41 protein-coding genes and 1 riboswitch (1 of these 42 only partly in view) are annotated in these 51,441 nt (G+C 48.2%); of the genes, 35 read left to right on the plus strand and 6 right to left on the minus strand.

What is annotated here, in order from left to right; translation table 11 throughout:
• From DW088_RS08150 to DW088_RS08215, 14 genes are all read left to right on the plus strand, one after another.
• A protein-coding gene (locus DW088_RS08150; RefSeq protein ID WP_243022138.1) for an ArdC-like ssDNA-binding domain-containing protein crosses the window boundary here: on the plus strand, positions 1-468 show its 3' portion. Its footprint begins 420 nt before the window's first position; the window shows 468 of its 888 coding nt (coding positions 421-888); its start codon lies beyond the left edge, outside the window; it ends in the stop codon at positions 466-468.
• A 5-nt stretch (positions 469-473) separates the two neighbouring features.
• The gene (locus DW088_RS08155) at positions 474-665 is read left to right on the plus strand and encodes a hypothetical protein (RefSeq protein WP_110436364.1); all 192 of its coding nucleotides are present in this window, start codon (positions 474-476) and stop codon (positions 663-665) included.
• A complete protein-coding gene (locus DW088_RS08160) occupies positions 652-2,478 on the plus strand; it encodes a VirD4-like conjugal transfer protein, CD1115 family (protein WP_110436365.1) in 1,827 nt (608 codons plus the stop codon). Before DW088_RS08155 ends, DW088_RS08160 begins: the two co-directional genes overlap by 14 nt.
• The gene (locus DW088_RS08165) at positions 2,462-2,803 is read left to right on the plus strand and encodes a glutamyl-tRNA amidotransferase (protein WP_110436366.1); all 342 of its coding nucleotides are present in this window, start codon (positions 2,462-2,464) and stop codon (positions 2,801-2,803) included. The genes DW088_RS08160 and DW088_RS08165 overlap by 17 nt, the downstream gene beginning before the upstream one ends.
• Positions 2,804-2,863: 60 nt before the next feature.
• Entirely contained in the window at positions 2,864-3,700 is an 837-nt protein-coding gene (locus DW088_RS08170) for a hypothetical protein (protein WP_110436367.1), read from the plus strand.
• A 13-nt stretch (positions 3,701-3,713) separates the two neighbouring features.
• Positions 3,714-4,079 carry a PrgI family protein gene (locus DW088_RS08175; protein ID WP_118285593.1) on the plus strand — a complete coding sequence of 122 codons (366 nt, stop codon included), beginning with the start codon at positions 3,714-3,716 and terminating at the stop codon, positions 4,077-4,079.
• A complete protein-coding gene (locus DW088_RS08180) occupies positions 4,072-6,411 on the plus strand; it encodes a VirB4-like conjugal transfer ATPase, CD1110 family (RefSeq protein ID WP_118360352.1) in 2,340 nt (779 codons plus the stop codon). The genes DW088_RS08175 and DW088_RS08180 overlap by 8 nt, the downstream gene beginning before the upstream one ends.
• 36 nt (positions 6,412-6,447) lie before the next feature.
• Positions 6,448-8,391: a CHAP domain-containing protein gene (locus DW088_RS08185; RefSeq protein ID WP_243022137.1), complete on the plus strand. Its 1,944-nt coding sequence runs from the start codon at positions 6,448-6,450 to the stop codon at positions 8,389-8,391.
• 69 nt (positions 8,392-8,460) lie between these two features.
• Complete coding sequence (locus DW088_RS08190; protein ID WP_118285591.1) at positions 8,461-8,691, plus strand: LLM class flavin-dependent oxidoreductase; 231 nt, start codon at positions 8,461-8,463, stop codon at positions 8,689-8,691.
• A complete protein-coding gene (locus tag DW088_RS08195; RefSeq protein ID WP_199677244.1) occupies positions 8,670-9,299 on the plus strand; it encodes a recombinase family protein in 630 nt (209 codons plus the stop codon). Before DW088_RS08190 ends, DW088_RS08195 begins: the two co-directional genes overlap by 22 nt.
• 301 nt (positions 9,300-9,600) lie before the next feature.
• Entirely contained in the window at positions 9,601-12,471 is a 2,871-nt protein-coding gene (locus DW088_RS08200; RefSeq protein WP_158574640.1) for an S-layer homology domain-containing protein, read from the plus strand.
• 13 nt (positions 12,472-12,484) lie between these two features.
• A complete protein-coding gene (locus DW088_RS08205; RefSeq protein WP_118360354.1) occupies positions 12,485-16,060 on the plus strand; it encodes an S-layer homology domain-containing protein in 3,576 nt (1,191 codons plus the stop codon).
• Between the two features lie 58 nt (positions 16,061-16,118).
• The gene (locus DW088_RS08210) at positions 16,119-19,274 is read left to right on the plus strand and encodes an S-layer homology domain-containing protein (protein WP_118360355.1); all 3,156 of its coding nucleotides are present in this window, start codon (positions 16,119-16,121) and stop codon (positions 19,272-19,274) included.
• 325 nt (positions 19,275-19,599) lie between these two features.
• Positions 19,600-21,396: a sensor domain-containing diguanylate cyclase gene (locus tag DW088_RS08215; RefSeq protein ID WP_110436375.1), complete on the plus strand. Its 1,797-nt coding sequence runs from the start codon at positions 19,600-19,602 to the stop codon at positions 21,394-21,396.
• Positions 21,397-21,823: 427 nt separating this feature from the next.
• Here DW088_RS08215 and DW088_RS08220 read toward each other — a convergent pair whose 3' ends face one another.
• On the minus strand, positions 21,824-23,008 hold the full coding sequence (locus DW088_RS08220) for a tyrosine-type recombinase/integrase (protein WP_118285582.1): 1,185 nt from the start codon (positions 23,006-23,008) through the stop codon (positions 21,824-21,826).
• Positions 23,009-23,090: 82 nt separating this feature from the next.
• Positions 23,091-23,282, minus strand: coding sequence for a helix-turn-helix domain-containing protein (locus DW088_RS15860; RefSeq protein WP_158574641.1), 192 nt, complete (start codon positions 23,280-23,282; stop codon positions 23,091-23,093).
• An 812-nt stretch (positions 23,283-24,094) separates the two neighbouring features.
• A riboswitch (cyclic di-GMP riboswitch) is annotated at positions 24,095-24,186 on the plus strand.
• A 104-nt stretch (positions 24,187-24,290) separates the two neighbouring features.
• Here DW088_RS15860 and DW088_RS08225 point away from each other — a divergent pair.
• The 6 genes from DW088_RS08225 to DW088_RS08250 all read left to right on the plus strand — a co-directional run bounded on the left by DW088_RS08225 (position 24,291) and on the right by DW088_RS08250 (position 36,343).
• Positions 24,291-26,297 (plus strand): S-layer homology domain-containing protein, encoded by a 2,007-nt coding sequence (locus DW088_RS08225; protein WP_118286302.1) that lies wholly within the window; start codon positions 24,291-24,293, stop codon positions 26,295-26,297.
• A 49-nt stretch (positions 26,298-26,346) separates the two neighbouring features.
• Entirely contained in the window at positions 26,347-33,045 is a 6,699-nt protein-coding gene (locus tag DW088_RS08230) for an RHS repeat-associated core domain-containing protein (RefSeq protein WP_118360357.1), read from the plus strand.
• Between the two features lie 72 nt (positions 33,046-33,117).
• On the plus strand, positions 33,118-33,540 hold the full coding sequence (locus tag DW088_RS08235; protein WP_117492822.1) for a hypothetical protein: 423 nt from the start codon (positions 33,118-33,120) through the stop codon (positions 33,538-33,540).
• A gap of 1 nt (position 33,541) precedes the next feature.
• On the plus strand, positions 33,542-33,943 hold the full coding sequence (locus DW088_RS08240; RefSeq protein WP_117492824.1) for a hypothetical protein: 402 nt from the start codon (positions 33,542-33,544) through the stop codon (positions 33,941-33,943).
• A 235-nt stretch (positions 33,944-34,178) separates the two neighbouring features.
• The gene (locus tag DW088_RS08245) at positions 34,179-35,621 is read left to right on the plus strand and encodes a DUF4474 domain-containing protein (RefSeq protein WP_158574642.1); all 1,443 of its coding nucleotides are present in this window, start codon (positions 34,179-34,181) and stop codon (positions 35,619-35,621) included.
• Positions 35,622-35,629: 8 nt separating this feature from the next.
• Positions 35,630-36,343: a hypothetical protein gene (locus DW088_RS08250; RefSeq protein ID WP_110436382.1), complete on the plus strand. Its 714-nt coding sequence runs from the start codon at positions 35,630-35,632 to the stop codon at positions 36,341-36,343.
• Between the two features lie 257 nt (positions 36,344-36,600).
• Here the strand turns inward: DW088_RS08250 and DW088_RS08255 are convergent, their stop codons facing one another.
• Positions 36,601-37,734 (minus strand): hypothetical protein, encoded by a 1,134-nt coding sequence (locus DW088_RS08255; protein ID WP_118360359.1) that lies wholly within the window; start codon positions 37,732-37,734, stop codon positions 36,601-36,603.
• Positions 37,735-37,822: 88 nt separating this feature from the next.
• Positions 37,823-39,109 carry a stalk domain-containing protein gene (locus tag DW088_RS08260; protein ID WP_110436384.1) on the minus strand — a complete coding sequence of 429 codons (1,287 nt, stop codon included), beginning with the start codon at positions 39,107-39,109 and terminating at the stop codon, positions 37,823-37,825.
• A gap of 321 nt (positions 39,110-39,430) precedes the next feature.
• Here DW088_RS08260 and DW088_RS08270 point away from each other — a divergent pair, with 321 nt between their 5' ends.
• The gene (locus tag DW088_RS08270; protein ID WP_110436386.1) at positions 39,431-40,579 is read left to right on the plus strand and encodes an SLC13 family permease; all 1,149 of its coding nucleotides are present in this window, start codon (positions 39,431-39,433) and stop codon (positions 40,577-40,579) included.
• A 277-nt stretch (positions 40,580-40,856) separates the two neighbouring features.
• Here DW088_RS08270 and DW088_RS08275 read toward each other — a convergent pair whose 3' ends face one another.
• Positions 40,857-41,063 (minus strand): helix-turn-helix domain-containing protein, encoded by a 207-nt coding sequence (locus DW088_RS08275; RefSeq protein ID WP_110436387.1) that lies wholly within the window; start codon positions 41,061-41,063, stop codon positions 40,857-40,859.
• A 31-nt stretch (positions 41,064-41,094) separates the two neighbouring features.
• The gene (locus tag DW088_RS08280; protein ID WP_110436388.1) at positions 41,095-41,916 is read right to left on the minus strand and encodes an XRE family transcriptional regulator; all 822 of its coding nucleotides are present in this window, start codon (positions 41,914-41,916) and stop codon (positions 41,095-41,097) included.
• A 151-nt stretch (positions 41,917-42,067) separates the two neighbouring features.
• On the opposite strand from DW088_RS08280, the gene DW088_RS08285 reads away from it, so the two are divergent.
• The 14 genes from DW088_RS08285 to DW088_RS08350 all read left to right on the plus strand — a co-directional run bounded on the left by DW088_RS08285 (position 42,068) and on the right by DW088_RS08350 (position 51,413).
• A complete protein-coding gene (locus DW088_RS08285; RefSeq protein ID WP_118360360.1) occupies positions 42,068-43,309 on the plus strand; it encodes a DNA polymerase Y family protein in 1,242 nt (413 codons plus the stop codon).
• Between the two features lie 29 nt (positions 43,310-43,338).
• Positions 43,339-43,602 (plus strand): hypothetical protein, encoded by a 264-nt coding sequence (locus DW088_RS08290; protein ID WP_118285412.1) that lies wholly within the window; start codon positions 43,339-43,341, stop codon positions 43,600-43,602.
• Positions 43,603-43,614: 12 nt separating this feature from the next.
• Complete coding sequence (locus DW088_RS08295; protein WP_118285411.1) at positions 43,615-44,340, plus strand: ImmA/IrrE family metallo-endopeptidase; 726 nt, start codon at positions 43,615-43,617, stop codon at positions 44,338-44,340.
• A gap of 23 nt (positions 44,341-44,363) precedes the next feature.
• Positions 44,364-44,612 (plus strand): hypothetical protein, encoded by a 249-nt coding sequence (locus DW088_RS08300; RefSeq protein WP_118360361.1) that lies wholly within the window; start codon positions 44,364-44,366, stop codon positions 44,610-44,612.
• 264 nt (positions 44,613-44,876) lie between these two features.
• Positions 44,877-45,470 carry a hypothetical protein gene (locus tag DW088_RS08305; protein WP_118360362.1) on the plus strand — a complete coding sequence of 198 codons (594 nt, stop codon included), beginning with the start codon at positions 44,877-44,879 and terminating at the stop codon, positions 45,468-45,470.
• A gap of 28 nt (positions 45,471-45,498) precedes the next feature.
• The gene (locus DW088_RS08310) at positions 45,499-45,876 is read left to right on the plus strand and encodes a type II toxin-antitoxin system PemK/MazF family toxin (protein ID WP_118360363.1); all 378 of its coding nucleotides are present in this window, start codon (positions 45,499-45,501) and stop codon (positions 45,874-45,876) included.
• Positions 45,873-46,355 carry a hypothetical protein gene (locus DW088_RS08315; protein ID WP_147356556.1) on the plus strand — a complete coding sequence of 161 codons (483 nt, stop codon included), beginning with the start codon at positions 45,873-45,875 and terminating at the stop codon, positions 46,353-46,355. Before DW088_RS08310 ends, DW088_RS08315 begins: the two co-directional genes overlap by 4 nt.
• Complete coding sequence (locus DW088_RS08320) at positions 46,352-46,564, plus strand: excisionase (RefSeq protein WP_118360365.1); 213 nt, start codon at positions 46,352-46,354, stop codon at positions 46,562-46,564. The genes DW088_RS08315 and DW088_RS08320 overlap by 4 nt, the downstream gene beginning before the upstream one ends.
• 109 nt (positions 46,565-46,673) lie before the next feature.
• Positions 46,674-47,951 carry a tyrosine-type recombinase/integrase gene (locus DW088_RS08325; protein WP_110436397.1) on the plus strand — a complete coding sequence of 426 codons (1,278 nt, stop codon included), beginning with the start codon at positions 46,674-46,676 and terminating at the stop codon, positions 47,949-47,951.
• A gap of 127 nt (positions 47,952-48,078) precedes the next feature.
• Positions 48,079-49,272, plus strand: coding sequence for a zinc-ribbon domain-containing protein (locus DW088_RS08330; protein WP_118360366.1), 1,194 nt, complete (start codon positions 48,079-48,081; stop codon positions 49,270-49,272).
• Positions 49,269-49,736 (plus strand): excisionase, encoded by a 468-nt coding sequence (locus DW088_RS08335; protein ID WP_118360367.1) that lies wholly within the window; start codon positions 49,269-49,271, stop codon positions 49,734-49,736. The genes DW088_RS08330 and DW088_RS08335 overlap by 4 nt, the downstream gene beginning before the upstream one ends.
• A 9-nt stretch (positions 49,737-49,745) precedes the next feature.
• Positions 49,746-50,132 carry an integrase DNA-binding domain-containing protein gene (locus DW088_RS08340; protein ID WP_118360368.1) on the plus strand — a complete coding sequence of 129 codons (387 nt, stop codon included), beginning with the start codon at positions 49,746-49,748 and terminating at the stop codon, positions 50,130-50,132.
• A gap of 32 nt (positions 50,133-50,164) precedes the next feature.
• The gene (locus tag DW088_RS08345) at positions 50,165-51,004 is read left to right on the plus strand and encodes a tyrosine-type recombinase/integrase (protein WP_158574643.1); all 840 of its coding nucleotides are present in this window, start codon (positions 50,165-50,167) and stop codon (positions 51,002-51,004) included.
• Positions 51,005-51,008: 4 nt separating this feature from the next.
• On the plus strand, positions 51,009-51,413 hold the full coding sequence (locus DW088_RS08350; RefSeq protein WP_442861180.1) for a hypothetical protein: 405 nt from the start codon (positions 51,009-51,011) through the stop codon (positions 51,411-51,413).
• The last annotated feature ends 28 nt before the right edge of the window (positions 51,414-51,441 follow it).

Genomic DNA, 51,441 nt, shown 5'->3' on the forward strand with positions numbered 1-51,441 from the left:
TTGGTATCCCATGATAAAAAGTTGCTGCTGAATGCGCTGGTTGATCATCGGCCTTGCGAAATTGAGGTTTCGGACGACCTGCCGGAACGAGTGAATGTACTGTATCAGCCAGCGGACAGCAAGATTTACGTTCGTCAGGGCACGGATGCAGAACCGCTGTTTCGCGGACTGGCACAGGAAATTGCAAAGGTCCATCTGAAACAGAAAAAACTGACCTGCTGCAACCCTGCCTTTACGGCATATTCGGTTGCGTATGTGCTGTGCAGGAAAAATCAGCTGTCCTGCGAGACGTTTCGTTTTGATCGAATGCCAGCGGAGTTTGGCGGTATGGACGCCAAGAGCGCAAGACAGGAGCTTAGTACGATCAGGCGTGTTTCCAACGTGATGATTGGTGATATGAACCGAGTGCTGGATACGCATGACCGGAAACAGCCGCAAAGAGAGAACGCCAACAGAGAGGAACGGTGACAAAGATGGCATCTGATAAGAAAGTTGTAACGCTGGAGGAACACGAGCAGCGGCTTATGGTGCGTGGTCTGGCAGATTACCGTAACGATGCAATCCGGGATGGTAAGCCGACGGACGATATTGATGACTTGCTTCTCAAAGTGATCGACGCACCGCCCAAACGGAAACGGGGGCTGTGGCGGAATGAAGCAAGATAAGTTTTCGCCAGTAAGCCTGATCTGCTATGCCTGCGGTTGCATACCGGTCATCTGGATAGCGCTGTTGTTCGCTCCGTATTTAGATGATGGATTGATCGGTTTGATTAAGAATGCCGGTGCCGCATTTGCAAATCCGTTTCATATCATGCTTTGTAGGGATAGTCTCCGAGCTGTCCTTATTTTTCTACTGATTTACGGGTTGGCTTTGGCGGTATTTCTCTCGAGTGACCGAAATTACCGCAGGCGCGAGGAGCATGGTTCAGCACAGTGGGGTTCTCCAAGGGAAATCAGTCGAAAGTATGCAAATAAGGCTGCGCCAGAAAATAAAATCCTGACGCAGACTGTTGCAATCGGACTTGATGGTCGAAAGCACCGACGAAATCTGAATATTCTGTGCTGCGGCGGCAGCGGTGCTGGCAAGACGCGCTTTTTTGCAAAACCCAATGTGATGAATGCGAATACCAGCTTTGTTTGTCTTGACCCAAAGGGCGAACTCCTGCGCGATACAGGCAATCTTCTGAAATCCAAGGGCTATGAAATTAAGGTGATCGATCTCATCAATATGGAGAAAAGCCACTGTTACAATCCGTTTGTCTATCTGCGGAATGATAATGATATTCAGCGCCTTGTGACGAACCTGTTTAAGAATACCACACCTAAAGGCAGTCAGTCGCAGGACCCTTTCTGGGATCAGGCGGCGCAAATGCTTCTGCTGGCTCTAATTTTTTATCTTCATTATGAAGCTCCGGAGGACGAACAGAACTTCCCCACGGTGATGGAGATGATTCGAGCGGGTGAAGTGCATGAGGACGATGATGGTTTTGTTTCGCCGCTGGACGAACTGTTCGACCGACTGGAGATGCGTAATCCGGAGCACATTGCCCTGAAATATTATCGCAACTACCATTCTGGCAGCGGCAAAACGCTGAAATCCATTCAAATCACACTGGTTGCCAGACTGGAGAAGTTCAATCTGGAGTCCCTTGCTGGTATTACGCAGACCGATGAAATGGAGCTATGGAGCGTAGGCGAGAAGAAAACGGCTGTGTTTGCAGTGATTCCGGATAATGACAGCAGCTTCAATTTCCTTGTCGGTATGCTGTACACGCAGCTGTTTCAACAGCTTTACTACCAGGCAGACATTGTTCATGGCGGCAGACTGCCGGTTCATGTGCATTTTGTGATGGACGAGTTTGCAAATGTCGCCCTGCCCGATGAGTTTGATAAGCTGCTGGCTACGATGCGCAGCCGTGAGATTTCAGTGAGCATTATTATCCAAAACCTTGCACAGCTGAAAGCATTATTCGAAAAACAGTGGGAAAGCATCGTGGGCAACTGTGATGAGTTCCTGTATCTCGGCGGTAACGAGCAGTCTACGCATGAATATGTGTCCAAGCTGCTCGGCAAGGAAACGATTGATACGAACACCTATGGACAATCCAAAGGTAGAAACGGCAGCTACTCGGTCAACTGGCAGATCACAGGCCGAGAGCTGATGACACCTGATGAAGTGCGTATGCTGGACAACCGCTACGCACTTCTTTTTATACGCGGTGAGCGACCGGTCAAAGACTTCAAATACGATGTTTTGAAACATCCGAATGTGAAACTCACCACAGACGGCGGTATGGAGCCTTACCAGCATGGACAGGACACACGCAGTATCGCATCTGTCGTACTGGACGCTGAACTTGCTAAAAAGGCAGAGAAACTGACCGTTTCCAGTCAACATGACTTCGTGCTTCTCACAGAAGAGGAGCTAGAAGAACATTTCAAGAAGATGGAGGAAAAACAACATGAAAAACAAAAATGAAAACCGGAAGCCGGTGCCTGACAAGGTGAAAAAGGGCTTCCGTCGCTACTGTACGGCGGTGATGGCTGCGGCAGTGCTCTGCTGCTGCACCGTCCCGGCGTTTGCGGCAGACGATCCGCTGGCAGTGATCAACAACCTGAGCAATTTTATTTTCGGCCTGATTCGCGCTGTTGGTCTGATCCTGCTTGGCTGGGGTATCGTGCAGGTAGGTCTGTCGCTTCAGTCCCATGACCCCTCTCAGCGTTCTAACGGCTTCCTGACACTGGCAGGCGGCATTGTCATCACCTTTGCCAAGGAAATCCTGACGCTGATTACCGGCGGCTAAGATACGTTATCCAACAGTTTGGGGCAGGCATGATGCCTGCCCCGGAAGGAGGTGCTTGAAGTGTCGGATAACTGGGTCGTACAAAACCTGACCAATGCGCTGGAAACATGGAATGATAAGCTGTCAGAGATTTGGCTGCTCATTACGCAGTCGCCAGAAAACTTTAAGGGCGGCGCGATTTGGAGTGTGATCGTCAGCATTCATGGCGCACTCCAGGCGATTGGATATGCGCTTCTGGTGGTTTTCTTTGTGGTTGGCGTGATGAAAACCTGCGGCAGCTTTGCGGAAATCAAGAAGCCTGAACACGCAGTAAAGCTGTTTGTGCGGTTCGCCCTTGCCAAAGGACTGATTTCCTACGGCATGGAATTGATGCTGGCTCTGCTCAATATTGTACAGGGCGTTATTTCTTCGATTATGAATGCCGCAGGATTTGGAGGAGCACAGCAGACGGTATTGCCACAGGAGATTATTACAGCCGTAGAAGAATGCGGCTTTTTTGAAAGCATTCCTCTGTGGGCCGTCACGCTGATCGGCGGACTGTTCATTTGGGTGCTGTCTTTTGTGATGATTCTAAGTGTTTATGGGCGGTTTTTTAAGATGTTCATGTACACGGCAATTGCGCCGATTCCGCTGTCCAGCTTTGCAGGAGAACCAAGCCAGAACATCGGTAAGAGTTTCTTAAAAGGTTATGCTGCGGTTTGCCTGGAGGGAGCGATTATCGTCCTTGCCTGCATTATATTCAGCGTATTTGCAGCATCGCCGCCGGTGGTTGATGTGGATGCGGCAGCAGCATCCATGGTATGGAGTTATATTGGCGAACTGATTTTCAATATGCTGATTCTGGTTGGCTCGATAAAAATGGCAGACAGAATTGTGCATGAGATGATGGGACTGTAAGGAGGGAAAGGCATTGGAAGTTAAAATCAATCGAGAGATTCGGAACTATACCGAATCCATGTTCTTCGGACTGTCTATGCGGCAGTGCGTGTTTACAGTGCTTGCAGCTAGTGTAGCGATTCTGCTGTACTTTGTCCTCAAACCGTATGTCGGCACAGAAACGGTTTCATGGATGTGTATCCTTGGTGCTGCCCCGTTTGCTGCTATGGGATTTGTGACATATCACGGTATGACGGCCGAGCAGTTTGTATGGGCATGGCTGCGGTCAGAAGTGCTGGAGCCAAAAGTCATTCGATTCCAGTCGAATAATATCTATTATGAAGCGTTAAAGCCTGAGCTGGAGAAGAAAGAGAAAGAGGGAATGAAGAACCATGATTAAGAGTATTCGTACCATCATGAAGCAGGATAAGGAACGCTACAAGGTACCTCGCAAAGTGCAGGATGTCATCCCTATCAGGCGCATCTGGCCGGACGGTATTTTTCAGGTGGGCAGCAAGTTCACTAAGATGTATCGGTTTACGGATATTAACTATTTGGTGGCCTCCCGCGAGGATAAGGAGAGTATGTTCCTGACCTATTCGGAACTGCTGAACAGTCTGGACAGCGGCGCGACTACCAAACTGACGATTTATAACCATCGTCAGAACCGCGCCAGCTTTGAAAAATCCATTCTAATGCCGATGAAGGAGGACGGACTGGACCAGTACCGCAAGGAATATAACCAGATGCTGCTGGACAAGGCTACGGGCGCAAACGGTATCATGCAGGAGAAATACCTGACGGTCTCGGTAGCCAGAAAGGACGTGGAGGAAGCAAGAACGTATTTTTCACGCATTGGCGCTGACCTGTCGGCACATTTTGCAGCGCTCGGTTCCAAGTGTATGGAACTGACGGCGGCAGAACGCCTGCGTATGCTGCATGATTTTTACCGTGCCGGTGAGGAAACTACGTTTGACTTCGACATTAAGAGCATGGCGAGAAAGGGCCATGATATTCGGGATTTTATCTGCCCTGACTCCATTGAAAAGAACAAGGATCATCTGATTCTGGGCGATCAGTATTGCCGGGTGCTGTTTCTCAAAGACTATGCCAGCTACATTAAGGACAGCATGGTTACGGAACTGACTGACCTGAACCGCAATATGATGCTTTCCATTGATATTCTGCCCATTCCGACCGATGAGGCAGTGCATGAGGTGGAGAGCCGCCTGTTGGGTGTGGAAACAAACATTACGAACTGGCAGCGCCGCCAAAATGCAAACAACAACTTCTCTGCTGTTGTTCCGTATGATATGGAGCTTCAGCGCAAGGAGAGCAAGGAATTCCTTGACGACCTGACCACCCGTGATCAGCGCATGATGTTCGCAGTGCTGACAATGGTGCTTACGGCAGATACCAAGGAGCAGTTGGACGCAGATACAGAAACCGTACAGGCGCTTGCCCGAAAGCATATGTGTCAGCTGGCTGTGCTGAAATATCAGCAGCTTGATGGACTGAATACAGTGCTGCCAATCGGCTCTCGCAGGATTGATGTTTTTCGAACGCTGACAACGGAAAGCCTTGCAGTGTTTATGCCGTTCAAGGTACAGGAAATCCAGGATAAGGGCGGCATCTTCTTTGGAGAGAATGCGATTTCGCATAATCTCATCATGTGCAATAAAGCGAACCTGCTGAACCAGTCTGCATTTCTGTTGGGTGTGCCTGGCAGCGGCAAATCGTTCAATGCAAAGGAGCTGATTACGTTCCTGATTCTGAATACCGATGATGATATCCTGATCTGTGACCCGGAAGGAGAATATGCGCCGCTTGCGGAAGCAATGGGCGATATTTCGTCTGTGATTCGTGTTTCGGCTGGCGGTAAGGATAGACTGAACGCCATGTACATGGTTGATGGCTATGGCGAGAACAACCCGATTGTAGTGAAATCGCAGTTTATCATGTCACTGGTAGAGCGTATTGACCCGAACGGTGTCGGTCCGCAGCAGAAGTCCATCATTGACCGATGCGTTGCGGCGGTATATCAGGAAGCGGAGCAGTCCGGCACAGTGCCCACGTTGTCAACACTGCGTGAAATGCTGCTCGATCAGCCAGAAGAAAAGGCCAAGGACATTGCGCTTGCACTGGAGCTGTTTACCACCGGTTCTCTGGATATTTTCGGTCATAAAAGCACGGTCAATCTGGACAAGCGGGTGGTTGTGTTTGACATTCATGGACTGGGTGAACAGTTGAAGCCGATCGGCCATCTGGTTATTACGGATACCATGCTGAACCGCGTAACGCTCAACTGGAAACGCGGCAAGCGCACGCATGTATTCATTGATGAGTTCCATGTCATGTTTGAAAACGAGTTCAGTGCGGCCTTTTTCAATTCGGCATGGCGGCAGTTTCGAAAGAGAAATGCGTACCCGACCGCTATCACGCAGAATGTGGAGTATCTGCTGGATTCCGTTCAGGCAAGTACCATGCTCTCTAACTCGGAGTTTATTGTCATGCTCAATCAGGCAGCATCCGACCGTGAAAAGCTGGCGCATTTGCTGAATATCTCGAATGAGCAGATGAGCTATATCACCAACGCAGATGCAGGCTGCGGCCTGATTAAATATGGCAGCGCACTGGTGCCGTTCATCAACCGTTTTCCGCAGAATACGAAACTGTATGAGCTGATGACGACCCGACCTGGTGAGGGTCAGTTTGCACACGGGCAGGAGTAATCCTGCCCGTTTCTGCGTATGGAGGTGAGTAGGAAAATGCCAAAGATCAAGACAAGAGAAAAGGTGCAAGGCATTAAGACGTTGGATAAGGCGGCGGTTGCGGGAGAACGCATGAAGGAGGTATATATCCGTTCCAAAGAACAGTTTACAAATTTGACAGATGACCGTTCGGAAAATCCCAATGCCTATGCTGGGGACAAGGTGCAACGAGCAGCGGAAAATGCGGCGGAAGATACTGCTCGTGTTGCTGCGGCTGGTGCAAAACTGGCAGTGAAAAAAGGAACAGCGGCAATCAAGCAGCGCAGGGAACGATATGCGGAACCGATGCAGGAGCCGGCGATGCCCAATCAGCCATGGGGTGAAAATGACATCACACCTCAGAAACAATCGCAACGGCAGGCTGCAATTCGTGCACAACAAGTGAAAACGAACCGGAAAACTGCCGGAAAAGATGCTCCGAGAATAAAAATCGGACAGCAGACTGTGAGTAGAGTTTCAAATGACCCGGTGGAACAGGGACGTACATTGGCAAAGAGCAAAGCTGCCAAGAAGTTGAAATCTGCTCGAATCAAAGAGCGGCAGTCTGCGATTGCAGGTTCAGATCGGACTATTAAACCTGCCGAAACGAGTTTCCATGATTGCGTAGTGCATGGTTCACAGCATAGTGCAAATCCAGAAAAAAGCGTCATAAAGTCGAGAGAAACAGTATTGCACAGCAGCAAAACTGCTGCAAAAGAGGCAATTTCGCCTAAGACAACTCGGTTGAGAATCAAGACTGCTGCACGAAGGGTGCAGTCAGCCAGACAAACAGCGCAGTATGCAACTGCGGTTCAGCATCGTTCGGCGGAGGCTGCAGTGAAATCTGCTGAAATTTCGGCCCAGACATTTCGAGCAGCGACAAAGCGGACGGCAACCATGTCTAAACGAGCGGCAGAAGCCACGAAAGAGGTGCTTAGGGCAATTATTGCCGGTATGCGGTCGATGGTTGCGGCTCTGACTGCCGGCAGTGGAGTGACCTGCATGGTGATTGTTGTTGTGTGCTTGATTGGCATGATGGCAGGCTCCTGCTTTGGTATCTTTTTCTCAGGCGAAGACAGCGGCACTGGCATGACCATGCGGGACGCAGCACGAGAAATCAATCAGGAGTATAACGAGAAGATAGAAAAAATCAAAACAGACAATCCCTATGATAAATTGATCCTATCCGGTTCGAGAGCCACATGGCCGGAAATCCTTTCGATTTATGCAGTAAAGACCACATCCGACCAGAGTGATGGTCAGGAGGTGGCATCAATGAATGATATGAAGCTGGAGCTGCTGCGTAAGGTCTTTTGGGATATGAACAGCATTTCCTATCGTGTGGAGCGCCATACAAAAGGTAGCGGCAAAGATAAGACAACGGTAGTATATCTGTACATTACAATTTCGCATAAAACTACTGACGAGATGGCAGATCAGTATCATTTTAATGCTGACCAGAAAAAGCAGCTGGCAGAATTGTTGGATGAGAAGTATCGGTCGCTTTGGAGTTCCGTACTTTACGGTATCGGAACAGGTGATGGTGAAATCGTGACAATAGCGCTGTCGCAGCTTGGTAATGTGGGTGGTCAGCCTTACTGGAGCTGGTACGGCTTCACATCACGTGTGGAGTGGTGTGCTTGCTTTGTCAGCTGGTGCGCGAACGAGTGCGGCTATATTGATGCGGGAGTGATTCCGAGCTTTTCGCTGTGCAGTGATGGTTCGGACTGGTTCAAGGCACGCAGTCAGTGGCAGGAGCGTGATTACGAACCGTGTGCCGGTGACATTATCTTCTTTGACTGGGGCGGCGATGGCGTACCGGATCATGTGGGTATTGTCGAAAAAACGGAAGGCGGTACGGTGTACACCGTAGAAGGTAACTCTGGCGATGCCTGTCGGGAGAATAGCTATCCAGTAGGCGATGCGCGAATTTATGGGTATGGAGTGCCGATGTATTCATAATGATGAAAAATTCGACACCCAGTGTTAAGTGCAATACTGGGTGTCGGATAACTTGTATGGGAGGATAACATGAAAAGAGCAAATGCAAGAAACTACGGACACGAGGTAAAGGGATATATCATTGCAAATGGTATGACATTGACGTGCATGGCTGCACAGCTCGCTGAAAAGTACGGGCGGAGCAGCTGTATGCAGAACCTGTCCGGTAAACTGCGTCGCGGCACTTTCAGTTATACTGAAGCTGTCGAGATTGCTGATATTCTCGGCTATGATATCGTATGGAAGAAAAGGAAGTGTTGACAATAGCAGAGATTTACGGATATGTCCGAGTTTCAACGAAAGAACAGAATGAGGACAGGCAGATGATTGCACTGAGGGAATTGGCTGTGCCGGAGAGAAATATCTTTATAGATAAGCAATCGGGTAAAGATTTTGAACGGCCACAGTATAAAAAACTGCTGCGTAAAATGAAAAAAGACGATCTTCTCTGCATCAAGAGTATAGACCGTCTGGGACGCAATTATGAGGAAATATTAGCACAATGGCGGATTCTTACGAAAGATAAAGGCATCGACATTATGGTTTTGGATATGCCACTGCTAGACACCCGGCGCGGAAAGGATCTGATGGGAACCTTCCTCAGCGATATCGTATTACAAGTGTTGTCCTTTGTTGCGGAAAACGAGCGTATTAATATCCGCCAGCGGCAAGCGGAAGGTATCGCGGCTGCAAAAGCGAAAGGGGTTCGCTTTGGGCGACCCCCGAAACCTTTACCCGGAAATTTTGAAGAGGTGTATCGACGTTGGGAAAAAGGCGAAATAACAGGCACAGCCGCAGCGCGAGGATGCAGAATGCCGTTGTCTACCTTTCGCAACAAGGCATTTAAAATCAAACAAAGTATAAAATGAATTTAACCGAGAATGCGAGAATGTGTACTTTTTGGCATCTTCACTGCCTATAATTTTTCTCTATTATAGCACGGTTTCATAGGAATTACTACTATTAAACCTTTATTATGTACAATGTCTACTTTGACTAACAAAAAAGTACACCTTTTGGCATCTCGCAACTGTCATTGCACTGAAGGAGGACAGAACAGCATCAATGCGGCGGACGAAAGAACTGCCGCGCAAGATCAGAAACCTGTCAGAATATCGCCTTATTGGTCTTATCTTGGCAGGTATTACTATGTGTAAAGGAGCATTTGATGTGAAAACGAAATTATTGTCATGGCTGTTGACACTGAGTCTGCTCATGACCATGCTTCCGACTGCTGCGCTGGCCGCTGCGGCTCCCGGAACAAGCAGCGGTACAGTTATATATGTATCCGAAACCGGCGATGATTCAGCTGTCGGCGACGAGAACGCACCCCTTAAAACAATTGGTGCGGCATTTACGAAGGCAGCTGACGGAGATACGATCTGCCTGCTTTCTGATATTAAACTAGTTGGAAATCTTGTTCTGACCGGTGATAAATCAGTAACGCTGGCGGGCAAAGCCGATGAAACTGCAAAGAAGATTACCTATCAAAAAGACACTTCTACTGACCTTTATATGATTGAGGTTGGTGTTGAAAACGGCACAGCTACAGCGACGAACCTCACGCTTGAAAATATGACGATTGATGCTGAGGCACAGGATATTCGCTGCATCCGTGTTTGCCCTGAAAGCCAGCTCACATTAGAAAACGGTGCAACGGTCTGCAACGGACGTGCAGTTCATCGGAGCGGTCATTCAGGAAACACAGGAACAAATGACTGGGGCGGCGGTATCGTAGTTGATAGCACTGCAAAGCTGATTATGAATGATGGCTCCGCCGTAACCGACTGTTTTGCTGAACAGGGCGGCGGCATCTATCTCAGCGGCGAGATGGAGCTGAACGGCGGTATGCTTAGCGGAAATACCGCAGTTGGTGATTACTTTGATACTGACCATACACAAAGTGCCCATGGCGGTGCAATTCTGATTCGTGCAAATCGTGCTGACTATGATGAGAGTTATGATGCTCCGGCTAAATTGACTATGACCGGCGGAAACATTCAAAACAATAAAGCGGCAAGTGACCGAAGTGCTTTTGGCGGTGCGGTTGCCATTCTTGGTACACCAAAAAATTCTGTGGATTTGACCAACGAATTTATTATGACCGGGGGTACGATTTCCGGCAATACAGCCGGATACGGTGGTGCGATCTCTGTTTATGCGGCTGATCGCTATTGGAACGGCAATGCAAGCGTCAAGATTTCCGGTAATGCGGAGATTACCCAAAATACAGGCCGTAATGGCGGTGGCGCGATTGCTCTGTGGACCAGTAAAGCAGATGATTACTCCAGCACCGTAGAAATGAGCGGCGGTACGATTTCGGACAATAAGACATTCTCTAAGGGCGGCGGTGTTTTCCTGTACGGCAAGGGAGACTCGTTCTACATGACCGACGGCAAAATTTCCGATAACGAAGCTAAACAAGGTGGCGGCATCTTCATCAATGATACAGACGCGGCTGCTTATCTGCTGGGCGGTACCATTCAGGACAATAAGGCAACTGACGGATACCCCCACTATGATGATGCTTCGGAGCGAAGCTATTACGGAAACGCAGTTTACCAGGATGGCAGCCTCTATCTTGACGGCACAAAAGCTAACATCAGCGGCGATATTCGTATCGGCTGCCGCTTTGATACAAGCGGAGGAATTTCCACCAACCGTTTTGTAACTTTGGTCGGCGCATCGGATACGATGAACGATTATGAATTGACTTCTTTTAAAAATGAATCCTTGGATGGCAGAGTAGTTGTTGCCCCCGGTGCGATTACTTATGGCACAGCAACCTATAGCGTAGCAGATGCCGAGCCGTATCTGTCGCATTTTACACACAACCATAAGGGAATTATTTCAGATACTGATTATACGGCAGAAACGGGAACTTCTTCTCAGGCGAAGAGCCTTGTTCTGTACGGAGCAATCCAAAAGTTTTCTGTTACCTACACAGACGGTATCGGCGGCACCAGCTTTGCGGATGAGGTAACCAGCGACCTGCGCCGTGGAACACCCACCCCTGCATTTACCGGCGGAACGCCGACTCGCAGCGGTTATACCTTTACCGGCTGGGAGCCGTCCGTAGCCGCAACGGTAACGGACAATGCCGTTTATACCGCACAGTGGGCAAAGAACAGTTCCTCCTCCCATCATTCGACCCGCTATACGCTGCACTATGAGTCGAACGGCGGCACGGCTTACAAGGATGAGCGCTATTCTTCCGGCACGAAGGTGACGCTCGATAAGACCCCGACCCGCGAGAGTTATACCTTTACCGGCTGGTATGCGGATAAGGAACTGACTCAAAAGATCAGCAGCATCAAGATGACCAGCGAGAAGACCGTCTATGCTGGCTGGAAGGCATCCACTGTGCCGGATATGCTGAACGGCGATGACCACTACGCCTATGTAGTCGGTTACTCCGATGGCACTGTCCGTCCGAACGCGAACATCAGCCGCGCCGAAGTTGCAACGATTTTCTTCCGCCTGCTCAAGAAGGAAGTTCGTGATGGCAACTTGACCACTGAAAATATATTTGCTGATGTAACGAATGGACAGTGGCACAACAAGGCGATTTCCACGATGGCGAAGCTCGGCATCGTCAAGGGCCGCCGTGCGGACCGCTTGGACCCTGATGCCTCGATCACTCGTGCGGAGTTTGCGGCAATCTGCGCGCGCTTCAACACCAAACCGGTTGAGAACAGCAGCAGCTTCTCCGACATTTCCGGTCACTGGGCGGAAAACGAGATCGAGAGAGCGGCGGCGTTCGGCTGGATTTCGGGCTATCCGGACGGCACGTTCCGCCCCGACGCCCGCATCACCCGCGCTGAAGCCATGACCATGATCAACCGCGTGCTCTGCCGTATGCCGCAGAGCAAAAGCGACCTGCTGGACAGCATGGTAACGTGGCCGGACAACAAGCCGTCCGACTGGCACTATCTCGCCGTGCAGGAGGCCACGAACAGCCATGACTTCAACCGTCAGGGCGAGGTCGGCGAAAGCTGGACGAAGCTGACGAGCGTCCCCGACTGGAAGCAGTATCAGTAAGGGGGAGAAATTTATGAAAAAACGAATCCTATCAGGGCTGTTAGTAGCGGCAATGCTGCTCACATCATTGCCAACAGCCGCATTTGCGGCGGATGATACGAATGCTGAAGCGCCTGACACCGGTGAAACCCAAACGATCCTACCTCAATCAGAGGAGGATGCGGAGCAGTCGACTGTCACCGCGCCAAGCTATGAAGTATCTACTACAGCTGAACTCAGCAACGCGCTAACGCAGATTGCGGTATCGGAGTCTGGTGAAGCTATGATCGTACTGAAAGCGGATGTCAATGCTCCGGCAGAAAGCAATGTTGCGTCCTTCGGCGCAAACGGCAAGCATATCACCGTTTGCAGCACGGCAGGCAATCTGTTTAAGCTTAATATGGCGAGTCGTGGTATTCTGACCGGTGACTGCACCTTTGATAATGTTGATGTGACCGGCAGCAGACTGTTCTGCAACGGTTATCGGACGATTTTCACCGAAAACGGTCAGATCCATTTGAGTGAAACGCTCTACGGCGGCGGTTACAAAAAAACGGTAGCCAGCACCTATGTTGTGATTGCGGCAACCGGTTATATCAACCCGACTTCTTCGAGTGGTTTGCACGACGTGATCGGCGGCTCCTATCAAGGCTCCGTTGAGGGAGATACCTATTTGGAAATCACGGGCGATATTCAAATGCAGAGCGGCAACCATCTGAACCCCGGCTGCATGAAGGGCGACGGCAGCAGCGGCGATGGCAGGAACGTGCCCGATGTCTATGTCGGCGGCAATGCTACGCTGATTTATGACAACAAAAATAGTACCGCTACCGCGTCTCCCTCAATTGAAGGCACATACGGCTGCGAAATGAAGGGGAATGTTACTCTGGATGTTCGTGCAGGCAGTGTAGTGGGCATTGCCGGTACGGAGGAGCCGCTGGAGAAATCCATCATTCGCGGCGATTTGCATATTATCGCAGGCAATCCTGATTATGAGAATACCGATCGGATTCTGCGGTTAGGTAGCAACTGGCCGATTGTCGGCGCAGGCAACCGCTTTGCAACCTATCCCGGTGTTGAGGGCAATTATACGGTAGGCGGCAACATTACAATCGACACCTATGAGAATGTCTGGAGCTGGGATAAGGGTGTAGACCCTACGACTGATCACGACAAGTGGTATGATATTCCTGAAATCTATGGCGCCATCCGTGGCAATGTTGGTGGTAGCATTACTATCAATGCTCATGGTTCTCATGTGGAAAATATCACCGGTGCATCGGATTCTTCGACGGTCGGCGGCGATGTGACCATCAACGCCACGAATGTTGAGCTGAAGAACTACTATTATGAGGACCCGGATTACGATGAGGGCGATATTTATGCAAATTACAGAAGTATAATCAATGGTAAATGCGCCATCAATGTGGATGGCGGCGATGTAAATATCGTTCGGTTGACCAATGGCAAAACGGTCAACGAGGATTCACAGATCACGATTACCGGCAGTCCCAAAATCCGTACTGGCGTACTTTCTACTTCTAATTATGACAAAACCCCGAAGAATGTAGCTGTTACGCTGACCGACTGTACTGCAACAATTCCGTTTATTCAATCATCTACGCATACCCGTGTGACCAACAATTCTGATGTGAAATTAAACGGCTTATGGCTCACAGGCAGTTTGACAGTTGACGAAGGCAGTATTCTCAAAACCGATGATTTAGACGATATGGAACTGTCTGGCAATGTGGTCGTAAACGGTACATGGGAACAGCTTTTTATCAACAGCTCGAGAGCAGCGGCCTATGATGTCACGATTGCAGGGACGATGGCAGTTGGGAAAAGCGGTAAATATATTGGTCACGGTTCAACTCATGTTGCTGGTGATGTGAATTCCTGTGGCATGATGGCGTTGATGAAGCCGTCTGAGTTTGGCGGGAACTATGCAGGCACAAACGCAGAGCTGCGCTTACCGGCAGTCGTGACGAATTACACAGCTGCTGATATCCCGTTGAAAATCGGCGGTCTTTCCACCGGCACCACCACGGTCAACACGATGGACCCCGCTGACTGGCAGACTCTGAAAAAGCCTGCACTTGGTGACAACTACATTCTTTCCGAGAAAAACACCGATTCTCCCGCGCAGAATGTGTTTGTACTGGGCAATGCCGATGCCGTGGAAGACGGCTGGTTCCTCAAGCGCATGGCCGATGCCGATGGCTCGAACAATTACTATATGTGGCAGGTGGCAAACGGTATCCGCGTCATCTTCGATAAGAACGGCGGCGACACCGAAGCCTCTCCGCGTATTATGTCGCAGGAGAAGGTTGCAGGCAGTGCAAACCATTTTGACCTGCCGACGACCAATCCGACCCGCAGCGGCTACATATTCACGGGCTGGAATACTAAGGCAGACGGTTCGGGCGATGCCTTTACTGCTGCGACCGATGTGACCAGCAATATTACGGTTTATGCCCAGTGGAAGGACAGCACGACTTATTCCGTAACCTACAAGGACGGCGTGGATGGCACTGTCTTTGCCGATCAGACGACCGCTGATCTGCACGTCGGCGATACAACACCGGCTTTTTCCGGTACACCGACCCGCAGCGGCTACACCTTTACCGGCTGGGAGCCGTCCGTAGCTGCAACGGTAACGGACAATGCCGTTTATACCGCACAGTGGGCAAAGAACAGTTCCTCCTCCCATCATTCGACCCGCTATACGCTGCACTATGAGTCGAACGGCGGCACAGCTTACAAGGATGAGCGCTATTCTTCCGGCACGAAGGTGACACTCGATAAGACCCCGACCCGCGAGAGCTATACCTTTACCGGCTGGTATGCGGACCAGGCACTGACGCAGAAGATCACAACCGTGACGATGAACAGCAACAAGACGGTCTACGCAGGCTGGGAGGCTACCGGCGTACCGGACAAGCTCAACGGCGATGACCACTACGCCTATGTGATTGGCTACTTGGACGGCAACGTTCGTCCGAACGCGAACGTCAGCCGCGCTGAGACCGCGACGATCTTCTTCCGACTGCTCAAATCCGACATCCGTGACGGAAATCTGATCGCCGACAACGGATTTTCCGATGTTTCGGACGGCCAGTGGCACAACAAGGCGATTTCCACGATGGCAAAGCTCGGTATCGTCAAGGGCCGCCGTGCGGACAACTTTGACCCCGATGCCTCGATCACCCGTGCGGAGTTTGCGGCAATCTGTGCGCGCTTCAACACCAAACCGGTCGAGAACAGCGGCAGCTTCTCCGACATTTCCGGTCACTGGGCGGAAAACGAGATCGAGAGAGCGGCGGCGTTCGGCTGGATTTCGGGCTATCCGGACGGCACGTTCCGCCCCGACGCCCGCATCACCCGCGCTGAAGCCATGACCATGATCAACCGCGTGCTCTGCCGTATGCCGCAGAGCAAAAGCGACCTGCTGGACAGCATGGTAACGTGGCCGGACAACAAGCCGTCCGACTGGCACTACATCGCTGTACAGGAGGCCACGAACAGCCATGACTTTGACCGTAAGGGCGAGGTCGGCGAAAGCTGGACGAAGCTGACGAGCGTCCCCGACTGGAAGCGGTATCAGTAAAAAAGTTAAAACGATATACAGGAAATTTAGTACAATAGCGTTATTCGAAAAGGACATTATGAATAAAAGAATTATTGCAAGTATTTTGACGGTTATAATGCTCATGACCATGCTTCCGACTGCTGCTTTTGCGGCAGACGGAGAGAGCACGGAGACAGGTGACTCGACCACCCCGGAAGCCGCCATTTATCTCGACCAGCAGCATGGCGCAGATGATAATGACGGACTGAGCAAAACGACTGCTGTAAAGACCATCGAAAAGGCAAACGAGCTTGCAAATGAAAAGAATATCAATGATATTTGTCTTTCGAGTTTTTATAAGGTCACAGGGACAGAAACTTGGGACCTTGGCGGAAAGACACTGCACCGCTATGGGCTCGGCGGCTATATGATCGAACTCGCCGATGCGTCTGCCTCGCTGACACTGAGTAACATTGTGATTGATGGCGCAGAGTGTACTGTGGATGCAGCACACGCTGCGGAGACCGACTCGATCATCAAGGCGGCGAACGGCGGCACTATCGTGCTGAACAGCGGTGCTATTTTACAAAACAATAAGGCGGCTCAGTTTGGTTCCGGTATTTTGGCGAATAACCGCGTCAACATAACGATGGAAGACGGCGCAATCATTCGTAACAATACAAACCGCAACTACGAATTGGGCGGCGGCATTCTGATTGGCAACAGCAGTACCTTCACCATGAACGGCGGCGAGATCAGCGGCAATACGGCGAATGGCGGAGGCGGTGTCGCGATCATCGGCTCAACGATGGTTATGAACAATGGTACGATCTCCAACAACAGCACCTACCGGACATCCGGTCAGGGCAGTTACGGTGCCGGTGTTTATGTTGCGGATTACGCCAACTCAAGTGGCGGCGATACATTGTTTACAGCTACACCGGCCTCTTTTGAAATGAATGGCGGCAAAATCACCGAAAATAAGGCACTTGACTACGGCGGCGGTGTTGTCACCTTCCCGCAGTACAGTAAGAAAATTACCATCAATATTAACAACGGCGAAATTTCCGGCAATAAGGTTACAGGTGGAAGCGGCGGCGCAGTCGCAGCGTTCTTCGGCGTAACTGAGCTGAATATCAAGGACGGCACGCTAACGGGAAATAGCGCTCGAAGCTACGGCGGCGGTGTTTTTCTGTATGACGCAACGAATGTAACGATTTCCGGCGGTACAATTTCCGAAAACAAAGCCTCGCAGGGTGGTGGCGTATACTTATGGCCAACATCCGCTGCTAAACAAACCGACGGTTCCATTGAAAACAATGTTGCAAATGCAGGCGGCGGTGTTTGTGGCGGCACCTATACCATGACAGGCGGTGTCATCAAGGATAATAACAATTCTCTGACCGAGGAAGCACGGCTTTCGACCAGAGGTGACGGTGTTTATGTAGGAACTGCCTTCAATCTGGGGGATGATGCTGAGATCAGCACGAATAACGATGTCTATCTGGTAAAGGGCAGCAGTATTCCCAAGGAAGGCCGTTATATCAATGTGATCTCCCAGTATACGGGCGCAAGCACCGCGAAACCGATTCAGATCCACAGCGAGGATCGCACGGTAGAGAATACCGAAATCGGTACGCAGCTTGTTCGTTATACGACGGACGCAGGCGGTGAAACTGCGGCGGCGACGGCCGATGCGGACGGTATTTTCGTCCCGAGCTGGAAAATGCCGGAGGGTCTGGCCATTGGACAGAGCAAGGCGGCAGGAAAGACCGACTGGATGACCTACGTACCGGCTGTTAAAATCCAGTATCAGTGGGTCAGCACGGATAACCCCACCGATGTAACACCCCCTGCGAATGATTATATTCGTACCGGCAGAGCATATACGGCGAAAGCACAGCAGAATTCCCACCAGGGATATACCTTTGATGGCTGGTACACGGATACCACATGTACAGTGCCGTATGTGAACGGTACGGTTCTGAATACGGATACGGTTCTTTACGGTCGCTGGAAGGCGGAGCACGGCAATCTGTCCGTTGCCAAGACCGTAGCCGGAAACAACGGAGATACCTCCAAGGCGTTCAACTTTACCGTGACGCTCGGCGATACCGGCATCAACGGCACATTTGGTGAAATGACTTTTGCCGATGGAGTCGCAACCTTCGTTCTGAAGCACGGTGAGAGCAAGACTGCTGTCGGTCTGCCTGCAGGAATCACCTATACCGTAACCGAGGCGGAGGCAGATAAGGACGGCTACACCACAACGTCTGTCAACGCCAGCGGCAGTATCATCAAGGATGACACCGCAGCGGCGGCCTTTACCAACACCCGAAACAGCTCCTCCTCCCATCATTCGACCCGCTATACGCTGCACTATGAGTCGAACGGCGGCACGGCTTACAAGGATGAGCGCTATTCTTCCGGCACGAAGGTGACGCTCGATAAGACCCCGACCCGCGAGAGTTACACCTTCACCGGCTGGTACGCCGATAAGGCGCTGACGCAGAAGATCACAAGCGTGACGATGAACGGCGACAAGACAGTCTACGCAGGCTGGGAGGCGACCGGCGTGCCGGACAAGCTCAACGGCGATGACCATTTCGCCTATGTCATCGGCTATCCGGACGGCAAGGTACACCCGAAGGGCAATATCAGCCGCGCGGAAACGGCGACAATCTTCTTCAGACTGCTCAAAGCGGACATTCGCGACGGAAATCTGACCGCTGACAACGATTTTTCCGATGTTTCGGACGGCCAGTGGCACAACAAGGCGATTTCCACGATGGCAAAACTCGGCATCGTCAAGGGCCGCCGTGCGGACCGCTTTGACCCCGATGCCTCGATCACCCGTGCGGAGTTTGCGGCGATCTGTGCGCGCTTCAACACCAAACCCGTCGAGAACAGCGGCAGCTTCTCCGACATTTCCGGTCACTGGGCGGAAAACGAGATCGAGAGAGCGGCTGCGTTCGGCTGGATTTCGGGCTATCCGGACGGCACATTCCGCCCCGACGCCCGCATCACCCGCGCTGAGGCTATGACGATGATCAACCGCGTGCTCTGCCGTATGCCGCAGAGCGAAAGCGACCTGCTGGACAGCATGGTAACGTGGCCGGACAACAAGCTGTCCGACTGGCACTATCTCGCCGTGCAGGAGGCCACAAACAGCCATGACTTCAACCGTCAGGGCGAGGTCGGTGAAAGCTGGACGAAGCTGACGAGCGTACCTGACTGGAAGCAGTATCAGTAATACAACAAGGAATTTTCGGAGCAGTGGCTCTCAAAGAATGACAACATCCCCTCTGCTACTCCAAGACGGCAAATATCTATACATTCACTATGCTTGCGGCATAGTGAGAGTAGAGTTGTTTTTCCCCGTTCAAGACACAGCCAGAGTTAAGGATGTTGCGAACGATTCCTATTTTTCACGGAAAGCTGGGGCATTTGCCCCAGCCTTCTCCAAGCGCTTGACCACTGGTGGAGCGCTTGGAGAAGGTTCTCAGAATGATACCATATATTCCGCGCAAAGAAAGATTTACTGATTGATACAGAGATAGACAAAGGAAATTGCAGATATGGATATTCACAAAAATTTGAATCAGACCACAGAACTGGATAGCGCACGGAACGATCTGTCAGTGGAAAAGAAGCTGCTTGACTGTATTGAAAACCTTGTCATGAACGATGACTTCACAGCAGCGGTCAACTCTGGGCTGACGACTATCCTCGAATATTACGATGCGGATCGTACCTACATATTTGAATTTCAATGGAAGGAAAATCTTACTCGGAATACCTACGAAATTTGCAGAGATGGTATCTCTCCGCAGATTGAGAATCTGCAGACAGTGCCCGTTGATGTAGTAGCACGATGGGTGGATAGTTTTGAGGACCAGGAACAGAATACCATCATCTTTATCGGAGATGTTGATGCACTCAAGGATGATCCTACCCACCGCCTTGAGTATGATTGCCTGCATCCGCAGGGGATCAAGAGTCTTATTGCCGTTCCCATTTTTATAAATGGCAAACTGCACGGCTTTCTTGGAATCGATAATCCCCGTAGCCACATGGATGCGCTGACGTTGTTAACGCAGCTTACTTATATCATTGCAAACGAGCTGCAAAAGCGCCTGCTTACAGAAGCACTGACGAAAAAAAGCTATCAGGACCCGCTGACCGGTCTAAACAACCGCTTGGCCTATGACGAGATGTTGGATCATTTGCGCGGAAAGGAGTTTCCGGTAGGCGTAGGATTTTTGGACATCAATGGGATGAAATGGATCAACGATACGCTCGGTCATGACATGGGCAACAAAGTGATCCAAAAGATTTGCACTATTCTCAACGAGCACATCGAACAGCAGTATATCTACCGCATCAGCGGCGATGAGTTCGTTATGATCTGGCCAGATGTTGATTATAAGGTTTTTATGAGCGCCGCAAAAAAACTGGAGGCGGCGCTGTTTGACGAGAAAAACATTGCATCGTTTGGTTTTGTATGGGGAAAAGAAGAAGATACGGGTATTGCCGTTCGCAAGGCAGAGAAAGCAATGCAGACAGCAAAGAATAAGTTCTACGCCGCAAATGCCGAATTAAAAGATAGTCGCCCCGGCTATCTGGACGCACTATTGCAGGAGTTTCGGGACAGCACCTTTATCCCATATTTGCAGCCGCTTTACAGTATCCAGTATAACCGTGTTTACGGTGCAGAAGTTCTCGTCCGTAAAATCGATCCGCATGGTAATATCCAGGCACCCGTGGAATTCATTGACGTTATGGAGCGTGAGCACATGATCTCTATGGTGGACTTCACAATGCTGCGGCAAGCCTGCGAACTGATCCAGAAATGGAAACCGGTATGGCCGGATATTGTGCTCAATGTAAACTTTTCACGCAACACACTGATGGAGCCAGACTTTCTGGAGCGGATCGATCAAATTCTTTCCGAGACCGGTGCTGACCCGGCGCAGCTTATCTTTGAGATCACGGAATCTTCGCAAAACATTCAGCTGGAATCCCTGTACAGTCTGTTGGATGAAGTGAAACAACGAGGTATTTCGCTGGCAATTGATGACCTTGGCACCGAGGCTTCCTGCCTTGAAATGCTTTATCTGCCGCAGATCAGCGTTGCAAAAATTGATAAAGGTTTGATCGACAAGGCTGAACACATCGACCGTGAACAGCTTGTCATCAAACATGTTGTCGACCTGTGCCACGATTTGAATATGCGCTGTGTGGCAGAGGGTATCGAAACAGACAGCCAGATCGAATTACTGAAAAAACTCGGATGTGATAAGCTGCAAGGCTATAAGATTGGTAAACCCATGCTGCCGGAAGACTTCCTTCGCCAGTTTGGAAATAATCGATAAAATAACAACAGCGACATTAAGCATGCTATCGAAGGATAGCAATTCAAATAATACACGAAAACAGGAAAACGGATTATATTGCTGCATATTCTTACTTTGTCAGTGTCGGCGGCAATGATTTCTTTCAATATTGCTTAAGCTGTTCTGGCGCATTGAGTGTCTCTCTGAGCAAAAAATCCACATCGCACGCTTTTCTTTGTGGGGATGTTTGACGGTTACGAACAAAAACAGGCTGCTTTTTAGCAGCCTGTTTTCGTGTTACGGGAAGTTATGCGTTTTCATCATAGACTTCGATATCACAGTATTGGTGAGCGATCAAACCGCAGATCTATCCCTCTTTTACTAAAACCCCGCACCACATCTAACAATTTCGGCATTTTCCCTTTGTCGTGATACCGAATATATACCAAAGTGGCTTTGAAAATTTTTAGATAGCTTCGAGAAGCGTTACCGCCGTAGTTTCTACGGATTCCAACACATGAATATAGGTGTTATAAGTAACAGATACATTCGCGTGTCCGAGCCACTTGCTTACTACGGTAATCGGGACACCGGCGTTAAGTGTCTGTGTTGCAAAGGTGTGACGAAGCTGGTGAAGCGTGAACGGCTTGCTGATTTCAGCATATTTCAGCACACGATGGAGTACACGCTGCAACTGGTCGTTAGACAGCATATTGCCATTGAGCGACGCTACCACATTCGGACTGCAAATTCCTTTCTTGCGGTAGATGGTGTGCAGGTTTTTCAAAGCGGCAATCGCCTTTGTGTTCAGCGGAACAATGCGGTTGCCGCTTGTCGTTTTCGTGCCCTTGATTTTCGCCTTTTTGTGATTCTTCCGTTCACCGTTTCGGTCGCGGTCGCAGACCATAGACAGGTTCTTGTTCACTGTAACCGTTTTACTGCAAAAGTCAATGTCAGACCATTTCAAAGCCTGCAACTCACCGCAGCGCAAACCGGTATGCACGAGGAACACAATCAGATTCGCGTGCGTAATCAACGGCAGACCGTTCTTTCGCTTCATTACTGCTACCTGCTCCAACGCCCGCACTTCCTCGCTTTCCAGCGCGATGATTTCGCGTTCCGGTTTGAACAGCGTCTTTTTCGGCATCTTCACATTGCGCATGGGATTCTTCGCAATATCGCCCTCGGAATGAGCATACTGAAACAGTTCCGACAAAAGGAAATTGATCTTCTTCACTACACTGTACGAAAGCGTTTTGCTTTTCGCAACCAGCAGATTCTGAATCTCCTCACTGCGGATAGACGCAATCTGAATATCGCCCAATACAGGCTTGATATGATGCAAATAAATGCTTTCGTAACGGTCAAAACTGCTGTTTTCGACAGAGTGCTGCTTGAACGTGTAAAACCAGTTATCTGCATAATCACGAAAAAACACTTTCTTGCACGCAGTCAGACCGCGTGCCGTCTGCTTTTTCCAATCCCGCAGCTTGCGGCGAACCTCAGCTTCGGTCGAACCATAAAGGTACTGCGGTTTCGCCATGGCTTCATCGCGGTATTTTGCTACCCAGCGGCCATCTTTGTGCTGATAAATACTGCCCTCCCCGTAATGACGATTCGTTTTCGTTACTTTTTCTGTTGTATTGCTCATTTTCGCTCCTGACCCGGTGCGGCAGCTACAACAGCTAACATTGTTATTATACGCCATACTCTGCATGGTTCGCAACGTCTGGTTAATAGAAGATTTCACGTCCGCGATTGGCCGCGAACCAGCGGTCAAGTTCTGCTCGAATGGTGATGTAATCACGTCCAACTTTGGTGACGGGCAGAACACCGGCCCGCAGTAAGGCGTTGAGTTTTGACCGGCCGAACGGAAACAGTTCCAGCAGATCATTCTGTGATAAAATTTCGTAATCAAATGACATGTAAAACCTCCATGAAGTGCGAAACCGGAAGAATACACGCAAAGAAGCGGTATTCTTCCGGTTTTATAATGATTTATACTGTTACTGTCAGTCTATTCGGCCTCACCCCCGACTGCGGGAAGCACCAAGCGATCGGCGGCGTACCGATTCCACAGGAATTTCACCTATCCGTTGTCCGACCTCATTGCCTGCGACGTTTTCACGCTCGGACGGTGACTGGTCGGGAGTATCATTATCTTCCGCGCGGGTCATTGCCATGATAGGAGCCACCCACAGTTCACAGCTTTCCGCTGCAGCTCTCCGCGCCGAATTTGTACCTGATGCCTGAGTATGCGGTTGTCAAAGGACATTGGAAATATTTCCTCTTTTACTATAACGCCGAAATGTGGTCAATGGAATAGCCCCTGAAAAATATTTTTAATCATGCACAAGATTCAACTTCAGTTTTTGTGCGATATGCTAATATCTTATCAAAACGCCGGTAAAAACCGCTTTTGAGGTGAGGGGAGAGGAACGAAATCCGCGCCGCCCGCGTCTTTCCTCTCCCCCTGCTGCGGTTGATGGATAACTCCCTTGCGGCAGTTACCCACAGCCGCAGCACCCCCTCACCATTCTCGCGGCGGCGAGCGCAGAGAAAAAAACTTTGAAGTCTATAACAATAGACCCTCTCCGACGTAAGCAGTACACAATTTTAAACAAGTACTTGTTTAAGTATAAAAATATTTTTGTCGAAATTGACAAAGTAATAATTGACAAACACCCAGTAACTTAGTATAATTTGAATAGCAAAATAACCCAAACTCTTAGGAGAATGGCAGAAATGGCAAAACAGAGGAAACTCTGCGGCGCAAAGCTATAGGATCTAAACGATTGTCCAGCAATCGCATGACAGCCAGTTACCTAAACCAGTCCCCGCATTACGGGCGCAGTACTGTGTGGACTACTATCCATGCGGTACTGCGCCCTTTTTTAACTGTTTGGGCGCAAAAGAAAGGGAGCGATCGAAAAATGAAACGCACACGAATCAGCGTATTGCTTGTAATAGCCTTGCTGTTGCAGCTATACGCACCACTCACGGCAGGCGCAGTAGACTTTACGCCAAACCCACAGACGGAATATGCCAAACGATTTATTGCCGCCTGTGATGGACAGACATGGTTCATCAATGAGATTGAGCGTTTGCTGAACGCCCAGCAGCGCACACTGGATACCATCACCGGAGCGGAAGACCTTGTGGAAATCAAGAGCATTGGTCTAAAAGGTCAGAACATCACCGGACATATACCGGCTGCAATCGGGGAACTTAGTGAATTGCGGTATCTGTTCCTCTCGGATAATCATTTGAGCGGAGATATTCCGTCTGCGCTCTATACGCTCCCGAAACTGCAAAATGTAGACTTGGGCGGCAATGATTATGCAGGTGCGATTCCTTCCGAGTTTGGTACAATGCCCGCATTGAAAACGCTGGTTCTCAAAGATAACCAGTACACTGGTACGATACCGGACACGATTTTGAGCAATACCCAGATTGAGGTGCTGAACCTCATGGGAAATCAGTTGACCGGCGGTTTTCCTGCGGCAGTTGCCGGTATGAGCAGTCTGAAATACTTGAACCTTTCGGAAAATGCTATCGGCGGTACGATTCCCGACCTGTCCGCGCTAACTAATCTTATCTCGCTTTCGGCGTGGCAGTGCGGATTGACCGGCACGATTCCCGAAACACTGTACACGCTTTCCGGTTTGCAGATTTTAGACCTGTCCGAAAACAAGCTGGAAGGCGAAATCTCTGCCGGTATTGCTAATCTGGCAGACCTGCAATATCTCGCGCTGGACACGAATCCTCTGCGCGGTGTATTACCGGACGCATTTACGCATACCGCGTTGACCGAGATTCATTTGGAAAACACTTATCTGCGCGGTTTTGTTCCTGCTACGCTCAAAGCACGGCATGACGCAGGTGCAAAGGTGTATCTGAACAATAACTACATGACCGGCGCTGTCTTGAAGGATATGCCGAACAACACCGGAAACTTTACCGATGGTGCGGCAAGCGAACAGCACCAGCTTACCGGCACTCGTTCCACGGTTACGGTCAGCAAGGACGGCACGGTAAATCTGTATGCGCTGCTGCTGAACAAGTCGCTGACTACCGGCAGCACGGCAAAGGTGCTGCTTAGACCGGACGAGTATGTTGTGACCTTTGATGATACCAAGGTGCAGGTTACTGCGGATAGCAGCGGTATCTATGTGAAGGCTTTGACGGATATTCCGCTGAATACGAATTTCAGTATCACAATCCAAATCAAGGACAACACCGGCTCTGAATATTCCAAGGTAAAGCTGACCCTCACTACCGATGTTACCAGCGGTGGCGGCGGCGGTATCGGCGGCGGTGGCGGCGGCACACCTGCAACGCCCAAGGTAGAACACAAGCTGTATATCAACGGCTTTACCGATGGTATGTTCCATGCCGAACGCAATATCACCCGCGAACAGACCGCGAAAATGCTGATTGACGCGCTGGAAAAGGAAACTGCCGAACCGGAGCAATCCTCGTATACCGATGTTGCCAATAACCGCTGGTCGTATCGCTGGGTTGAAGCAGCGTCCAAGGAAGGCTACATGGTAGGCTATAACGGCGGCGTGTTCAAACCGGAATCTGCAATCACTCGTGCCGAGATGGCAACGGCCTTGTCGCGTATCGCAGCAAAGGAAGGCTTGATTATGACCAGCAGTACCAAGACCTTCTCTGATGTGGCAGACGGCAAATGGTACAGCAGCTATATTCGTCAAGCGGTGCAGTACGGCTTAATCAGCGGCTATACGGACGGCACCTTCCGACCGGAGCAGTACATCACCCGCGCTGAAACCGTAACGATGATAAACCGTATGCTCGGCAGAAACTATGAAACGGCAACCGAACTGCACAGCATGGCTTGTCCGTTCCCCGATGTCAGCCAGAGCAACTGGGCGTATGGCAACATCATGGAAGCCGCTATCACGCACAAGCACTGATAGAAAGAATTAGAAACGGAAGAACTCCTGAATAGTTGGAGGTAAACTTATGAAGAAAGCATTAGTCCGCAGAGTAGTTTCTCTGTTCCTGTGCTTTTGCATGGTGATTGGATTCGTGCCAATCATCGACGCACAGGCAGCAGAAATCAAAGGCGGCACATTCGACCCGCATACCGGTTATCTGGAACTGGAATTTGGGTATCAGCTTACACAGTATGTGAATATCAATGTCTATGTCCGCAGTCCTTCGGACGATGGATTGAAGAAAGAATTTGTCGGCTCGATTGTAGAGAATTACCTGCTCTCCGGTGCAAACGATGTTAAAGCATGGCTTCCCGAAGATTCACCGGACACTATGGTATCGCCCTACACACCGGCAACCAAAACGGACGGCGGTTTGGTAAAACTGTCCGAGGACGGCATTTATCAAGCAGACAAGAACTTTGCCGGTGAAGATATTGAGCCGGTAGCCATGATGAAGCACACGCTTATATGGGACGGCTCTCTCAATGGTATTCCGATTATCGGTCCGAACCTCGATGAAGATGTGTTTTATCTGACCGTAGAAATTGAACCGCTCGGCAGACCGGATAAGAATGTTGAGTGTACCGACAGTGATGATAGCCACACGCACGGTCAGAACTATACTTGGCCGCAGAAGCAGGAGAACGGCAAGAAAAAGTTTGCTGTCAGTACCGAACTGCTGGTAGACTACCGTGATTATGTTGTCGGTGAAGATGGCACGGCGGCGTTCCTCATGCTGAAAGGCAGTTTGTCCGATGAAGTACGCAAGAAACTGTACGAGCAGTTTGTCAGCGGCAGTCTGGCGTGCAATGAATTGACCGGTTTCCCCGAACTGGAAGGCTTGGTGCTGGACTACCAGAACCTTGACCCTGTAAACATGGTAACAGGTGCGTACAACTTCATGTACGAGGACTTGAAGCTGGAAGGCATTATCCCGCTGACCTTCCTTCGTGTTTACAACTCGCGCTACAACAAGGGTGCGCTGGGTACTGGCTTTACGCACAGTTACGATTATTCGCTCATCAATGACCGTGGTATTATCCGTGTGACAATGCCCGGCGGTGAGGAGCAAATCTTCCTTACGCTCCGTGGCGGCGGCTATGATTCTCTGGCAGACAGCGGCTTTGTTCTGGAAAATGAAGCAGACGGCAGCTACCGCATGACGCACGAGGACGGCGCAGCGTTCATTTTCTCGAATGATGGCAAGAGCGGCAAGCTGCAAACCGTCTATAATCCCGATGGTACGCCGGTAGCACAGCTTACCTACAACGGCGATGAACTGACCGGAATTGACGGCATTGCAGGCAGCTATACGCTGGCATGGTCGAACGGACATATTTCGTCCGTGACCGATAACGCAGGCCGCACCGTATCGTATGAGCATGACGGCGATTTTCTGACCGGCGTTACCAATGCAGACGGTGATACGCTGCATTATACCTACGATGGCAACGGCTATCTGAACAGTGCTACCGACTTTGAAGGCGAAGTCTATATTGAGAACGAGTATGACGGCATAGGCCGTGTGGTAAAGCAGACCTTTATCAATGCGGACATTCCCACTGTTTCTACCGTTTCCTATGACGATGACGCGCGTGTTACGACCTGTGTAGACGCAAACGGTCTGGAAACACGCTACTACTACGATAATCACCGTAACATCCAGAAAATCGGAACAGTTATCGACGGCACGGAGTACACCACCAACAACACCTATGACGGCGATTATCGCGCCAACTCTGCAAGCGACCGTCTGAATGGTGCAACCGCATACGAGTACGACAGCAGCGGCAATGTGACGAAGGTTCGCTATGCGGATAATACCACTATGACGCTGACTTATACGGCGGGCGGCGATATTGCGTCCATCACGGACGCGCTCGGCAATACGGAAACCTATACCTACTCCGGACACAGCTTGACCGAGTTCCGCGACAAGAACGGACATACCACTTCGTACACCTATAATGCACTCGGTCTGCCGATTACGGTTACGGACGCACTCGGCAATCAGACCACCTATGCGTATGACGATAAGGGACGGCAGCTTTCTGTCACCGACGCTGAGGGCGGTGTTACCAGCTTTGAATACGATGCCGTAGGCCGCATCGTTGCAGAGCATACCAAGGTGAGTGATACGGCTACCGCAACGACCAAGCATACCTACTCCAAGGCGGGCAAGCTGCTGAAAACCGTAGACGCGCTGGGCGGCGAAACCTCGTATGAGTACAATGCCAACGGCTTTACCACCTCGACCAAGGACGCGCTCTGCGGCACGGTAACGACCGAATACGGCACGAACGGCGAACCGCTCAAACGCACGGACGCGAACGGCAATGAAACCACCTATGAATATGACAAGGATACCGCACAGCTTGTATCGGTAACAGACGCAGAGGGCAACGAAACCCGCTACACCTACAACGATCGCGGCCTGCTTATCCAGACTACGGACGCGGAAGGCAATGCGACTACCTATGAATATGACGCGCTCGACCGTGTAGCAAAGACGATTGACGCGCTGGACGGCGAAACGATCTATGCGTATGACAGCATGGGACGCACGGTTTCGGAAACCGACGCAGAAGGCAACAAGAAAACCTACACCTATGACGCGCTCGGACGAACCAAGACTGAAACCGACGGTGCAGGCAACAAGACAACCTATACCTATGACCCTGTTGGCAATCTGCTTGTCACAACGGACGCAAACGGCAATGAAACCAAGACCGAGTACAACGCCATCAATGCAGCGGTAAAGCAGATTGACGGCGAAGGCAACGAAACCACCTACACTTACGACAAGGTAGGACGGCTGCTGACCGAAACGGACGCACTCGGCGGCGTTACCGCGTACACCTACGACCTTGCGGGCAATCAGCTTAGTGTTACCGACCCCGAAGGCAATGTGACAAAGTATATCTATGACCTGCTGGGACGCGCCGTAGAGCAGATTAACGCAGACGGCAGCAAGACCCGCACGGTGTATGACGCGCTGGGACGCACGACAGAAAGCTATGACGAACTCGGCGGTAAGACTGCTACCACCTATGATGCGAACGGCAACCAACTCACCGTCACTGACCCGAAAGGCAACAAAACTTCGTATCAGTACAACCGCAAAGACCAGATTACTGTTATCACCTATGCGGACGGCGGCGAAACCCACTATACCTACAATGCGCTCGGAAATGTCAGCGAAGTAACCGACCAGAACGGCAATGCAACCAAGTACACCTATGACGCACTCGGCAGAACGCATACCGAAACCAACGCAGTAGGTGTTGTGACCGAATACGGCTACGACAAGGTAGGCAACACGGTTTCTGTCACCAAGGACGGAACAGTAATCGCAAAGAGCGAGTACGACGGTGCGTATCGTGTGATAAAAACGATTGACGGACTGGGTAATGCGGGAACAAAGCAATATGACGGCGTAGGCAATGTACTGGTTTCCACTGACCGTGAAGGCAATGCAACACAGTACACCTACGACAAAAACTATAACCTGCTCAAGACCACAGACGCAGAAGGCGGCGTGTCCTCGTCTGCTTATGACGCGCTGGGTCGTGTCGTTTCTGCAACCGATGAAAACGGCAATGCAACGACCTACACCTACGATAAGAACGGCAATGTACTGACCGAAACCGACGCGCTTTCCGGTGTTGTTACCAACACCTACGACACACGCGGCAGAGTAGCAGCAACTACGGACAAGCTGGGTGCAACGACTACCTACACCTATGATGCAGCCGGTAATCTCCGCAAGGAAACCGACGCGAATAATGCGTATGCCGTTTATCAGTATGATGCGAACAACAATCTCATTCAGTACACCAACCGCAACAACGAATGGGTGAAGTATGCGTATGACTGCATGAATCGGCAGGTCAAGGAAACCAACCAGCTTAACCATGCAACCGAGTACGAATACGACCTTGCAGGCAACCAGACGGCGGTGATCGACGGCAACAAGAACAAGACCATATACACCTATGACGGCTTGAATCGTCTTGTTTCCAAGACCAACGCCGAAGGCGGTATGTTCGAGTACCGGTATGATTCGTTTGGCAACACCGCAGGCACGACGATGTACGGCGGCGGTGACGAGAAGGCCGCGACCACTTATGCCTATGATGCAGCGGGCAATCTGCTGACCGAAACCTCTCCGCTGGGCAGCGTGACTACCTACACGCATGACAAGGAAGGCAATGTGCTGACGCAGGTTGACGAAAACGGCAAGCAGACCGCGTACACCTACGACAAGTTGTATCGCATGGTTTCCCGCAAGGACGCGGATGGTACTGCGACCTTTGCCTATGACAAGGCGGGCAACATGACCTCGGCCAAGGATGGAAACGGCACGGTAGCATTTGCGTTCGACGCGCTTTCCCGCACCACCGCTGTCACAAATGAGGACGGCACGACCACGGCGTACACCTACGACGCGGCAAGCAACCGTCTGTCCATCACCTACCCCGACGGCAAGGCTGTTACGACCGCGTATGATAGTCTCGGCAATGTGAAGTCCCAGACCGACCATGACGGCACAGGCATTACCTACACGCGCGACGCGGAAGGACGCACAATCAAGGAAGGCCACAGCGACGGCAGCACGACCGAGTATGATTATAACGCCGCCGGTCTGCTGACGCTGCAAAAGGAAGTCACCAAGAGCAACAGCACACGCCGTCAGACTGCGTATACCTACGATGATGCGGGCAATATCGTAAGTGAAAACCGTTCCGGTGTAGACATTGACAAGAAGGACGAGTTGGTACGCTACTACTACGATAAGGCCAATCAGCTTATCCGCACCAATATCGAGGGCAAGAATACGAAGTATTCCTACGACCTCGCGGGCAATCTGCTTTCCGATGGTACGAACACTTACACCTACGATCTGCAAAACCGTCTGGTTAGCAAGACCGGCAAGGACGGTACGACCACTTATACCTATGACGCGGCGGGCAATCTGATTAAGAAGGCTGCACCGGACGGCGCGACCGAATATACCTACACGGCACAGAACAAGCTGAAAACCGGCAAGACCGAGGACGGCCAGAGCAGCACCTACACTTACAATGCGCTCAATGCACGCATTAAAAATGTACAAGTGCGTGACAACAAGAATGCCGGCCATGCAAACTCCGACTTGAAGGACGGCTCGCATGGCACCGATTATCTGGACTTCTTGATGGACGGACGCTTTTTCTGGCAGCGCACATGGGAAACCGAGGTAGGCACGACCTTCCAGAGCAACTTTGAAACCGTAACAAAGAACTATGTTGTAGACTATCTTTCTGCGGCTAACCGTGATATACTGGTAACAGAGGACGGCAGCTTTACACAGCGCTATGTGTACGATGAGAACAGCACCCGAATCTCCGCAGAGTATGGCTATGCAGTCGGCACGAAGCGCGGCGAAGGCGGCGAAAACCTGCAAAGTGACTTTGCTGCAAACGATGTACGCAAGGTGTGGTATCGCACCAGCCACCTTGGCAGTACGCTGTTTGCCGTAGACGAAAACGGCAAGGTAATCTCGCACACGATCTATGACCCGTGGGGCAATCCGCTGACCGAAACTTACACAGATACGAATTTCAGCGGTATTGATAACTCTAACAATTACACCGGCTACACTTGGGACGAAGTGCTTGACCTGTATTTCGCGCAGAATCGTTTCTACGACCCTGCCGACCACAGGTTCACGCAGGAAGACCCCATCAAGGACGGCGAGAATTGGTATGCGTATTGCGGGAATAATCCTATCAATGGTGTCGATCCTTTCGGAACTTCTATTTGGTCTGACGCCAGTGCGCAAATTAAAAAATGGGGAACATCTGCAAAGAACTGGACAACCGAGCAATTAAATAAAGCAAAAACATGGATTAAAGAGCGAGTACAGTCTATAATAGCAACTGTTAAAAGTTATACAATGCATTTTACAGACTCTACTCGAAGACAAGATGTAGTCCGTGGCATGGTTGCGTCTGCTTTTATCAATATGGCTGGAAAGCAAACTGATTTGTTAAAAGCTCTGGTGAATACTCGCCGAATATCCATTGCTCTACCTACACAACAGGAATTAAAATCAAATCTTACCAATAGTAGTAAAATCAATTCGTATTTTCTTAATCGGTCTAAATTCAAAGATTCTTACTACTTAGGAAGAATGATAGGCGATGGCATTGTTGCTGCCGCAGGAATTGGTCTAAGTGCAAAGTCTATTTTTGAAATGTTTGTTGGTGGAGGTATGGCAGGTATTGGTACTGCCACAGCACCTACAGGAATTGGTGTTGCAATTATGGGTGTTGGCGCTGCATTAACAGCTGATGGCGTCATTACCGCAGGTGCGGGAATATCTATTGCTGTTGCAGCAGCAGATAGCTTTGGTGGCGATTCCTATAATTTCAGCTATTATCACAAATTAGATTGTGAGAAGCTAACGAAAAAATGGAATGAAATCTTGTCGAAGTGCACCAAAAGAAACGAAACCAAGGGCAACCACATCATGTATGAAAGAAATAATTCTAAAGGTTTCTCTACGGCTAAAAAAGACTTTGATTCTTTGAATTTGTCACACATTAAGACAAGTATCAATAGCAAGGGTAAAACAACCTATATTGGCACTGGTGCTAATGGAACCACATACAACCTTCATTGGAGTAGCACGGAAAGTCGTTGGTGTTTGCAACAGGGAAAAATTAAAATAAGGTATTAAGAATCACGGAATATGTGAGCATAGATAAATTTATCTATGCTCACATAAATTAAAAATCAGAGGTACGATAGTATGTTCAAAGAATGGTTATATTTCAAACAAGAATACGAAAAATATCACGATACCATGATGCTTGATGGATATTCGTGGAATGAGAATGGACTTTTGATTGACTTGCGATCACTAAGCGATAAGAAATATCAAATTCATTTCCACTTAAATGTTGAGATTGCGAAGTTTGAATATAATTTAGGAAGTGATTTAGTTACTCAAGATATGGACGATGATTATATACAGCAATCAGGAGCGACCCCACCGTGTATTGGATTTTATATAACCGATGAATCGGATTTAGCACATCGAGCGAAAGAAGTAGATATGTTTCAGTCGAATGCATATGAAAACAAAGAGTACCTTCATTATATTATGACAACAGAGGATTTTCGTATTGATATTGTTAGCACAGTACCGCCTAATATAAATTCGATAGATTGATATGAAAGCAGCACAATATGCAAAATATTTTATACGTACAATACTACTTATGGCCTTTATTGCGTTAGTGTTGACTGCAATTCATATACTCACACCGAAAATTGATGTGTCCTCTTTTGTCGGTGTTCATTGGGATATTGATCATCCAAAGGAGATTTCATATTCCTTTGATAGGGAAGACTTGGTTCAAGAAATTTTGAGGCTGAAACCTAACGCAGATACGGAAGATGTTGAAGAGTTTGCAAACTCTATTCAAATGGAAGTGGAAATAGTCGATTGGATAGAAGATGCAGAAAATCCATATCGAAAGGAGATTTGTATGCGTGTCACTCAGTACGATAAGAAATTGCAACGAAAAGTTGGAATTGAGTTTTACGAGACTGTTAGGACGTTGATTTGCTAAGGCTATATGCAATCCCATATCTAGCAATAAATGATTATTTTACAGCCACCGGAGAATTTTCTCCGGTGGCTGTTCTTTTACTTCCATTCACTCGTCACCTGTGCAACAATCTTCCTATGCTTTTCGTTCAGCACCGTGCCGCCCAAAAGCTGCTGCACAAAATCCCGACCTTTCCTTTTCTCAATCTCTTGCAGCATTTTGATGGACTTTGCGAATATTATCAGAGAACTATGCTGTGGACTATCTTTCTACGGCCAACCATGATATACTGGTAACAGAGGACGGTAGCTTTACGCAGCGTTATGTGTACGATGAGAACAGCACCCGAATCTCCGCAGAGTATGGCTATGCAGCTGGCACGAAGCGCGGCGAGGGCGGCGAAAACCTGCAAAGTGACTTTGCAGCAAACGATGTACGCAAGGTATGGTATCGCACTAGCCACCTTGGCAGTACGCTGTTTGCTGTAGACGAAAACGGCAAGGTGATCTCGCACACGATCTATGACCCGTGGGGCAATCCGCTGACCGAAACTTACACAGATACGAATTTCAGCGGTATTGATAACTCTAACAATTACACCGGCTACACTTGGGACGAAGTGCTTGACCTGTATTTCGCGCAGAATCGTTTCTACGACCCTGCCGACCACAGGTTCACGCAGGAAGACCCCATCAAGGACGGCGAGAATTGGTATGGGTATTGCGGGAATAATGTGGTTAATTATTCTGATTGGGCTGGACTTGCATCATCGAATACGCGATATGTTGCTACTGATAATGTCTATATGCGTAGTGGCGCAGGTACATCATATAATGTTCTCGCGACATTGCAATATAATACTGCTGTTACATATTTAAACGAGAAGAAAAACAATAACAATTATAATTGGGCTAAAGTTCAATATAAAGGTAAAACGGGTTGGATTGTAGATAAGTATCTAAAAACAAGCAAACGCCCCAGCATATCTGCTACAATTGATTCGGTAGCTCAAAAATTTGGTTTTGAATACTCGTATGGTGGACAATATTTTTATTCTTCTGAATATGGTTGGCAGCGGACATTTGGCTATATGGACCTTTTCGACAAGTATATGAATATTGTTCCAGGTATCAATATTAATTTTTTGTCCTGTATATTCCAATATAACAACAAAACATGGCGTGTGGAATGTTGGAAGGGCGAATATGGTCCTACTGCTGGCGGCGAAGTTGGTCTATATGTTTTAGATGGTACGATGTCACTTAGTCAATATTTTCAAAAGATGCGATGCGATGGTGCAGTGTTTACTGGAACAGAAGCATTTGATAAATTGTTTTCCATGATAAAAAATACTGAACCGTTATCTAAAAATGTTGCATGGTATCGAGCAGCGTATTCTAGCGAATACATTGGTATGAGCATTGCATTTAGAGAAGTGGTACAGAAGAAAAATGGCGGTGATTCGTATACTACCAGTGCTTTTGCTTCCCGTTCCTCGTCGGGGCATTGGTGGCTAACAGTCTTCAAACTTAATTCTGTCAAGAAAGAAAATATTATTATGGATGTTACACTAACATTCCCCAATAGTACAATGCGTAGTGCTTACGATGAGAAACTTTATTGGAAAAGTAAGTATGGCGGATATAAAATTATGAATCGTAAGTCGAATAACAAAGTGGAATCTTTTTCGTGGAGGTGAATTTATTCTTGAAGAAGGTGCTTTTATTGCTGTTATCTACTTTAGTAGGAATATTATCGGGATGTTCTGCCGGTAAACTATCGGTTCCTTCGGGAATATTGGCAACTGACCAAACCGTGGCCGATGAGTATATGACGGATAATTCCTTCTTGACTGCAAGATATGGTTCAGATTACACAGTCACATTTGTTGGCGGAAGCGGTGAGGGTGAAGTCAATCAATCAGGTAAATCGGGTATTATGTCGTTTCAATACATGATAAATGATACGGATTTATATGATGTAGAGGTTGTCAAAGAAAAACATGACGCATGGAAAGTGAAAGGTTTACTTTTAGAATCTACAACTTATTCGTGCGATGAATTAAGTTTTTCGTTCTCTCTGTGTTCCACAGAAAACTATTATGAAGCTAATGGAAACCTCAACATAAATGATACTTCTATACCCGTAATAGTGAGTGTTAATTGTAGCCTTATGACAGTTGAAAATGCTGAATTACGGCAACAATATGAAAAGGCATGGGAACAATTTTCTGTTACTGATGTAGAGAATATGAGTTCGGCAGAGCGTCAACAATGGGATGATCGTGAAAAGGCTTGCACGATGTTTACCTGTTCGGTTGAACCACAATTTGATTCGTTTACAGCCGTCATAAATTCTGATTATGCAGACTTTTTTGATAATACTGTAAACACATTACATTTTCACGAAATTGAACCATAATATTCGACTTTTTAAGCAAACAGCCACCAGAGAATTTTCTCCGGTGGCTGTTCTTTTACTCCAATCCGCTCGTCACCTGCGCGACAATCTTCCTATGCTTTTCGTTCAGAACCGTGCCGTCCAAAAGCTGCTGCACGAAATCCCGACCTTTCATTTTCTCAATCTCCTGCAGCATTTTGATGGACTTTGCGCTTGCTATCAAAGAACTATAAAAAACTCAGCCAATGCTTGCATTGGCTGAGTAGGTGTTTGTTTTTTCAATTATTCCTAGACTTCGGCATTAAGGTCATTTCCATGGCAGTGGGATTTTCGGAACGGAAGTCTGATTTAGAGAAGTTAACTGGATTGATCTGATATTCCTGCCCGTTGATCAGTGCATGGGAATTGTTTCTCTCGATAAACGTACCAAGCACTCGGAATACTCCCGTTTCTCCAGAAAGAGCGCGTTCGTATGTGCTCTTTGGCATTTTTATAGTAATCTCGCCTTCAGGCTTGGAAACGTAATAAGTCATTGCACATACTCTCGTTTCCTTATTCAGACGTTCATCTTTGACCAGAATCTGAATGGGATATCCTGCAAGCACAGACTTTTGATCGGTTTGAGAGCAGTAGGTATAGTAACTTACTGTCTTGGTCACGATTTCCTCACCGCAGGTGTCCAACAGGTTCTGATAGTCTGCGCTATACTTTCCGTAAGACGGATAATAAATATAATGAGGATCATACGCTGACAGAACGACGCTCTTAATTCCCTCATCACCTGCCGCACGATAATCAATATCACTGGGGCCGATTTTATCGCTGGTGGAGGGCGTTGTCGGCGCCGTGGGTTCCGTAGGCGTTACGGGATTTGTCGGCTCAGTCGGTGTCGTGGGTTTCGTGGTATTACCCGCGTTATCCTCTTCACCGTAACCTACAGTCGTCAGAATGTCGACTCGATTGGTTGCGAGATCGAACTTGACGCCGATGTTCATATCCTTACAAAGATCACGCAGCTTGTAATAGTTGTTATCGGAGATGTTGTATCCTGTGTAATCAGCCTTATTTCCATCCTTAAATACGGATGCCTTCGATTCCTTGGCAGTTTTCACTGCGCTAGAAGGAAGCGCCATTTCGCCGCCAACAACGGTGTATGCCTTGTTGGTCGTGAGATCGATCCGCTTATTCGTCTCATTCCAAGACACTTCAAACTGTTTTGTGCTTCCGTTGACCATCGCCGCAACATCCCTGAGTTTGAAGTAATTGTTATTGTTAATCATGTAAGCGGCGCCGTTAACCTTTGTGCCGTCTACATAGATTGTATTCTTGGTCGGGGTTGCGTTCACCGCGCCAGCACTCGTGAGAAGCGCAGCGCTAACAACGCCAATCATAAACATAGTGCGTTTGTTCATATTCTTTGGTCCTTTCTTTTCACGAATGAATCATCTTCGACTCCCTCAAGCTCCAATGATCCATATAAGGTGGGTTTGCTGTAATTACCTATACGTCCTTGTGACTGCCGATGTATACGCTGTAGCTCGCGCCATCCCATGCAACAGCCTGATCGAGTGCATTTGCAACGGCACGAACCGGCAGATAGGTCGTGCCCTTGTAAAGCAGCACGTCAACCGTCTTGCCGTTGACGTCGGTCGGAACAATCGGCTTGTCGTTCACATAGACCTTAACCCCGGTTTCAACAGCCAGCTTTTCCATTCGACGTTTCGCATTATACTCGCCCGAGGCCTTGCCGCCCAGAATGGACGACTGCGAGTTGGCGATAGCTTTCAGCTTGGAAAGTGCGATTTCCGGTGCAGGAGCCAGATTGCTAAGGGTATTATTCTGATGTCCATCCGTATTGTAGCTGCTAAATGTTACCCGATATTCCTTTGCAGAGTAATGCAGTTTGCCGAATTCTTTCCAATCGTTTTCTGTATCAATTACTTCACCAGTGAACAAGTCCGTATCCCATACTCTTACCGACTCATAATTCCAATCTTCATAGTGCCAGATGCCTTTCGTCTGCCACTGACCATTCACTACAGTCTCTATCCGCTCCATTGAATATGCTTTATTATTTCCTGCTAAATCACCATTGCTCATCCATACTAAATAATACTTTCCGTTTTGAGAAGCTATGGGCAGCACTCGCGGGAAATTACGAGAATCATTCTGTGTAAAGATAAACGGCACTTCATCTTCTACCAGTTTTACCGCAGAAGACCCATTCCACGAGTAAACCATATATTTGCTGGATGCATTTGTGCCATGCTTATCCCACTGATCAGCCGGAATCTTATCCTTCGTATTGCAAACACAAAGCAGTTCTTCGTTTCCGTCCCCATCAAAATCGATGAGCATCGCCGTCACCAGACCGCTGACGATACTGCCGCTGACAGCGCGCTTGCCGTACTTACTCTGCAGCTGCTCGATCACCGAAACATACGCTTTCGCACGGTTTACCGCATTCTGATCCACCTTATGCTCACCGAGATACGCACTGGACGTCGTTCCGTCCCACGCAATCGGCACATTGAGCGCCGCAGATACCGCGCGAATCGGCAGATAAGTCGTACCATTATACAGCATTGGCTCTACCGAATTGCCATTTGCGTCACCCGGATTGAGCTTCTGGTCATCCACATAAACCGTAACACCACGCTCTACGGTAATGTTCTTCTGTGTCAGCGCGGACGCAAACGGCATACTCATCACCAGTGCTGCACCCAGCAGGCTAGCAGTCAGCCGCTTGCCGAATATTTTCATCGTTTGATTTTCATGCTCGTTCATACTTTTTCTCCCCTTTTATATTTTGAATGCTAATGGAAACCATGATAACCTGATTATACCACAGTTTCCGACTATTTACTATTCTCATTGCATTCAATACATGGATAGGATATAATGAATTTACATTGACACGAAACAAGATAAGGGGTATGAAAATGAAAAAAAGACTTATTGATGAATCAGCTGTTTTAAGGTCTTTAATAACCTGCTTTTTTTCCTGAAATTCAGGCATAACCTGCCGGATCATGGAGGCTGCCAGTTCCAGTTTAGATTCTTTTTTCTGCCACATACGATAGCCAGGAGGACCGGAAAGGAAATATTATGTTACAAAAATTATATGTTTTTTTCAGGAAAGAAACCGTTTTGTCAATTGCAGTGATCCTGGCGCTTCTTTCTATGTTCTGGGTCAGACCGGATAAGGCTTATTTTACTTATATCGATTTCAGGACTCTCTGGCTCCTCTTCTGCTTGATGGCAATTGTAGCTGGTTTGAAGGCTGTTGGTGTTTTTGATATACTTGCCAAAAAATTGCTGATGGGAACATCGGGAACTGTGGGTGTGATCAGGCTGTTGGTACTCTTATGTTTCTTCCTGTCAATGGTGATCACCAATGATGTGGCATTGATTACTTTTGTTCCTCTTGCACTGATCATTGTGCATAAAATGCCAAAGGAACTGGGCAATTACTGGCTTCTTAAAATAGTAGCCATGCAGACAATCGCTGCTAATCTCGGAAGCATGCTCACACCAATCGGAAATCCGCAGAACCTTTATCTATATGCCAGAGCAGGGATGTCCGCGGCAGAATTAATAACCCTGATGCTTCCCTATTCCGCCACAGCACTTATCCTTCTTCTGATATGGATACAGGCAGCCGCTGCCAAAGCACCTCACGTATGCGGTTCCGAAAAAGATAAAACTCTTTTGGGATTCTCTGACAGAAAAGAACTTAACATGGAATACCTGGCCGCTTACCTGATCTTATTTACAATCTGCCTGCTCACTGTTGCACGTATCATTCCATACCAGATTCCTCTTGTAGTGGTTCTTATATATATGCTGCTAAGAAACAGGGAAAATATAAGCAGGGTGGATTACTCCCTGCTTGCCACCTTTATCGCATTATTTATTTTTATCGGCAACCTTGGAAGGATTCCGCAATTCAGCAGTTTTCTGGAAAGAATCATGGCAGGAAGGGAAACACTTACTGCTGTTCTTGCCAGTCAGATTATGAGCAATGTTCCCGCTGCGCTTCTTTTATCCGGCTTTACAGATAATTACCGGGCTTTAATTGTCGGAACCAATATTGGAGGTCTCGGCACTCTGATTGCATCCATGGCAAGCCTGATAAGTTTCAAATATATTGCAAAAGAAAACAGGAATCTGAGAGGGAGGTATTTGGGAATATTCACAGCCTCCAATATTATATTCATGATATTCATGTTAATATTGTATTTTTTTCTTAGATAAAGGTTTTCCCGGAATTACGAAAGTTATAGCAATTCTTTCTTCGCAAAAAATTCTCCGCGGCACTCTCCCATCCTGGAAGAAAAGCCGCGGAGAAATAAATATATTTTCGGTGCCAATACAAAGATCATTAATCTTTACACCACTTTGCTTTTTCCAATGAAAAGATCGGAGATTACTATACAGAAAAGCGACAGGCAATGGTATCCAGTATTTTTCTTGGCGAGGATAGATTAGATGGTTACGAAAGTGGAGATAGAAGCTCATGCGTATAGCGAATTTATTTGGGTAAGGTTTCTGCAAAAAAATCACTAAGCGATATATCCAGTGCCTCGCAGATACGCTCTATGGTATCCACACTTAGCTGATTACCGCGTTTCTTAGCAGTGCGGATTGTGGCTTCGGACAAATCACATATTTTAGAGAGCTGACAAAGGGTAAGTCCGCGTTCGTCAGCAAGTTCCTGCACACGGCTAATAGTATTCAAGTCAAGGACCTCCTCTGAGGTTAATTGGAAATTAGTTCAGTACACGGCCTACAATAGAAAATCTAACTAATGGAGATACGAGCTTCGGCTCGTATTTTTTATTGTACGAAATCAGAACAGACTGCATATGGAGTGTGCCGTCACTGTCAGTAAAATCGTAACGTTCGGCTTCACAAGGTTCCTGCTCATCATACATCTTGATGTAGCCGTCGCCGTCATACATAAAGATGCCGACCTCGCCTGGGGACAGTTCACTGCATTCCTGAATCCATGCGATTTGACCATCGTGATAAACCGGCTCCATACTATCGCCGCAGACACGAACACCAAAATCAGCACGATCAGGAACTGCACTCTTTGGGAAAGAGATAGTTTCAAAATTCCCTTCATCGAGGAATGTACCGGTACCAGCCGAAACGGAAAGAGTGCTGATCGGCATATCAATGCATTCCTCTTCATAGGAGTGCTTGGCAACGACTCTGTATTTTCCGGTAGCTATCAAATCGTCACGATACTCGCGCAGCTTTCGCAATCCTTCTGGGTTCAGCTGTGCGGCAGCGCGCGTGAAGAAGGAGATATTTTCGTCTATGCCTAGAGCCTGCATAACGGCAATAAACTGATAGATGTTCGGAACAGAAGCTCCGGTTTCCCATTTGCTGATAGAAGCGTTGGTTATAGATATACCATAGATTTCAAGCAGTATACGCAGATCGGTCAGACTCATTTTATTTGCAGCACGGAAATCTGCAATTTTTTTACCGATGATATTATCTTCCCTTTCAGAAACAGCATTATAGCCGGTATTGAAATCTTTGAAGTTGATAATCTTGCTGGAACGGTTAGCCTTTTTCATGGTCTGTTCCTCCCTCTGTGTTTATGCTTATATTATATAAGTCGGAAAGAGCAGTGTCAAGAAAGAATTGAATAAAACGATACAAATGCACGATTGACATATCGCATAACGAAATGATATGCTTAAAGCACAGAAAGCGAGGTGAGTGGCAATGAGTGCTGACCGTGCGATACTGCATAGTGATATGAACTCGTTCTACGCATCGGTTGAAATGATGCTTGATCCCAAACTGCGAGGCAAAGCGGTTGCAGTGTGTGGATCAACAGAGAACCGGCATGGAATCGTTTTGGCAAAGTCAGAGCTTGCAAAGCGAGCTGGGGTCAAAACCGGCATGGTAAACTGGGAGGCAAAGCAGCGATGTAAAGACCTGATTCTTGTTCCGCCGCAGTATGACCAGTATTTGAAGTATTCAAAGCTGGCACATGAGATCTATTACCGTTACACCGATTTGGTGGAGCCGTTTGGAATGGACGAATGCTGGCTGGATGTGACCGGCTGCGAGATATATGGCAAACCATTGGAGATCGCAGAGGAGATCCGGCAGTCGGTGAAGGAAGAACTGGGGCTGGCGGTGAGTATCGGCGTATCGTTCAATAAGATATTTGCCAAGCTGGGCAGTGATCTGAAAAAGCCAGATGCAATTACCGTAATCACAAAGCAGAACTTCAAGGAGAACATTTGGCCACTGGCCGCATCAGAGCTGCTCTATGTAGGCAGCGCCACAACGAAGAAGCTGGCCAGCTACGGTATCAAGACAATCGGTGATCTGGCTGCAACGGAGCCGAGCACGCTGAAATATATGTTCGGCATCAATGGCCTGAAACTCTGGCGATATGCAAACGGTACGGACGAGTCTCGCGTGATGCAGAAGGATTTTGTCAGTCCGGTCAAGTCAATAGGGCATGGCATTACCTGTACGGCTGACCTTGATAACGAGGAAGAAGTACTTCATGTGCTGCTGGAATTAAGCCAGGATGTTGGCCACCGCTTGCGCGTGCATGGGCTGGCAGCTACCGGCGTTCAGATTTTTGTGCGAAACAAGAGCCTTTACAGTACCCAGTATCAGTACAAACTGCCGTTCAAAACGCAGCTGCCCTCTGAAATAGCCGCAGCAGGCTTCCAGCTATTCAAAGAGCATTATATATGGACTGAAAAAGTTCGCGCAATCACCATTCGCGCAATCGACCTGATACCTCAGACAACAGAAGAGCAGCTTTCACTGATGGTCGATTATGAGCGGCGAGATCGCAGAGTGCGGCTGGAGGATGCGATCGAAGATCTGCGTCGTCGTTTCGGCAAAAAATCTCTAACGTATGCTGGCCTGCTTGGCAATCTGAAGATGCCGGATGATGGACGCGATAGCGTAAAAATGCCGGGACTGATGTATCAATAGGAAAAAGATAAATCTTTGGAGTAAAGACTATGGAACAGACAGTAAATTGGGAAAAGGTCTATGTAGACACCCTGGTGCGCCATACGAAGGATGGCGGCAGCATACCGCTATCTATCAAGTTCTCCGATGGCAAGACCTATGAGATCGACCAGGTGTTAGACAGAAAGAGAGCCGCCGCGAGTAAAGTCGGAGGAACCGGCATACGGTATTCCATCCGGATCGGACAGCATCGTACATTTCTCTTTGAAGATGAAGGCCTGTGGTTTGTAGAAGCCAAAACCCTTCATGTGTAGGAGGTGCCGGCTATGCCCTACCTGACGGTTCAAGAAATCGAGACGATTGCCGAACGCATCGTGCGGGCATATCACCGGTACTGTGCTCAGCAGAATCGAAAATTAACGAGAATCGACCCTGAAATTGTGACAAGCAATGTGCTGGGCCTCCAGATCGCATATCATAAATTATCGCGGTTTGGGCATGTGCTGGGCCTGACTTGTATGCTTCCGGTTGCGATTCAAGTGTTTGATGATGTTGAGCACCCGGTATATGCGCCCTTGGATGGTAGGACGGTTTTCGTTGACGAGAGTTTGAGAAGCGAGAACGCAAATATCGGGCGTCACAATTTCACGCTGATGCACGAAGCCTGCCACCTGGTATACGGAATGCTGTATCCAGAAACCTATTTAGGCGTTCAGCTGCGCAGAGTCTATTACAGCCTGCGTTTTGCACCACGAAACGTGACGCCAGACTGGGAAGAATGGCGTACCAATATGCTGGCTTCAGCAGTGCTGATGCCCAAAGACCTGATCCTGCAGTATATGCGGGAGTATGGCTTAGGAAAGAAAATGCGTATGGTCAATCGAATATTTGCGGCAAGGCAGTATGAAGCATTTTCGCAGATTGCAGATAAGATGGGGGTCTCTAAAACGGCGCTGGCAATTCGAATGAAGCAGCTGGGTCTGGTAGATCGAAACGACCTGAATAATCCGTACAGTTTAATCGATATTTGCTGTGATGAAACAGATAGATAGATTCTCAGAGGAGGTATTTCAATATGGCAAGACTTGATGTAAAGACGCAGGACCCGGAACGCTATGCGCAGGTGAAGGCGGAGCAGGAAGAACTGAAACTTCAGTTCAGCATGGCGGCTTTCGGCACTAGCGTTGCGCGGCTCTGCCCATACTGTGAGCATAAGATCGAGATTTTGTATCGGGGGGAACATGGCCCTTCAAGGGCAAAATGCCCGAACTGCGGCGAGGAAGTAGTGTTTCCGCCGATTGCGTTCCGGCTGCATACCGCATAAACGGATTGAATTGAATATGGAGTAACAAGATTGTGCCCCGGAGCCACTTGATGTGCTGACTTCCATTGCGCCACTTGATTTGCAACCTGTGCTTTAGAAAGCATGGTTCGATCATTGTGGCGTAGGTTAGCAGATCAAGTGGCTTTTTTGCGCTCATTTGGTTCCAGAAAGGAACGAAATGCGCGTTTTTTATTGGCTGGCGTTGATCGCCGCATATCCGTAATCTTCTTTGATTTTTCAAAAAAATTCAAAGGAGATTGCAGGATGAAAACGACTGTGCTGGTCTATATTGACCGAGAGAATACAAGTATGGGTATGCGAATTGCCTCTCAGGAGGAATTCACACGGATACTGATGAAGAATAAGGAACTGCCTTTACAGGAACGCCGGCTGTTTACCAAGGATGTAATTGCTGATACGGATGGATTGGATGTCATGTACATCGAAACAGGCTTGCCGGATTATCAGAAGTGGAACAGCAAGCAAACTTACAGAAACAAAATTCAGAATGAAAAAAGAAAGCATAAGTTTCTGTCTACAGACACGCTTTGTGCAAACGAAGATGCAGGCGATTTGACTGACTTTGTTGCAGATAGCTTTTGCGTAGAGAAGGCTGTTGTTGAGAAAGAAACTATGCGCCAGCTGCGTGCCGCGCTTGAAAACTGGAAGCCATGGGCGAATGAGGTTCTCAGATTCTATTTGAATGGCAGAAAACATAAGGCATGCAGCTATTTAAGGGAAAAATATGATATTCCGGAACATCAGGCAAGATACCGCGTAAAGCTGTTTGAAAAATTTATTTTGAATTTTTTCAAAAATGATTATCAGTTTTTGGACTCGAAGGTTGTAGTTGATTAGTGAGAGGACAAATTTGAGGAGGGTCGATATGAATACTTACAAGAGAAGTCCCATCTTGCGCGGAGATATTCTCTATGCCGAGCTGGGTGCGGCGGCTGGCTCTGAGCAGGCTGGCTTTCGTCCAGTAGTTGTCATTCAGAATGATGTTGGTAATCACTATAGTCCGACGGTTATTGTTGCACCGCTGACCAGCAATATCAGAAAAAATATTTTGCCGACTCATGTGCATGTAGGTCGAGAGAGTGGTGTACGCCCCTCTCTGGTTTTACTGGAACAGCTGCGGACGGTCGATAAGTGCAGACTGGGAGATAAGATTGGCCATGTAAGCAAAAGCGTTATGCACCAGATTGATGCAGCAGCGGCTATCAGTCTTGGTTTGCGCTCGTTGCAGAAAGACAAGGTGTGACGATGAATGTCGAATTGAATGCCTTTGTGGTATTTGATGACTGGCAGGCTGTTGTAAACCGTACTGTGGCGAATTACTTCGATTCGCTTGGCTTTGAACATTTGGATCAGGTTCTGGATATGCGCGTCTTTGATCTGCTGAATATGAACCTGCTCGATGCAGTACGAGTCGAGGAAATTATCGTTTACCTGTATCGCAGTCTGAATCCGAATATCACAGTAGACGAGGCGATGTACTGCGGGGCAATGAATCAGTGCTTCGACTACACCGGCTGGAGAAAGATTCACAGACAGCTTGAAAAGATTACAGTCAGGGATTTAGTCCTTACGGAGAACATCAACCTCAGAGCGATTCAACACTTTTATGATGCTATCCGAAAGAAGTTTTTCAAGTCGAGAGAATATGACTGGTGTGAATACCGTTACACAAATTATCAGGACTATGCGGAGAAACGAACAGCAGGAGGTAAAAGAAAATGAATAGAGAAGAAAAAAACAACCTGGTTCCCGTATGGGAACGGCCAACAATCACGCTGGAAGAAGCTGCTGCCTATACCGGCATTGGTGTCAGAAAGCTGAGAGAAATGACGGACGAGCCGACCTGCGATTATGTCATGTGGGTTGGCAACAGGCGAATGATTAAGCGCCGGAAACTGGACGAGTATCTGGAGAACGCATACTCCGTCTAATGCAACTGTGTGATTTGCTTCCGACCACTGCATTTATACATTGGGAAAACGGGACGTCATTGTTTATGCTATTCCCGTAAGAGAAATTTGATGAAGGAAGGGAAAAACAATGGTATCAAAGAAGAAAGTCAAATCAAAGAACGGCGTTCGCTTTGACAGTAAGCATATCAGGCTACGCACAGGCGAAAGTGAAAAAGATAATGGCACCTATGTTTACCGCTGGACGGATAAAGTCGGAAAACGCCATGCAGTATATGCTCCCACGCTGGCTGATTTGCGAGAGCAGGAAGAACAGATCATCGTAGACCGGCATGACGGTATTAAAACGAATGTGAAGAACATCACCGTAAATGACCTCTTTGACCTGTGGGTTCAGGTGAAAAGAGGCGTTAAAGACAGTACGATGAAGAACTACATTTATATGTATGAGATGTTCGTGAAGCCAACTTTCGGAAAGAAAAAGCTGACACAGGTTAAGAAATCAGATGTACGCCGGTTCTACAATCAGCTTGTTGATGAGCGCATCTTGAAAATCTCTACTTTGGACGGCATTCATAACGTGCTCCATCAGGTCTTTGCAATCGCTGTCGATGATGATATGATCCGGAATAATCCGACCGACAATATGCTGCGTGAGCTGAAATCGGCACATGGTCACGAGGTGGAAAAGCGAAAGGCGTTGACCGTTGAGCAGGAAAGGATCTTCCTTGAATATCTCAGGAATTCGCCGCGCTACAATCACTGGTATCCGGTCTTTTATATCATGGCAAACACCGGGATGCGTGTTGGCGAGATTACCGGCCTGCGCTGGTGTGATGTGGATTTCAAGACAGGACTTATCAACGTGAACCATACTCTGGTCTATTACAATCATCGTGATGAGCATGGCTGCTATTTCTCTATCAATACGCCAAAAACCAAGGCTGGTATCCGCGAAATTCCAATGACAGAGGGCGTTGTCGAAGCATTTAAGATGGAGAAAGAGTATCAAGAAGAAAATAATATCATTAGTGTCAGCCATATCGAAGGTTATTCTGATTTTATCTTCGTCAACCGATTCGGAGAGGTACAGCATCAGGGAACACTGAATAAGGCACTGCGCAGAATCATGCGCGATTGTAATGGCGAAATCCTTGAAAACAATGACATTGACGATGAGCCGGTGCTCCTCCCATGTTTCAGCTGTCATGTACTGCGGCATACTTTTGCAACGCGTATGTGCGAGTCTGGACTGAATGTAAAGGTCGTACAATCAGTGCTAGGCCATGCGGATGTAACCACCACTCTCCAGATTTATGTTACGGTGTCGAACGAAATGAAAAAGAGGGAGATTTTAACCTACAGTAACTATATCCGGACGGGAGAGCGACAGGTACAAAATATATAAGCACAAAACGGGATCTGCCAGGACGATGAAAAATCGCCTGACAGGTCCCTTTTTCAAATTCGCACATTTCTCATATTGAATTTTTTCGTCTATACTGAATCTCGTTAAAGGAAAGCGAGGTGGGAAAATGAAAAACAGCCTGGAAATTATGTTCCCAGAGGTCGCAAAACAGTGGTCAACGCACAATTTTCCTTTGCTGCCGAAGGATGTCAGCTATGGTTCCAATAAAAAGGTTTGGTGGCGTGGAGAGTGCGGACACGAATGGCAGGCAAGTCCTCATAGCCGAACCGGAAAAAATTCTCCCGGTTGTCCGTACTGTTCCGGAAACCGTGTGCTTGCCGGTTTTAATGACCTTGCATCGAGGTTTCCGGAGATCGCGGCAGAATGGTCGGAGAAGAATTATCCCCTAAGACCAGACGAGGTAACAGCATTCAGCAATAAGAAAGCGTGGTGGAAAGGAAAATGCGGGCATGAATGGTATGCTCTGATTTCCAGCAGATCGGATGGGCATGGCTGTCCCTACTGCGAGGATCATAAACTACTGAAAGGCTTTAACGACTTTGCTTCACAGTACCCGCAGCTTGCTAAGGAGTGGTCAGAGAAGAACAAGGTCGGAGCAGATGCAGTTACATCAAGCAAGGCGGGGCTTTTCTGGTGGCATTGCCCATCCTGCGGAGGAGAGTACAGCGCGTGGATTTCATCAAGAATGGATGGCAGCAGATGCCCGTACTGCGCTGGACGAGTGGTAGAAGAAAACCTGAACAGCCTGTCAAAGACCCACCCGGCAATAGCAGCAGAGTGGAATTGCGAGAAGAACGGAACAATTACACCAGATCAGGTTTCGGCCTTGTCAAAGCAGGAATACTGGTGGAAAAGCAGCTGCGGTCATGAATGGAAAGCAAAAATCTATAATCGAACGGTGCGAAAAGTGCCATGTCCAAAGTGCGAGCAGGAATTTGTTTATGTACTCCCTCAATTACTTGTCATGCTGTATACAGGACAAAACCATTTGAAAGTGGAGTTCGACACAGATGACTTGACGGGAATCCGCATGGAAATGTATATCCCGGAGTTGAATCTGGCTATCGAAGAAAGAAGTACCGATGAGCAGAATCATGAGCAGAAGGTTAAGAGGTATATTTGCGAGCTGCAAGATGTTCGCTATATCCTGTATAAGCCATTCAAGTCGGCAGAAGATGCGGCAGCATTTATCCGAACGATTTTGAGAGAGCATCATGTACATATTAAGACAACTGCGGCAGACGATATCTCGTTGTGCAGGGAGAAATATAACTTGCTGAAGAGGAGAAAATTAAGATGACAGATGATATGAGATTGTTGTTGCGGATTCTTTTGGAACAAGAGCTGAGGGAGGCAGAACCAGAAATGCAGCACCCCAGAAAGGAACGGGCAGCAGAGCGGGAGGATGGAATCGATTATGCCCCGGCTGAGAGCAGAGGAAAAACGAAAAGAATGAAAGATACCATGAAGGAGGAGCGGGCTGAGGATTTTAGGCAAGCGAGAAGCGATATGCATTCCGCTCATGAAAATGTCGCTTACAACATGAAGAAGGTTCCAATCTGGGAGAAATACGCTTTGTCATTATCCGAAGCAGCTGAATACTTTCACATCGGTACAAGAAGACTTCGACAGATCATTGCGAAGGATAAGTACGCCAAGTATCTGATCTGGAACGGCGGACGGGTATTCTTCAAACGAAAAATGTTTGAAGAATATTTGAATAATGCGGTTCAGCTGTTTAGTAATAACAACACTGAATCGTGAGGTGCTGAAATGGCCAGGGAACGAAGAGATAATAAGGGACGTCTGCTTCTGACCGGAGAAGCTCAGATCAGAAACGGCAGCTATACATTCCGATATACGGACGAGAACGGGGTTCGCAAAAGCATAACCAACTGGAAGCTGCTCCCGGAAGATCAGCCGCCCAAAGGGGATACCAATCCGGAATGTTTGCGTGACATGGAGAACAGGATTACCGACCGGCGCACAAAAGCAATGCCTAAGAAGACGAAAACGGTCAATGCGTTTTGGCAAGAATATATTTCTATGAAATGCGAGATTGCGGAAACAACGCTGGTCCGGTACATTTATCTTTATAACAAGCATGTAAAGAACGAGTGGGGAAAAGACCAATCCAATCTGTTCGATATTCTGATGTGAAGCGGTTCTATATCAGCAGGCTCAAACATGGCTTGAGCCTTTCTACGCTTGGAAATCTGAACAATGTAATTCATCCGGTGTTCGAGCTGGCCTGTCGAGAACATTATATCGCCGCTAATCCGGTTGATGGTGTTTATCAGGAGTTCAAAAAAAGAAAGGACTGGGAGCCGAAACACAGAGATGCCTTAACCGAGGAAGAACAGGATAGATTGCTTTCTTACGTTGCTCATACGCTGGATTATCGTGAACTGCTTCCTGTTTTGACCGTATTTCTCGGAACCGGTATTCGCTCCGGTGAACTTGCGGGCCTTACCTGGGATGATATTGACTTCAAAAAGAATACGATCAGCATCAATCATACGATGAACTATACTGCTACCCTGGACGGAACGTGTAAGTACACTGTGACTGTGCCGAAGAGTAATACGGGAAAGCGGGAAATCCCCATGCTGACAGAAGTAAGGGACACGCTGCTGGCGCTGTATGAAAGAAGAAATGATTTCAATGCAGATAATCAGATTGTCGTTGATGGCTATATGAATTTCGCCTTTCGTGATCTGTATGGTCGCGTTTACTCGAATCATCGCATCAACCGTCAGCTTAAAAGAATTACGGCGAAATATAATCAGGAGGAACACGCCGAGGCAGAACAAGAAGGCCGAGAGGAAAATCCTCTTCCCCCGATCACATGTCATATGTTGCGGCATACATTCTGTACGAGGATGATTCTGGGCGGAATAGACTTGAAAACAGTTCAGATTATCATGGGGCACGCAGATGCCGAAACAACCATGCGCGTTTATGCAAGCGTGACCAAAGCGCAATCCCAGAATGAGATGATGCGAATGGAGGGAAAGATGAAGCTGAAGTAGAATTATGCAACTCAAATCCTGTTTGAGGACACTTGGTTTTTCTGCTACCAATGATATATTTGCGGAAAATGCGTGGTATTTCAGAAATGCACTTGTCCGTGCAAACTATACGAACCTGCAGAAAGGTATTCACGAAACAACGGAGTATCTGGAAGTGTTTTTCAGAAATCTGCTTTTGAACGAGAAGAATGAGCTTCATAATCGCAATCTACATATAAGTGGACTTTTGAATGAAGAAAAAGTGGATATGGGAAATGCGAAAGTGGATATTGAGAATGAAAAAGTGGACATTGAAAGCGTGCTTTCCGAGAAAGGCAGTAATTTCTCAGTAAAAACGACGGTTCATATTCATAGACTCTTTTGTGAATGCTACCCTAATAGTTGGCCACGGGAGATGCGGGAGGTTTGACGGTTACGTTATAATTTGAAAAATACGA

The sequence above is a fragment of the Butyricicoccus sp. AM05-1 genome (assembly GCF_003474415.1).
Classification (GTDB): Bacteria; Bacillota; Clostridia; order Oscillospirales; family Butyricicoccaceae; genus Agathobaculum; species Agathobaculum butyriciproducens.

What these genes read in the sequence shown, in the direction of transcription:
- DW088_RS08305 (WP_118360362.1), top strand. Translation starts at nt 44,877, where the DNA reads ATGAAAACGACTGTGCTGGTCTATATTGACCGAGAGAATACAAGTATG.
- DW088_RS08165 (WP_110436366.1), top strand. Translation starts at nt 2,462, where the DNA reads ATGAAAAACAAAAATGAAAACCGGAAGCCGGTGCCTGACAAGGTGAAA.
- DW088_RS08300 (WP_118360361.1), top strand. Translation starts at nt 44,364, where the DNA reads ATGGCAAGACTTGATGTAAAGACGCAGGACCCGGAACGCTATGCGCAG.
- DW088_RS08155 (WP_110436364.1), top strand. Translation starts at nt 474, where the DNA reads ATGGCATCTGATAAGAAAGTTGTAACGCTGGAGGAACACGAGCAGCGG.
- DW088_RS08235 (WP_117492822.1), top strand. Translation starts at nt 33,118, where the DNA reads ATGTTCAAAGAATGGTTATATTTCAAACAAGAATACGAAAAATATCAC.
- DW088_RS08280 (WP_110436388.1), bottom strand. Translation starts at nt 41,916, where the DNA reads ATGAAAAAGGCTAACCGTTCCAGCAAGATTATCAACTTCAAAGATTTC.
- DW088_RS08205 (WP_118360354.1), top strand. Translation starts at nt 12,485, where the DNA reads ATGAAAAAACGAATCCTATCAGGGCTGTTAGTAGCGGCAATGCTGCTC.
- DW088_RS08230 (WP_118360357.1), top strand. Translation starts at nt 26,347, where the DNA reads ATGAAGAAAGCATTAGTCCGCAGAGTAGTTTCTCTGTTCCTGTGCTTT.
- DW088_RS15860 (WP_158574641.1), bottom strand. Translation starts at nt 23,282, where the DNA reads ATGTCATTTGATTACGAAATTTTATCACAGAATGATCTGCTGGAACTG.
- DW088_RS08320 (WP_118360365.1), top strand. Translation starts at nt 46,352, where the DNA reads ATGAATAGAGAAGAAAAAAACAACCTGGTTCCCGTATGGGAACGGCCA.
- DW088_RS08220 (WP_118285582.1), bottom strand. Translation starts at nt 23,008, where the DNA reads ATGAGCAATACAACAGAAAAAGTAACGAAAACGAATCGTCATTACGGG.
- DW088_RS08225 (WP_118286302.1), top strand. Translation starts at nt 24,291, where the DNA reads ATGAAACGCACACGAATCAGCGTATTGCTTGTAATAGCCTTGCTGTTG.
- DW088_RS08180 (WP_118360352.1), top strand. Translation starts at nt 4,072, where the DNA reads ATGATTAAGAGTATTCGTACCATCATGAAGCAGGATAAGGAACGCTAC.
- DW088_RS08255 (WP_118360359.1), bottom strand. Translation starts at nt 37,734, where the DNA reads ATGAACAAACGCACTATGTTTATGATTGGCGTTGTTAGCGCTGCGCTT.
- DW088_RS08240 (WP_117492824.1), top strand. Translation starts at nt 33,542, where the DNA reads ATGAAAGCAGCACAATATGCAAAATATTTTATACGTACAATACTACTT.
- DW088_RS08325 (WP_110436397.1), top strand. Translation starts at nt 46,674, where the DNA reads ATGGTATCAAAGAAGAAAGTCAAATCAAAGAACGGCGTTCGCTTTGAC.
- DW088_RS08190 (WP_118285591.1), top strand. Translation starts at nt 8,461, where the DNA reads ATGAAAAGAGCAAATGCAAGAAACTACGGACACGAGGTAAAGGGATAT.
- DW088_RS08270 (WP_110436386.1), top strand. Translation starts at nt 39,431, where the DNA reads ATGTTACAAAAATTATATGTTTTTTTCAGGAAAGAAACCGTTTTGTCA.
- DW088_RS08330 (WP_118360366.1), top strand. Translation starts at nt 48,079, where the DNA reads ATGAAAAACAGCCTGGAAATTATGTTCCCAGAGGTCGCAAAACAGTGG.
- DW088_RS08340 (WP_118360368.1), top strand. Translation starts at nt 49,746, where the DNA reads ATGGCCAGGGAACGAAGAGATAATAAGGGACGTCTGCTTCTGACCGGA.
- DW088_RS08210 (WP_118360355.1), top strand. Translation starts at nt 16,119, where the DNA reads ATGAATAAAAGAATTATTGCAAGTATTTTGACGGTTATAATGCTCATG.
- DW088_RS08335 (WP_118360367.1), top strand. Translation starts at nt 49,269, where the DNA reads ATGACAGATGATATGAGATTGTTGTTGCGGATTCTTTTGGAACAAGAG.
- DW088_RS08185 (WP_243022137.1), top strand. Translation starts at nt 6,448, where the DNA reads ATGCCAAAGATCAAGACAAGAGAAAAGGTGCAAGGCATTAAGACGTTG.
- DW088_RS08195 (WP_199677244.1), top strand. Translation starts at nt 8,670, where the DNA reads ATGGAAGAAAAGGAAGTGTTGACAATAGCAGAGATTTACGGATATGTC.
- DW088_RS08160 (WP_110436365.1), top strand. Translation starts at nt 652, where the DNA reads ATGAAGCAAGATAAGTTTTCGCCAGTAAGCCTGATCTGCTATGCCTGC.
- DW088_RS08285 (WP_118360360.1), top strand. Translation starts at nt 42,068, where the DNA reads ATGAGTGCTGACCGTGCGATACTGCATAGTGATATGAACTCGTTCTAC.
- DW088_RS08310 (WP_118360363.1), top strand. Translation starts at nt 45,499, where the DNA reads ATGAATACTTACAAGAGAAGTCCCATCTTGCGCGGAGATATTCTCTAT.
- DW088_RS08215 (WP_110436375.1), top strand. Translation starts at nt 19,600, where the DNA reads ATGGATATTCACAAAAATTTGAATCAGACCACAGAACTGGATAGCGCA.
- DW088_RS08295 (WP_118285411.1), top strand. Translation starts at nt 43,615, where the DNA reads ATGCCCTACCTGACGGTTCAAGAAATCGAGACGATTGCCGAACGCATC.
- DW088_RS08260 (WP_110436384.1), bottom strand. Translation starts at nt 39,109, where the DNA reads ATGAACGAGCATGAAAATCAAACGATGAAAATATTCGGCAAGCGGCTG.
- DW088_RS08350 (WP_442861180.1), top strand. Translation starts at nt 51,009, where the DNA reads ATGCAACTCAAATCCTGTTTGAGGACACTTGGTTTTTCTGCTACCAAT.
- DW088_RS08290 (WP_118285412.1), top strand. Translation starts at nt 43,339, where the DNA reads ATGGAACAGACAGTAAATTGGGAAAAGGTCTATGTAGACACCCTGGTG.